Source organism: Streptomyces sp. NPDC004435, from assembly GCF_042873895.1.
Lineage (GTDB): Bacteria > Actinomycetota > Actinomycetes > Streptomycetales > Streptomycetaceae > Streptomyces.
Genome location: NZ_JBIAMB010000009.1, coordinates 280936 through 338606, shown reverse-complemented (window position 1 = coordinate 338606; position 57671 = coordinate 280936). Strand labels below are relative to the sequence as shown.

Below are 57671 nucleotides of genomic sequence, written 5' to 3'. Positions count from 1 at the left end.
TGCAACGTCCGGTTCCGCACACTCGGCGGTGAGAGGGGCGCCGGTCGGGACGGCGGGCGTGGCTTCTCACGGCCCGGCCGTCCGCCTGCCCTTCGCCCGGTGGGCCCGGCGGCCAGGACCCGGACCCGTCCGACCCGCAGGGAGGTCTGCCCATGACCCGCTACGCCTCGCCCGGCACCGAGGGCGCGCTGATGGCGTACCAGCCGCGCTACGACCACTGGATCGGCGGCGAGTACGTCGCCCCGGCCGACGGCCGGTACTTCGAGAACCCGAGCCCGGTCGACGGCAGGCCGTTCACCGAGATCGCGCGGGGCTCGGCCGAGGACGTCGAGCGCGCCCTGGACGCGGCGCACGCGGCCGCGCCGGAGTGGGGCCGCACGTCGCCGGCCGAGCGGGCGGGGGTGCTGCTGAAGATCGCCGACCGGATGGAGGCGAACCTGGAGGCCCTCGCGGTCGCGGAGACCTGGGACAACGGCAAGCCGGTCCGGGAGACGCTGGCCGCCGACATCCCCCTCGCCATCGACCACTTCCGCTACTTCGCGGGGGCGCTGCGGGCGCAGGAGGGCACGCTCAGCCAGATCGACGAGGACACGGTGGCGTACCACTTCCACGAGCCGCTGGGGGTCGTGGCGCAGATCATTCCGTGGAACTTCCCGATCCTGATGGCGGTGTGGAAGCTGGCGCCGGCCCTGGCGGCGGGCAACGCGGTCGTGCTGAAGCCGGCGGAGCAGACGCCGGCGTCGGTGCACTTCTGGCTGAGCCTGGTCGCGGACCTGCTGCCGCCGGGCGTCCTGAACATCGTCAACGGCTTCGGCGAGGAGGCTGGCAAGCCGCTCGCCTCCTCTCCGCGGGTGGCAAAGATCGCCTTCACCGGCGAGACGTCGACGGGCCGCCTGATCATGGGGTACGCCACCGAGAACCTGAAGCCGGTGACACTGGAGCTGGGCGGCAAGTCGCCGAACATCTTCTTCGACGATGTGTGGGCGGTGGACGACGACTTCCGGGACAAGGCGCTGGAGGGCTTCACGATGTTCGCCCTCAACCAGGGCGAGGTCTGCACCTGTCCCTCGCGGGCGCTGGTGCAGCGGGGCCACTACGGCGAGTTCCTGGAGGCGGCGGTCGTCCGCACGGAGGCGATCGTCGCGGGCCACCCGCTGGACCCGGAGACGATGATCGGCGCACAGGCGTCGGCCGAACAGCTGAAGAAGATCCTCTCGTACCTGGAGATCGGCCAGCAGGAGGGCGCCAAGATCCTGACGGGTGGTCAGCAGGTGGGCCACGGAGGCGACCTGGAGGGCGGCTACTACATCCAGCCGACTATCTTCGAGGGCGACAACCGCATGCGGATCTTCCAGGAGGAGATCTTCGGCCCGGTGGTGGCGGTGACCTCCTTCACGGACTTCGACGACGCCATCCGCACGGCGAACGACACCCTGTACGGCCTGGGCGCCGGCGTCTGGACCCGCGACACCAACACCGCCTACCGCGCCGGCCGCGCCATCCAGGCGGGCCGCGTCTGGACGAACTGCTACCACGCCTACCCGGCCCACGCCGCCTTCGGCGGCTACAAGCAGTCGGGCATCGGCCGCGAGACGCACCGGATGATGCTGGACCACTACCAGCAGACGAAGAACATCCTCCAGAGCTACTCGCCGAAGAAGCTCGGGTTCTTCTAGGGCGATGAGGTCGGGTGGTCGGGGGGACGCCCCACCGGCCACCCGGTCGGGTCCCGTTTCGGTCGCGGCCACGTCCTTGTCCCACCGGGAAGATCGTCAAGACGGACCTCCGCTCGCGGACGGCGCGCCGGCACCGGTGGTGGCGCCGGATTCGCACGACATGAGACGAAGCCCCGTCGGCGCGGGGCTTCGCCGTCCACGGATTCCGTCGGTCACGACGGGGTTCCGTCGGGTCCGAGCGCCTGCGCGCGAGGCTGCCGGTGCGTCTCGCGGAACGGACGTCCTGCGCCGTGCGCTTCGCGCGTATGAAGAACAGCGCTCGGGCCGTCGACGGGCAGCCGCTCCCGGTCAGCCGACGGAGCCGGCCGCCGCGAGGTCCAGGGCGATGTCGGTGATCATGTCCTCCTGGCCGCCGACCAGCTTTCGCCGGCCGACCTCTACGAGGATCGCGCGGGTGTCGAGGCCGTACCGATGGGCAGCGGCCTCGGCGTGGCGCAGGAAGCTCGAGTACACGCCCGCGTAGCCGAGGGTGAGGGTCTCGCGGTCGACGCGGACCTCGCGGTCCTGCAGGGGACGCACGACGTCGTCGGCGGCGTCCATCAGGGGGAACAGGTCGCAGCCGTGTTCCCAGCCCATCAGGTCGGCGACCGCGATGAACGCCTCCAGCGGGCAGTTCCCGGCTCCGGCGCCCTGGCCGGCGAGGGAGGCGTCGACGCGGGTGACGCCGTTCTCGACGGCGACGACGGAGTTGGCGACGCCCAGGCCGAGGTTGTGGTGGGCGTGAATGCCGATTCCGGTGTCGGGCGCGAGGACGTCGCGGTAGGCGCGGACGCGGTCGCGGACGCCGTCCATGGTCAGGCGGCCGCCGGAGTCGGTGACGTAGACGCACCCCGCTCCGTAGGACTCCATCAGCTTGGCCTGGCGGGCCAGTTCGGCGGGTTCGGCCATGTGGGACATCATCAGGAAGCCCGCCACGTCCATGCCCAGGTCGCGGGCGGCCGCGATGTGCTGGGCGGAGATGTCCGCCTCGGTGCAGTGGGTGGCGACGCGGACCGAGCGGATGCCGAGGGCGTGGGCCTGGCGCAGGTCGTGCAGGGTGCCGATGCCGGGCAGGAGCAGCGTGGTGGGCACCGCGTGGCGAACGCCGTCGCAGACGGCTTCGATCCACTCCCAGTCGGTGTGCGCGCCGACGCCGTAGGTGATGCTGGAGCCGGACAGGCCGTCGCCGTGGGCGATCTCGATCGCGCCGACCCCGGCGGCGTCCAGCGCGGCGGCGATGGTGCGGGCCTGCTCGACGGTATAGCGGTGGCGTACGGCGTGCATGCCGTCCCGCAGGGTCACGTCCTGTACGTACAGGGCGGGCGGCTGGTTCGCGGTCATCGGGAGACCACCTCCGTGAAGGGGTGTGCGGCTGCCATGCGCTCGGCGGTGCGCAGGGCGGCCGAGGTCATGATGTCGAGGTTCCCGGCGTAGGCGGGCAGGTAGTGGGCGGCGCCCTCGACCTCCAGGAAGACCGAGACCTTCGCGGCGCCCGTGGTCCGCGTGCCGGCGGGCAGCAGTGAGCGCAGGGGGTCGTCGTCGGCGACGCGCTCGAACTGGACCTTCTGCTTGAGGCGGTATCCGGGCACGTACGCCTGGACGCGGGCGACCATCTCCTCCACCGAGGCGGCCACCGCGGCGTCGTCGCAGTCGCCGACGAGGCAGTACACGGTGTCGCGCATGATCAGCGGGGGTTCGGCCGGGTTCAGGACGATGATCGCCTTGCCCCGGGCCGCGCCGCCCACCTTCTCGATGGCCGACGAGGTCGTCTCGGTGAACTCGTCGATGTTGGCCCGGGTGCCGGGACCGGCCGAACGGGAGGAGATCGAGGCGACGATCTCGCCGTAGTGGACGGGCGTCACGGCCCCGACGGCGGCCACGATCGGGATGGTGGCCTGGCCGCCGCAGGTGACCATGTTGACGTTCGGTGCGTCGAGGTGGTCGTCGCCGTTGACCGGCGGGACGACGTACGGGCCGAGCGCGGCGGGCGTCAGGTCCACGACCCTGCGTCCCAGCGCGCGCAGCACCTCGTCGTGGCGGCGGTGCGCACCGGCCGAGGTGGCGTCGAAGACGATCTCGACGTCCGCGAACTCGTCGAGCCCCACCAGGCCGTCGACGCCCTCGTGGGTGGTGGCGACCTTCAGGCGGCGGGCGCGGGCGAGGCCGTCGGAGTCGGGGTCGATCCCGACCATGGCGGCGATCTCCAGGGAGGCGGAGAGCCGCAGGATCTTGATCATCAGGTCGGTGCCGATGTTGCCCGACCCGATGACGGCGACCTTCGTGCTCATTCTGTGGCTCCTTCCGTGGCGGTGGACGCGAACGTGGTCGTGACCGTGCCGAGTCCTTCGATGTGCGCCGTGAACTCGTCGCCCTCGGCGGCGACGGCCATCGGGCCGAGCGCGCCGGTCAGGACGATGTCGCCGGCCCGCAGCGGGTCGCCGAGCCCGGCCAGGGTGGAGGCGAGCCAGAGGGCGGCGGTGAGCGGGCTGCCCAGGCAGTCGGCTCCGGTGCCCTCGGAGACCGTCTCGCCGTTCTTGGTGAGGGTCATCGTCACGGCCCTCAGGTCGACGCGGTCCAGGGGGACGGGGGTGCCTCCCAGGACGTACAGGCCGCAGGAGGCGTTGTCGGCGACGGTGTCGACGATGGTGATGTCCCAGTCGGCGATGCGGCTGTCGACGATCTCCAGCGCGGGCAGCGCGAACGCCGTGGCGCGCAGCAGGTCGGCGACGGTCGGGTCGCGGTGGGGCAGGTCCGTGCCGAGCACCAGGGCGACCTCGGCCTCGACCTTCGGCTGGAGGAGCCGGCCGGGGGCGATCGGGCGCCCCTCGGGCACCGACATGTCGGCGAACAGCGCGCCGAAGTCCGGCCGGTCCACGCCGAGCTGGCGCTGCACGGCGGGCGAGGTCAGGCCGATCTTGCGGCCCACCAGCCGTCGCCCGGCGGCGATCCCGCGTTCCACGTGCAGGCGCTGCACGGCGTACGCGGCGTCGATGTCCGCTTCGGGCAGGAGCGAGCGCACCGGGGCGCAGGGGACGCCGGTGCGGGCGGCCTCCTCCAGGACGGCGGCCGCCCGGTTCACGGCGTCGGTGGGCTCGAGAGGGCTCACGGTCGCTGCCGGCGGGGGCGAGTGCGGCGGTGCGGACATACGGGTACCTCCAGGCGGAGAGTGGTGGGGGTGTCGGAGAGGCGGCGGGGCCGTCCGTCGATCCACCACAGGTATAGGCGTACGGTTCACACGGCGGCAAAATATGTTCCATGACACGGAACAGTGCGCAGGGGAACATGCTCGACAAGGCGGCTGCCGTCCTCGACTGCTTCCGTCCGGACGGCGGTACGTTCCGTCTCACGGAAATCACCGCCCGTACGGGACTGACCAAGACGACCGCGTTCCGCCTCTGCGCCGATCTGGTGCGCCTCGGTCTGCTCGAACGCACCGGAGAGTCCTACCGGCTCGGCGGGAAGCTCTTCGAGCTGGGCTCGCTGGTGCCACGCCGGCTCGACCTGCGGGAGGCCGCGCTGCCATACCTCCAGGACCTCTTCGAGGCGACCCACGAGACCGTGCACCTCGGCATTCGGGAAGGGCACGACGTGGTCTACGTCGAGCGGATCCACGGCCACCAGACCCTGACGCTGCCCTCACGCATCGGGGGACGTCTTCCCCTGACCTGCACGGGCGTCGGCAAGGCGCTGCTGGCCTTCTCCGGCTCCGCGCTGGCGGACGAGGTGCTGGCCGGGCCCCTGCCCCGTCTCACCCCGCACTCGGTCACCGATCCGGCACGGCTGCGTACCGCCCTGGAGCAGATCCAGGTCTCCGGTCTCGCATACGAGGAGCAGGAGGCCGCCCTCGGCGTCAACTGCATCGCCTCGCCCGTCTTCGACGGGGCGACGGCGGTGGCCGCCCTGTCCGTCGCCGTGCCGCGTGGCCGGTTCCACCCCGCCCAGCTGGCGCCCGCCGTACGGACAGCCGCTCTGGGCCTGTCCCGCGTGCTGCGCTCGGGCCGCGGATCGGTGGACAGCACCTCTTCCTGAGCCGGCACCGGGCGCCCGGCCGACGGGCAGCGGGCGCACCCGGCAGGCTCTCACCCCAGCAGATCACCCCTGCCGCGATCCTTGACGCCCATCCCCGCCCCTCTTACCGTAGCGGTCACTCCAGCCGCTGTAGTGAACACTACAAGAAGCTGGTGCGGTCACCGCCTCCGCACCGGCCACCTGTGGCTGCCCGGTGTCCGCGTCGATCCTCCAGCGGACGCACCCTTCCCCCATCCCCCCTTCGGTGAGGTGTCTTCATGGCTGCTCCAGGACAAGCCGAGTCACACGGCATGAGACGGCGCGGACTGCTCAAGGCGGCGTTGCCGCTGTCTGCCACCGCGACAGCCCTCGGCGTTTGGCCGGCGACCGCGAGCGGCAGCGCCCCCTCCGGCGCTCCGGCACGCCGCGGCAGAGACCGCATCGACGTGCACTGTCATCTGATTCCGGACTTCTACCGCCGGGACCTGGCGGCGCACGGCATCACCGCGATCGGAGGCGTGCCGGTCCCCCTGTGGAGCCCGGACCTCGCGGTGAACTTCATGAACCGCTACGGCATCCAGACCCAGGTGGTCTCCGTCTCCGAGCCGGGCGTCACCTACCTGTCCTCCGCGGCGGCCCGGGTGGCGATGGCACAGCGTCTGAACGCCTACACGAGCCGGGACCTGGTCCACACGACGTCCGCGCGTCTCAAGGGCCGCTTCGGTGGATTCGCCGTCCTGCCCCTCGGCGGCACCGTCGACGAGCAGGACGTCTCCCACGCCGTCACCGAGGCACGGCGGGCCGTACGAGAACTGAAGTTGGACGGCGTGGGCATCTTCAGCAGCTACGGCGGAACGTACCTGGGCGATCCCGTGTTCGCCCCGCTGATGACGGCGCTCGATGACCTGGGCGCCATGGTGTTCATCCACCCCTCGACCCCGCAGAGGTACCCGGACCTCGGATTGCCGCCGTTCTTGTACGAGTTCACGTTCGACACCACCCGCGCGCTGGTCAACATGCTCTACAAGGGCGTCTACCAGCGGTTCCCGCGCATCCGGTGGCTGGCCGCTCACGCCGGTGGCACCCTGCCGTACATCTCTTACCGCACCAGCCTGCTGACTCTGACCCCGGCGATCGCGCAGCAGGTGGGGGCCGCCGGCCTGGACGACAGCAGCCCGCATTTCCGCAAGATCTTCTACGACACCGCCCTGTCCCCGGCGCCCCAGGCGATGAAGTCCGTGCGCGAGCTGGCCGGAACGGAGCGCGTTCTCTTCGCCACCGACTGGCCGTTCACCAGCGCTCTGTTCCTCGCGGCAGGAGACCCCGCCCCACAGCTGGACGAGACCTTCTCGCCCGCTGAGCGACTGGCTGTCGAGCGCTCCAACGCGCTGGCCCAGTTCCCCGCACTGGCCACCAGGATCGGGGAAAAGCCGGCCTGAGCCGGACCCGGCAACGGTAAGCACGTTCTGCTGCCGTGAGTGAGTGCGCGACGTGTGCCGCGGCCCGGTCTGGCTGCCGGGCCGCGGCACACGTCATTGCTCTCGCACTCCGGCCAGAACACGCTCGCGCCAGCGGAGGTCCGCCCCGGGTTCTGCCGTCGGCCGTCCACGCCGCCCGACGGCGCTGCCCACCCACCCGAGCAGGAATCCCGCGGGAATGGCCATCACGGCGGTCGACTGCATACCGATGACGTGGAAGTCGTGTCCCGGCAGCAGCGAGGTGGGCGCGCCCGAGAAGGAGAGGGAGCAGACGTACAGGGCGGTCGTGCAGGAGATTCCGCCGTACACGGTCCACAGCAGCCCGGTCCGGTTGTACCGGCTCCAGAACAGTCCGTACAGGCAGGCGGGCAGGACCGTGGAGGCGGCGAGAGCGAGTGCGAGAGAGGTCAGGGACTGAAGGTCCCGCCCCTGGGCCATCGCCGCCAGGAGGATGCCGATCCCGCCCACGGCTCCTACCGCCCACCTGGCCGATCGGAATTCCCGACGCTCGGACATGTGTCCCGCGCGTACCGCGTGCGCGTGCAGGTCGTGCGCCAGGGCGGCCGCGGCGCTGAGGACGATACCGGCGACCACCGCCAGCACGGTGACGAAGACGGAGCAGGCCACAGCGGTGTACAGCACGCTGCCCGCACGTCCCGAGGTACCGCCTCCCAGCTCCCCGGCCAGGAGGAAGAGGGCCGTCTGGCCGCTGCTGTCGACGGCACGGATCTTCTGGCCTCCTACGATGCCGGCGGCACCGAGGCCCGCGATGACGACGCAGAGGAAGAAGACGGCCATGATGGCGATGGCGTAGCGGGTCGCTCGACGGGCGGTGGCGCCGTCGGCGGCCGAGTTGATTCTCATCAGCACGTGCGGCATGCACGCGCCGCCCAGGACGACGGACAGTTGGAGGCTCAGGAAGTCGAGGCGGCCGACCGCACTGTCCCCCAGTGCGTGACCGGGTTCGAAGTAGCGGTCGTGAAGCCCGCTCCCCCGCTCGGCCGCGGTCAGCAGGGCGCCCGGGTCGAAGTCGTGGTGCCGCAGGACCAGAAGGGCGAGGAGCACCATGGTGGTGAACACCACGGCCACCTTGACGATCTGGACGAGGCTCGTCCCTCTCATGCCGCCGAGCACCGCGTAGCAGATCATCAGCGCTCCGACGAAGACGGTGCAAACCTGTTCGGCTCCCAGGCTGGTCAGTCCGAGCAGGAGGGCCGTGGCGCTGCCGGCTCCGGCCAGTTGAAGCACGAGAAAGGGCAGGCAGACGGCCAAGGTGGCCGTGGCGGCGGCGATACGGGACGACGAACCCGGCGAACGCAGCTCGAAGACGTCGCCCAGGGTGTAGCGGCCGGCATTGCGCAGCGGACCGGCGAGGAGCAGGAACACCCCGACGGCCAGGCAGCTGCTGACCGCCAGGGAGATGCCGTCGTATCCGACCACGGCCACCAGGCCGGACACGCCCAGGAGCGTGGCGGCCGATATGTAGTCCCCGGTGAGCGCCAGCGCGTTCTGCACCGGCGTCATCGACCGGTTGCCGGTGTAGAAGTCGGCCGCGGTGTCGTCCTCGGGGCCGGCCAGAACGCACAACAACAGGGACAGGACGATGAACGCCATGAAGCCGATCAGGACCATCGCCCGGTCGTCGGAACCGCCCGAGACCGACGGGAACCCCGCGGCGAGCGACAGCTCCGTCATCTCCGCCTCCCCTGCGACGAGTACGGCCATCGGGACGTGGCCCCTGTCCGACCCGGCTGGGGCGGTGACGGGTGCACGAGCTGCGCACGGTGTCGCAGCCGGTCGACGAGCGGATCGGCTTCACGGCTGAGCGTGCGGTCGTACCACCATGAGGACAGCAGCAGAACGGCCAGCTGTAGAGTGCCGAACGCGATGCCCAGAGGCAGCCTGCCCGCCAGGCGGGTGGTGAACAGCTCGCCGAACGTGCCGGACAGCGCTGCGGAGACCAGGAAGGCGGCGCCATTGACCGCCAGGAACCGCCGGCGCGCTTCGGAATGTGTGCGAGGCACCTCCTGCAAAGCGCTCGCGGCAGCCTCGTGGCGCCGGTCGTGTGGTGGGGGCCCGCTGTCGGGCCTGGGAGGCGGGACGGACATGGGTCGAGGTCCTCTCGCGAGGTGGATGGTCACTCACCGGGGCCCGGCATCACGGTTCCCGGCATCCCGTGACGGGAAGCACTTCGGGCGGTGTGCGGGACGGACCGAGCAGTGCGGGACGGCGGGCAGTCATGGGGAACCGCGGGCGTCCGGGATTGCCGGACCTGCGGGACTTCGCCCGTGATCGGGCCGTGAGGCCAGGGTGCCTGGGGAAACCCCGGTGCGAGGGATGTGCGACCGGGCGAGAGGGCCGGCGGCGGTGTTCCGCCGCGCTGCCGGGGATCGAGCGAGTGCGGTCACCCCGCCGGGCGGCGGAGTGACCGTAGCGGTTCAGTCGTCGGGGATGCCGGCGCCGCTGAGGGCGGGGACGGTCCTCTCCGGCCGGACGAGGGAACGGGCGCCGAGCCGGAACTGGTCGAGCTTGTCGACGATCGTCTGGCCGACGGGTTTGTGGCCCCAGATGCTGATGCCCTGGTGGGTGGAGGGCTCCCAGGTCCTCTCGTCGATGACGAGGGGGTTCCAGCCGACCTCCCACTCGAAGCCCGAGGGAGTGCGGGCGTAGTAGGAGAGTTCCTTGTCGTTGGTGTGCTGGCCCACCGACAGGGCCATGTCGAAGCCGAGTTCGTGCACGCGCTCGTAGCTCTGGGCCAGGTCGTCCAGGCTGTCGGCCTGGATGTTGAGGTGCTGGACGCGGGTGCGGATCGGGTCGATCGGCAGGCCGCGGAGGGCGGCGATCGCGATGGAGTGGTGGCGTTCGTTGACGCGCAGGAAGCGGATCTTGAGCTTGACGCCGCTGATCGTCTCGTCGATGTAGTCGGTCAGGCGGGCGTCGAAGACCGTGTTGTAGTAGCCGCGCATCAGGGTGGGCTTGGCGGAGGTGATCGCGACGTGTCCCATGCCCGCGTCGCCGGTGACCCAGCCGGAGGCGACCATCCGCAGCGGCTCGGACGAGATGAGCGGGGTGGTGTAGATCTCCTGCACGATGCCCTTGGGCCCGGGGAAACGCAGCAGGCGTTCCACGCCGCGCAGGGCGGCCTCCTCGTCGGAGCCCCGCACGACGGGGACGCCGTGGGCCCGGATGCGGGCTTCGATCTGCTCGAAGGAGGCGTGGTCGTCGATGTGCCAGCCGATCGCCACCACGTCCTCGGCAGGACCACGCCGGATCAGGAAGCGGCACTCGTGGTCGTCGAGGCGGAAGCGCATCACGTCACGGGAGATGTCGTCGTGGTGCATGCCGATGGCGTCGGTGCCGAACCGGCGCCAGTCGGCGAAGCGGTCGGACTCGACGACGACGTAGCCGAGGTGGACCGAGCCGAAGACGGAGGGCGCGGTGTTCATCGGCGGCCCGCCAGGAAGTCGGCGCAGAGCCGGTTGAACAGGTCCGCGCGCTCCCACTGCACCCAGTGCCCCGTGTTGGCGACCTCGTACAGGTCGCAGTCGGGCATGCGCTCGGCCAGCATCCGGCCACCCGACGGCCGGTTGACCTTGTCCGCGGCGCCCCACAGCACCAGGGTGGGCACGGCCAGCCTGGTCAGGCGCTTGTCGCGGGTGAAGTCCATCTTCCACAGCGCGCCGAGCGACTTCGGGCGCCTGAGCGGCGGGGCGGCGACGACCTCGGGGTCGATGCTGTCCCGGTAGCGCGCGTCGATGATCGAGTCGGGCACGTGGGCGGCGTTGAAGACCAGGTACTCGCGGATGAACTTCTCCAGCTTCGGCCGCGAGGGCCCGTCCCCCGTGTAGTAGTTCAGCAGGCTGTTCAGACCGGGCGTGGGCAGCGCGCGGGTGGTGCCGATGCCGCCCGGGCCCATGAGCACCATGCGGTCGACCCGCTGGGGGGTGTCGAGGGCGAGACGCAGGGCGCAGGCTCCACCGTAGGAATTACCGACGAAGTGGGCCTTCTTCAGGCCGAGCTGGTCGAGCACGCCGCGGATGCCGGTGGCCAGGGCTCCGAAGGGGTCGGCGAGGTCGATGCCCTTGCTGCTGCGGCCGTAGCCGGGGAGGTCGGGCACGATGACCCTGAACTCCTGGGACAGTTCCGCGATGTTGCGGCTGTAGTTGGAGACCCCGGACGCTCCGGGACCGCCACCGTGCAGCAGCAGGACGGGGGCGCCCCGTCCGGTCTCGGCGACGAAGATCTTCTTGCCGTCGACGTCGAGCAGGTGCTCCTGCATCGCGGGGACTTCGGTGGGTGTGGTCATGACGTCCTCACTGAGCGGTGGTCGTGGCCGGCCGTGACGCGGGGGCGAGTCCGGCCGGAGGCGGCGGAAGCCGGTCACCGACGGGGGCGGCGGCGTAGACGTAGGCGTCGGGGCGCAGGGCCACTGCGGTGACACCGTGCTCGATCAGCCAGGGGAGCAGGACGCCGTCGCTGTCGACGACCGCCCCGTCGGCCGGGCGCGAGCCCACCGGCAGAACGGCCAGCGACTCGACGCCGAGGCGCTCCCACTCGGGCTGCGAGGTGGGCCGGCCGAGAGACAGCAGTACCCAGCGGCCGCCGAGCGCGTCGTCCAGCCGTACGCGTTCGCCGTCGGGACCGGTCACCCAGGGCTGCGGAATCTGGTGCCCGGTCGCCTTGGTGCGCGGGCCGGCCTGCAAGCCGGCGTCGTAGCGGGCCACAGGGATCCAGTTCGAGTCCTGCAGCCAGTCGCCGAAGCCCGGTATGCGGTCCAGGGCGCGCAAGGCGCCGTTGCGGACACGAGCGACCGGGCGCCGACGTTCAGTGATCATGCGGCCGACGAACACCGCTCGCTTGGTGACCTCCCTGACGTGCGGCTTGCGTTCGGTCTCGTAGCTGTCGAGGACGCTTTCGGGCAGTTCACCGTGGAGGACGGACTTCAGCTTCCAGCAGAGGTTGGCCACGTCCCGGACGCCGGCGGCCATGCCCTGGCCGATCCACGGCGGCATGGCGTGCGCGGCGTCGCCGGCGAGGAAGACCCGGCCGACGCGGAAGCGCGAGGCGAACCGGACGTGGTGGCTGTAGACGGTGGCGCGCAGCACCTTGATGCTGTCGCGGCCGATCCCGTACCGGGAGATCAACCGGTACACGGCGTCTTCGGTGACCAGCTGCTTCTCGTCGTCCCCGGGCAGGAGGGGGAACTCGTAGCGGTGGTGGTCCAGCGGGGTCGGGCAGTCGACGGCCGGGCGGGCCGGGTCGCAGTGTAACCGCAGCTTGTCGTGGTCGGGCCAGGGCTTGAGCATCTTGGTGTCGATGACGATCCAGCGGTCCTCGTACGTGCGGCCCTCGTACCCGATGTTGAGCTGCGCGCGGGTGAGGCTGGAGCCACCGTCGGCCGCGATCACGTAGGAGGCGCGCAGCCGGCGGACCGAGTCGTCGGCCGTGCCGACCACGGTCAGCTCCACCCCGTCGGCGTCCTGGCGCAGGCGCAGGCACTCGTGGCGCAGCAGGATCTCCACGTTCGGGTAGCGGTCGACGCCGTCGCGCAGGACCTGCTCGAGGGCCGGCTGGTAGATGAACATCTGCGGCGGGTGCCCGTGGCCGCGCGATGTGGGGGAGGCGCTGAGGAACGTACGGCCGTCGGCGTCGACGAAGTCCACCGGCCGCTCCGTCAGCATGTCCTGCTTGAGGCGATCGGCCAGGCCGATCCGCTGCCAGATGCGGACGACCTCCTCGTCGGTGGAGATGGCCCGGGCGCGCGTGAAGATCTCGGCGTCCCGTTCCAGGACGACGACGCGGAGCCCCATCGCGCCCAGCAGGTTGGCCGCGGTCACGCCCGTGGGCCCGTACCCGATCACCGCCACGTCGTAGGCGCTGTCCTCGGTCTCTGCGCCGGCCACGGTCTCGCTCATCAGGCCACCTCACTGTCGATCATGCTGCACGATTCTTACCGTAGTGTTCACTCCAATTGGAACGAGTGCTACGGTAGGCTCATTGCCGGATAGGGTCAAGCAGCCGGCGTGAAGCGCACACCAGAGGGGCACCTGCCATGACAAAGCCGCAGACGACCCGCAAGAAGCGCGCGAACGGAGTGGAGTCGCGGCAGCGCATCCTCGACGCCGCCGTCGAGATCGCGGGCGAGCGGGGATACGAAGGCACGTCGATCGCGGCCGTCAGCACCAAGTGCGGACTGCCCGCCAGCTCGATCTACTGGCATTTCAAGGACAAGGACGACTTGATCGCCGCGGTCATCGAGCGCAGCTTCGAAACGTGGCTCGCCGCCGTGGAGCTTCCGAGCGAAGAGACGGGGACCCCCCTGGAACGGGTCACCGCCATGGCGGGAAAGGTGGGCAAGTCGCTGATCGACGCCCCCGACTTCCTCCGCCTCGGCCTCATGCTCGCGCTCGAACGGCGTCCTGCGGAACCCCGCGGCCGGACGGTCTTCCTGCAGGTCCGCGACATCGCGCGTGCGAAGATCGCCGACATGGCCCAGGAACTCGTCCCGGACCTCGACGAGCACTCCATGCACGCACTGACGACCTACGCCGTCGCCGGCGCCGACGGGCTCTTCGTCCAGCGGGAGATCAACGGTGACGACGTCGACCTCGTGGCGATGTTCGAACTGCACGCCCAGCTGGTCTACGAGGCGGCGACGCGCCTGGCGGCGAGGAGCGGGACATGAGGCCGGCGGCCACCCGGCGACGCACGGAGGCCGCCCGGCTGCTCCGCGAGGCCGAGCGCCGCACGGCACCGGTCGAACCGCTCACCACGAGGTGGCCCGCTCTCGATCTCGCCGACGCCTACGCCGTCCAGCGGGACAACATCTCCCACCGCTTGGCCACCGGCTCGACGGTGATCGGCCACAAGGTCGGTCTCACCTCGGCCTCGATGCGGAAACTGCTCGGCGTGCACGAGCCGGACTTCGGGCATCTGCTGGACGACATGGTCCACCGCGACGGCGGGACGGTACGCGCCGCCCGATACTGTGCCCCACGCGTCGAACCCGAGATCTGCTTCCGCCTCGCCCGGCCGCTGCACGGCCCCGGCGTAACCCTCAGTGACGTGCTGGCCGCGACCGATGCGGTCGCGCCGACACTGGAAATCGTCGACAGCCGCATCCGCGACTGGCGCATCACCCTGGCCGACACCGTCGCGGACAACGCCAGCTCCGCAGGACTCGTCTGCGGCTCCTGGACGCCGATGGCGTACGCACCCTACCTCGCGGCGGTGAACGTGGACCTGCTCGTCGACGGAAGCCGCGTGGCGACCGGCAGCAGCAACGAGGTCATGGGCCACCCGGCCGCCGCGGTCGCCTGGCTGGCCAACGCTCTCACCGCTTACGGCAAGGGGCTGGACCCCGGGCACGTGATCCTCCCCGGCGCCATAACCACCGCCCCCTTCATCGGCGCCGGCCAGAAGGCAGAGGCACGTTTCGGAGCCCTCGGCTCCGTGTCGGTGTCCTTCATCTGACGACGGCCCGCCCCCCCTCTGCGACATCGCGGCCGCACCGGCGGCTCTCGGAGCATCCGCTCCGCCCCCGATCTCTCCTTGCGGGCAACCAAAGGCCCTGGCTCCACCGCTGAACCGGGTTCATTCGCCTCCCCGGACCGATGCCCAGGGCGCCGGCCGAGTCGGCAGTGCACGTGCGCCGGCCGGCAGAGCTCCCGCCACAACCCGTAGAACGCATGAAAGGCCCGTTCATGTCCCCTTCGGCACAGCGCATCGACGTCCACCAGCATGTGGTGCCCGACTTCTACCGTGACGAGCTCGCCGAGGCCGGCATCGCCGACGCCGGCGGCCGCGCCCTACCCGCCTGGAACCCCCGGTCCGCCCTGCACCTGATGGACCTGCTCGGCACCACCACGTCGATCCTCTCCGTCTCCACTCCCGGTACCGGCTTCCTCACCGAACCCGCCGAGGCCGCCGACCTGGCGCGGCGCCTCAACGACCACTCCGCGACCCTGGTCGCCGACCACTCCGGCCGCTTCGGCTTCTTCGCCACCCTGCCCATGCCCGACGCCGACGCCTCGGCCACCGAGGCCGCGCGCGCACTGGACGAGCTGCGCGCCGACGGCGTCACCCTGCTCGCCAACAACCGGGGCACCTACCTCGGCATGGACGGTCAGGACGTGCTGTGGCAGGCGCTGAACGACCGCGGGGCGGTCGTCTTCATACACCCGGCCGAACTGCCCGCTCCCCCGGTCGACGGCATTCCCGCCTTCGCGGCCGACTTCCTCCTGGACACCACCCGCGCCGCCTACCTCCTGGTCCGCAACGGCATCCCGCGCCGCTACCCGAACATCCGCTTCATCCTCAGCCACGCCGGCGGCTTCGTGCCGTACTCCTCACACCGCATGGCTCTCACCATCGCCAACGACACCGTGCGCAGCCCGCTCGACGTACTGGACGACTTCCGCTCCTTCTACTTCGACACCGCACTGTCCTCCAGCCCCGCCGCCCTGCCCACCCTGCTCGCCTTCGCCCGCCCCGGACACGTCCTCTTCGGCAGCGACTGGCCCTTCGCCCCCACTCCCGCCGGGCAGTACTTCGCGGGCGGCCTCGACGGCAACGTCGACGCGGCCACGCTCAAGGCCGTCAACCGCACCAACGCCGAAGCGCTCTTCCCCCGCCTGGCGGCCACTCCCCCGACCCCGCCCCCAGCCCCGCCGGCCCCGGTGCGCCTGCGCCACGCGGTGCAGCGCACCGCCGCGCGCCTGGTCTTCAAACTGCTCCAGCCCGGCAACGACTGAGACGAGTTCCTCATGTCCACCACCCCCCACCGTGCCTCCGACGACCAGCCCGAAGAGCGGCAGGACGCCGTCGCGACCGGCCGGGCCGGCCACAACGGCGTCCTGTTCGCCATGTGCCTGTCCCTGGTCCTCGTCGTCGCCTCCGTCTCCGCGCTCAACCTCGCCCTGCCCGACCTCGCCATCGACCTGTCGGCCACCAACGCCTCACTGACCTGGATCGCCGACGGCTACACCGTCGCCCTGGCCGCTCTCGTCCTGCCCCTCGGCGCCATCGGCGACCGGATCGGGCGCCGCAACGTCCTCGTCGCGGGCACCGTCGTCTTCGGCGCCGCCTCCCTGGCCGCCTCCTTCGCCGACTCCACCACCACGCTCATCGTCTGGCGAGTCGTCATGGGCCTGGGCGCCGCGATGATCATGCCGGGCACCCTGTCTACGATCACCGCCGCCTTCCCTCCCGAGCAGCGCGTCAAGGGCGTGGCCACCTGGTCCGGATTCGCCGCCGCCGGAGCCATCATCGGCATGCTCGCCGCAGGGGCCCTGCTGGAGTGGTTCTCCTGGCGGTCGATCTTCATCGCCGGCGCCGCGACCGCCCTCGTGGCCGCCGTCGCGGCCCTCCTCCTGGCTCCCGACACCAAGGAGGAGCACCCCTCCCCGCCCGACGTGCCCGGCGCCGTCTGCACCGCTGTCGGCATCGGCACCCTCGTCTTCGCCATCATCGAAGGCAACGAGCAGGGCTGGACGGAGCCCGTCGTGATCGCCGCCCTCGTGGTCACGGTGCTGGCCTTCACCGCGTACGCCTGGCTCGGCCTGCGGCGTGAGCACCCCCTGCTCGATCCCGCCCTGTTCGGCATCCGCGGCTTCCGGGCCGGCGCGATCGTCGTCCTCGTGCAGTTCATGGCCGTCTTCGGGTTCTTCTTCGTCGGCCTGCAGTACCTGCAGCTCATCCTCGGCTACAGCCCGCTCAAGGCCGCCGCGGCCCTCGTACCCGTCGCCGTCGTCGTCCTGCCCACCTCCCAGGCCACCCCCCACCTGGTGCGACGGGTCGGGATGAAGGTCACCATGACCGTCGGGCTGCTTCTGCTGAGCGCCGGCCTGTTCGTCATCTCCCAGCTCGACGTCGGCTCCGGTTACCTGCCGTTCCTCGGCGGACTCGTCCTGGCGGGCTTCGGCATCGGCCTGTCCGGGGCCGTGGGCACCTCCGCCATCACCGGCTCGCTCGGCCGCGGCCAGCAGGGAGTCGCCTCCGCGATGAACGACACCACCCGCGAAGTCGGCTCGGCCGTCGGCATCGCCCTCATGGGCTCGATCTACGGCAGCCACTACCGCTCGAACCTGCCCGACTCCCTGGACCAGCTGCCCGCCGAGGCCGCCAAGGCCGCACGCGACTCCGCCGCGGCGGGTCTGCACGTCGCCGACCAGCTCGGCGCCCGTGGCACGGCCCTGGCGGACGGCGTCAAGTCCGCCTTCATGGACGGCCTGTCCGCCTCTCTCGTCGCCGTCGGCGTCATCGTTCTCGCCGCAGCCATCGGGTGCCTGCTCCGCGCGCCGAAGACACCACCGACGTCGGACTGAACGGCCGGCGGCCGGATGCCCGGCGGACCTCTGGTCGCGGAGGCCCCCGGCTCCGAACGGTGCCGCCGGCTGCAACAAGGGCGCACCTCAGCTGCCCTCGTTCACCCGGATGGCCCTGTCCAAGACCCCGCACGACAGTCAGTTGGCCCCGTACGGCCTCCCGTATCCGAAGAGGAGACAGCGAGACAGCTCCACGCGGCTTCTGGCAGTCCGTGCCTGCCAGGAGCCCGATCACCACCCTCCCCGTCAGCCCGACCACTCGAAGGACCGCAGGTACCCGTCATGCAGTACCCCCTCTACAACGCGTGGGCCGGCCTCATCGGCGACCGGTACGCGCTGCGCGAGATGATCGGCCGCGGCGGCATGGGCGAGGTCTGGTCGGCCGACGACCTGCTCCTGCACCGTGCGGTTGCCGTGAAGCTGATGCACACACAGCTCGCCCTCGACGACGTCGCTCAGAGCCGCTTCCAGCGCGAGGTCCGCGCGGCCGCCTCCCTCAACCATCCATGCGTCGCAGCCGTCTACGACGCCGGCTGGCTTCCGACAGCGCCCCCGCGCCCGTTCCTGGTCATGGAGCACATCACCGGACACACCGCTGCCGAACGGCTGAGGTCGACCCCACCCTCGACGCAGGAAGCGGTCGACTGGGTCGCGGGAACACTGGAGGCACTCGCCTGCGCCCACGAGGCCGGTCTGGTCCACCGGGACATCAAGCCGGCCAATGTCATGATCACCGCCGACGGGCTGATCAAGGTCATGGACTTCGGGATCGCCCACATATCCGACGGGCACGACACAAGCGTGACCGGCACGGGCATCTCGGTCGGCACCACCGCGTACATGTCCCCCGAGCAGGCCCAGGGCCGGCCCGTCGACGCACGCTCCGACCTCTACTCGACCGGCTGCATGCTCTACGAGCTCCTCACCGGCCGCCGGCCCTTCACCGGGGACAGCCCGTTCGCCATCGCCTACCAGCACATGTACGAGGACCCTCCGGCCCCGAGAGACCTCGGAGTGGAACTGCCCGGACACGTCCAGACGGCGCTTGCCCGCGCCATGGCCAAGAGCCCCGACGACCGGTTCGCCGACGCGGCGGCCATGCGTGACGCATTGCTCACCCCCGGACGTCACGACATCGCACCTCCTCAGGACACCACGCTCGCGGGAGCGCCGGCCTTCCCGGAGGAAGAGGCGACAACAGCGCTCAGGTCCTCCAGGAGAACCCGCGGTCCCCGACGGACGGCACTCGCGGCGCTGGCCCTCCTCGGCTCAGGCGCAGTCGTCACCGCTGCCCTCACCGCGGGTCCGGATGCGACGCACGCCACCGGTCCCCGCACGCAGACCTCGCCCTCCGCCGCAAGCCCTTCGCCCGAGCCAGAGCCCACCGCCAGTGGTCCGGTAGGCACCACCCCTCCCAGCGGCGGCGCCGGCCCGACGAGCCCTCACGCATCGACGGAGCCCACGACCCCCACCGTCGCCGTCCCCGGAAACCTGGTCGGGAAGACCCTCGCACTAGCCAGAGCAGACCTGGCCGAGCTGGGCCTGAACATCGCGCTCACTCCCCGCTCCAGTGCCACCGGCACCAGCACCGTGCTCGCCACCATCCCAACTGCCGGTACGCGACTGAAACGCGGCGACACCGTCCTCCTCGCCACCCGGACCGAAACGGAGGAACCCGCCGCCGACAACCGGTCCACCGCTGACGGGCCGACGCCGCCGCGACCAACCGTCACGTCCCGCGGCACCACCTGACGGACACTCAGAAATTTATGACGGCTCGCGTAGACATGCGGCACAAGGCAGCCTGCGGGGGTCACGAGAAGGAGAGAACATGATCGGTCCGGAGAACGGCCTGGCCCGGCGCAGGCGCCGCCGCAACGTATGGATCGCAGCGGCTCTGGTGTTGCTCACCGCCGCCGGCAGCGAGGTGCTGGCCACGCAGTACGCGCAGGACCGCATCGCCGACTCGGTGCGGCGGGGCATCGGCATGAGCTCCGCTCCCCAGGTGCATGTGAACGGCTTTCCCGTGTCACTTCAGCTGGCTCGAAAGGTGATCACCGAGGCGGACATCGACGCCGCACAGGTTCCAGCCGCCCTGAACGGCCGCGTCCTGACCATTCAGGATCTCTCCATCCATCTGCGCGGAATACGCCAAGAGCAGGGCGGGCGGGAGCGGGCCGACGAGGCCGAGGTCACCGCGGCCATCACCTATGAAGACCTCTCGGCCTTCTACGGGGTCGACATCAACCGAGGCAAGGGCGACGACCAGGTGGTGGCGACCGCTCAGGTCCCGCTGCTCGGACAGGTCTCGGCCTCCGCGCACGTCGGCGTCGCCGGGCCGAGAGCCATCGGGGTCGACGACGTGCGGCTCTCCCAGAACGTGCCTCCTGCCGCCCGCACCCTGTTGGAGAAGTCCCTGGAGCGTCAAGCCCCGCTCGACAACTTGCCCCAAGGGCTCGCGCTCCAGTCCGTGGACGTCACCGACCAGGGGGTCGTTGCCCTCATGACCGGGCACGATGTCAGGCTGCAGCCGCGCACCGCATAGACGTCGAGCCGGTCAAGGCGGCAGGTCGAGCAGGTCGAGATCGGCGGTGAGGGGCTGCTCGGTCCAGATGGTCTTCCCGCTCCGGGTGTAGCGGCTGCCCCAGCGGGTGGTGAGTTGGGCGATGAGGAACAAGCCTCGGCCCCCTTCGTCGGACCACCGGGCCCGGCGCAGCCGCGGCTGGGTGTTGCTGGGATCGTCGACCTCGCAGACCAGTACGTCCCCCCGGATGAGCCGCATGCCGACAGGACCGCCCGCGTACCGGACGGCGTTGGTGACGAGTTCGCTGACGACCAGCTCGGTGGTGAAGGACACCTCGTCCAGTCCCCACGCGGCCAGCTGCCCTGCCGCCGCCCTGCGCGCGGCGGCGACGACGGAGGCGTGTGCGGGGAACTCCCAGGTCGCGGTGTTCCCCGGGTCGATGGCACACGTGCGCGCCAGGAGCAGGGCCATGTCGTCGCGGGCCGGAGCGTCGCCCAGGCTGCGGAGAAGCTCGCGTCCCGCGCCGTCCAGACCACGGCCGGGGCCGGCGAACCGCGCGAGACGGTCGGCAAGCCGTCGCAGACCGGCGTCGGGATCGTGGTCGTCGCGGTAGATGACGCCCTTGGTGTACACCGCGACGATGCTGCCGGGCTCGAGGTCGAACGTGGTCGCCTCGAACGGCATCCCGCCCACACCGAGCAGCGGTCCGGGCGAGACCTCGACGGATTCGACGGTGCCGTCGGGCCGGATCACGAGGGGTGGCGGGTGTCCGGCGCTGGCCAGGGTGCACCGGCAGGTGACGGGGTCGTAGACGGCATACAGGCAACTGGCGCCGACGGTGTCCCCTTGGTGGGGCGCCTCGGTCTGGAGCTGCTGGACGAGGTCGTCGAGGTGGGTGAGGAGTTCGTCCGGGTCCAGCTCCAGGTCGGCCAGAGTGTCGACGGCCGTGCGCAGCCGGCCCATGGTGGCGGTGGCGGGCAGGCCGTGTCCCGTGACGTCACCCGCGACGAGGGCGACGCGGAAGGACGGGAGGGCGATGACGTCGTACCAGTCGCCGCCGATCTCCGCCCCGCCTCCCGCCGGCACGTAGAACCCCACGGTCTCCGCCGCGGGGGTGTCGGTGGTGGCGGCGGGGAGCAGGCGCTGCTGCAATGCGACGGCTGCCCGGTGCTCGCGTGTGTAGCGGCGGGCGTTGTCCACACCGAGTGCGGCACGGGACGCTATCTCCTTCAGCAGGTCGACGTCCTCCGGACCGAAGGGAGCGGGTCGGCGGGTGCGCCAGACGACCACGGTGCCGAGGACGAGGCCACGGGCGAACAAGGGAGCCGCGATCGCCGAGTGGCCGTGCTCGGGGACGAACAGAGAGGCCAGGTCCGCGTGCCCCTCTGCTGCGGCGATCACACTGTCCCGGTCAGGCAGAAGGACGGTCTCGCCCTGTCCGATTCTCCTGAGAAGCGGGTGGTTCGGCAGCGCGGGCGGAACCGCGCCCACAGCGGGGAGACCGGTGGGCCAGTCGTCACCCGGCGGAGCCGCGCCGACCCGGCGCAGGTTCCACTGCCCCGGACCGAGCATCTTCGGGGGCTCGTCCCCCTCGAGCACGGCCTCGGACAGGGCCACCCAGGCGACGTCACCGAAGGCAGGCACGAGGACGTCCGCCAGATCCTGCGCGGTGCGTGCCACGTCCAGTGTGGCGCCGATGCCCGCTCCGGCCCTGGTCAGCAGTTCCAGGCGCCGTTCGGCCCGGTACCCGTCCGTGATGTCGACGTACGTCTGGCATGTGCCGAGGGGCCGGCCGACCGGGTCGGTCAGGCGGAACGTGGACAGCGACCACATCCGGTCGCGGTCCGGACCGGACGGGGGGCTTCCGCGCACTGGAAGGCCCAGGACGGGCTCACCGGTCTCTCGCACCTGCCGCAGAACCCGCTCGACCGTCGCGGAGTCGACATGAGGGGTGTCCGCACCGACCGGTCGGCCGACGAGCGGGTTTCCGGAGTGGGCGAGGGCCCGCTGCGCCGCCCCGTTCAGCAACCGGTACCGCAACGCGTCGTCCAAGAGAGCGATGGGGGCGGGATACTGCTCGAACAGGGCCCGCAACACCGCCCGGTCTTCGTTCTCCCGCTCGATCCGCAGGGCGTCCCCTCCGGAGACCGACCATCCCGCCCGGCCCTCCCGGTCCGTGAGTGGACGCACGCGCAGCGCGACCTTCACCTCGTGCCCGTCACGGTGCCGCAGGCCGAGAACGCCGTCCCAGCTCTGGCCGGCCCCAGGTCGGTCGCGCCACGCCGACGCCGCTGCGCGGTCCCCGCGGGTGGCCAGCAACTCCACCGCCGGTGTGCCGCAGACTTCCTGCGCCCGGTATCCGAGGAGGGTTTCCGCCTCTGTACTCCACAGCTGGACAGCCCCCATCCGGTCCACCCAGGCAGTGGCGGGATACGGCTCCAGCGGCAGGCCCTCTGCTCCCGCGCCGGTCCCCCCGGCGTTCAAGGGTCCGCTCATCGGCATCAGTCCATTTCTGGCCTCGCCCTCTGGCCATCATAGGAGAAGCGGACATTCGGTACGTCTTGAACGCCTGGAGGCCCAGGTCTCCGGCGGGACTGCGACGCTCACCTACGGCGCGCTGTCAGCGGCGGCCGGGGCGGGATCGGTCGGCTCGGATCGCACCGGCGGTCACCCGCGCCTCACGGACGCCTGCGTGTCCCCATGTGAGCGCAGGAGCACCCCGCGTCACTCTCGCGAGGGTCTTCGAGCAGGACAGCTCGCCGTGCAGCCCACCGGAGGTGCCTTCGAGGGCGGATTTCGGCGTCACATCGATCTTCCCGGCGGCGGCGTGGCCAAGGCCAGAAGGAAGGGCTTCACCTCTGTGGCCGCCAGGCGGCCGGGCAGGGCGTCCGGCAGCGAGCACAGGACGAGGGGGCCTTCGTCGTCGTCGGCGGGGAGGCGGCCGTGGCTGCCTCGGACGGGGGCGGGGTCCAGGGGGACCACGGCGAGGCGGTAGCGCATGCCGAGTCTCTTGCGGGCGAGGGCGGCCGCCGCCCTGACGCGTACGTAGGGGTCCTCGGGGTCCAGGAAGAGCTCCGCGGGGTCGTAGCCGGGCTTGCGGTGGATCTCGACCAGCTGCGCGAAGTCGGGGGCCCTGGCGTCGTCGAGCCAGTAGTAGTACGTGAACCACGCGTCCGGTTCCGCGACCGCGACGAGCTCGCCGGAGCGAGGGTGGTCGAGGCCGTGCGCCTTCTTGCCGTCGCTGTCGAGGAGCTGGTCGACGCCGGGCAGGTCGGCGAGGGCTTCGCGCGCGGCCGGGACGTCCTCGGGCCTGCGGACGTACACGTGGGCGAGCTGGTGGTCGGCCACCGCGAAGGCGCGGGAGGCGGCCGGGTCGAGGTATTCCATGCCGTCCTGGGTGTGGACCTCCAGGAGTCCGGCGCGCCGCAGGGCGCGATTGATGTCGACGGGGCGGTGCACGCGGGTGATGCCGTACTCGGACAGCGCCACGACCGTGCGCCCTTCGCGCCGGGCGTCCTCCAGCAGCGGGCCGATGACGGTGTCGAGTTCGGCGGCGGCCCGGGACGCGCGCGGGTCGTCGGGGCCGTAGCGCTGGAGGTCGTAGTCGAGGTGGGGCAGGTAGCACAGGGTGAGGTCGGGGCGGCGGGTGCGCATGACGTGCCGGGTGGCGTCGGCGATCCAGCGGCTGGAGGCGATGCCGGCGCCGGGGCCCCAGAAGCGGAAGAGGGGGAAGGTGCCGAGCAGTTCGGTGAGTTCGTCGTGGAGTGCGGGCGGGCGGGTGTAGCAGTCGGGTTCCTTGCGTCCGTCGGCGTAGTACACGGGGCGGGGGGTGACGGTGATGTCGGTGTCCGCGCCCATCGCGTACCACCAGCAGATGTTGGCGACGGTGTAGTCGGGCCAGGTACGGCGGGCGGCGTCCCAGACGCGGTCGCCGCCGACGAGGGCGTTGTGCTGGCGCCAGAGCAGGACGTCGCCGAGTTCGCGGAAGTACCAGCCGTTGGCGACGATGCCGTGCTCCGAGGGGAGCGTGCCGGTGAGGAAGGTGGTCTGGGCGGTGCACGTGACGGCCGGCAGGACGGTGGTCAGCGGGGCGTGCGAGCCCGAGGCGGCGAGGGCCCTCAGGTTCGGCATGTGGGCGAGGAGCCGGGGGGTGAGTCCGACGACGTCCAGGACGAGGAGCGGCGTGGGGCGGGCGGTCATGGGAGCTCCTTGAGGCCGAGGTCGGTCAGAAGGGCGCGGGCCAGGTCGAGTTCGGCGGCGATGCCGTCGTGGAGTCGGGCCCGCGTGCGCGGCCGCAGCGCGGGAGGCAGGGCCTGCCAGGTGTAGGTCTCGACCTCCAGATGGCGGGTGCGGGGTACGGGGCCGCCGACGAGCAGCGCGAGGGTCTCTTCGAGCACCGACATCGTGGAGGTCAGCGGCGGGGCGGGGCGCGCGTGCAGGGGGACGTGGAAGTGGGAGCGCCAGGGGCTCGTGTCGGGGAGGGCGGCTCCGGCGAGGGCTTCGTCGAGGTCGTCGGTGCCGCGCCGGCCTTCGGGGGTGAGGGCGCGGGTCTGGTGGAGGAAGCGGGGTTCGACGTAGGCCGCGAGCGCCTCGCGCACGGCGGGGAGGTGCGGGTGCTCGGCGTGGAGCGCCGCGGAGAGCTGCGCCTTGGGAAGGGGGACGCCCGCCGCGTGGAGGGAGGCGAGCGCGGCGGGCGGGTCCTCGAACGAGGTGGCGAGATGGCAGGTGTCGACACAGACGCCGATGCGGTGCGGTGCGCCGACGGCGGTGAGGGGGGCGATGGCGTCCGTGGTCGTCTCCACGACGCAGCCGGGCTCGGGTTCGAGCGCCACGCGGACGGACTTCCCGGTCAGTTCCTCCAACGCGTCGAGCCGTTCGGCGAGCGTGGTGAGGGCCGCCCGGCAGGCTTCGGCCCGGGCGGGGCCGAAGTCCGTGCGCCAGCCCAGGGGCAGGGTGGAGATCGTGCCCTCGGTGACGTCGTCCGGCAGGAGGGCCGCGAGGAGGCGGGCCAGGTCGGTGGTGTGGGCGAGCCTGGCGGGATGGGCCCAGTCCGGCTCGTACACGCGGTACTTGACCTCCTGTCCGCCGAAGCCCTCGTACGGGAAGCCGTTGAGCGTGACGACCTCCAGGCCGCGCCGGTCCAGCTCGGCCCGCAGGCCCCGCAGAGCCCCGGGGTCGTCGACGAGGACGCGGGCTGCCGGCCTGGCGAGCCAGAGGCCGATGCCGAGTCGGTCGCGGCCGAGTCTGCGGCGGACGGGTTCGCAGTGGTCGCGGAGCTGGGCGAGGACGCCGTCGAGGGTTTCGGCCGGGTGGACGTTGGTGCAGTAGGCGAGGTGGACGACGGAGCCGTCGGTGTGCCGGAAGCGCATCGCGGTCCCGCCTCCTCATTCTCCGCCGCGCAGCACGGAGTTGCCCTCGTGGGTGCCGTGGGCGGGTGGCACGTCGAGGGCGAGGCGTCCGCTGATCCCGTAGAAGGCGACGGGGTTGCGCCACAGGACCAGGTCCACGTCGTCCTCTCCGAATCCCGCAGCGAGCATGGCGTCGGCGACCCGGCGGGTCTTGAGCGGGTCGCTCCTCCCCCAGTCCGCGGCCGAGTTGACGAGCATCTTCTCCGGCCCGTGGGCGCGCAGGACCGCGACCATCCGGTCCTCGTCCATCTTGGTGTCCGGGTAGACGGAGAAGCCGAGCCAGCAGCCGCTCTCCTTCGCCTCCCCCACGGTCGTCTCGTTGAGGTGGTCGAGCAGCACGTGGTCGGGTGCCAGCGCGGATTCCCGCACGACGTCGAGCGTGCGGCGCATTCCGGCGAGCTTGTCGCGGTGCGGGGTGTGGACGAGGGCGGGCAGTCCGTGGTCGGCGGCGAGTTGGAGCTGGGCGGCGAGGGCGGTGTCCTCGGCGGGGGTCATCGAGTCGTAGCCGATCTCGCCGACCGCGACCACGGAGTCCTTGACGAGGTAGCGGGGCAGGACGTCGAGGACGGGGACGCAGCGGGGGTCGTTGGCCTCCTTGGGATTGAGCGCGAGGGCGCAGTGGTGCGCGATGCCGTACTGGGCGGCCCGGTACGGCTCCCAGCCGAGGAGCGCGTCGAAGTAGTCGAGGAAGCTCGCCGGGGAGGTGCGCGGCTGGCCGAGCCAGAAGGCGGGCTCGACCAGGGCACGCACCCCGGCGGCGTACATGGCCTCGTAGTCGTCGGTGGTGCGGGAGGTCATGTGGATGTGCGGGTCGAAGATGCGCATCAGCACTCCTCCGGGGGCCGGTGGGGGCCTTGGGCGGCCAGGGCGAGCACGTGGTGCAGGTCGTCGGGGACGGGGCGGCCGGCGGCGGTGCGCTCGGCGGCGTGATCGGCGAGCATGCGCGCCAGGTCGGTGTCGCCGCGGGCGCGCCGGGGCAGGTCGGCGACGGCGCTGACGGGGACCTGGGTGAAGAGGCACTTGAGGACGGCGTGCCGCCACGCGTGCTGGTCGAGGTGGGCTGCCGCGTAGGGGCCGACAGCGGCGGCGACGAGCCGTGCGTCGTGGGTGCGCAGGGCGTCCTCGACGAGGGGCAGGGCGTGGGGTCCGGTGAGGAGGTGCGGGAGGGCGCGGAGCACGGCGCGGCGTTCGGCGGCGCTGCCGTGGTGGTAGAGACGCGCGAGGTCTTCCGGAGCGGGACGGGCCGCCGCGAGGAGGACGGTGCGGGCGGCGTCGGCGTACGCGGCCCCGCAGGTGCGTCCGGCGGCGGCGAACCGCAGTTCCCAGGCGGGGGTGGTTCCCGGAGGGTCGGTCGAGGACGGGCCGTCGCCGGCCTGTTCCGCCTCGGCGAGGGCGTCGTCCAGCCAGGCGCGGGGCGCTCGGGGAAGGCGCGTGCGGAGGGTGGCACGCAGGTGAGGAAGGGTGTCCCGGGGCGGGGTCGCGTTCACGTGGTCAGCGTTCCTTTCGGTGCCCGGCGCGGAGGAAGGACAGGGAGGAGCGGGCGAGTTCCGGGCCGGCGTGGGAGTGGCGCGGCAGTTCGACGACGGTGAGCCCGCGGTATCCGGTGGCGGCGAGGGCGTCGAGGACCGGTGGGAAGTCGATCTCGCCGTCACCGAACGGAAGGTGTTCGTGGACGCCGCGCCGCATGTCCTCGATCTGGACGTGGCGCAGCCAGGGGGCCGCGTCGCGGACGCAGTCGGTGATCGGCTCGGGTTCCAGGCATCGGCAGTGGCCGATGTCGAGTGTGAGGCCGAGGGCGGCGGGGCTGCCGGTGAGGGCACGCAGGTGGTGGAAGTCGGCGAGGGTGGCGAGGAGATGGCCGGGTTCGGGTTCGATCGCGAGCGGTACGCCCGCGGCGTCGGCCGCCTCGACCACCGGGGCGAGGCCGGCCGCGAGGCGTGCCCACGCGGTGTCCGGGTCGGTGCCCGGCGGGGTGGGCCCGCTGAAGCAGTGCACGGCGTGGGCGTCGAGGTCGGCGGCGGTACGCACGGCGGTGAGGAGCAGCCGGACCCGCGCCGCGCGGGCCTCCGGGTCGGGGTCGAGCAGGGAGGGGCCGTGCTTGCGGCGCGGATCGAGGACGTAGCGGGCGCCGGTCTCGACGGTGACGGTGAGGCCGAGGGACTCCAGTCGGCGCGCCACACGGGCGGTGCGGGCGGCCAGGTCGGGGGCGAGCGGGTCGAGGTGCATGTGGTCGAGGGTGAGCCCGACGCCGTCGTAGCCGAGGTCGGCGAGGAGGGCGAGGGCGTCGTCGAGGCGGAGGTCGGTCAGCCCGTTGGTGCCGTACCCGTAGCGGAGGGGGAGGGCGGCGACGGCGGGGCGGAGCTCGGTCATGTGGGGCTGACCTTTCGCGCGAGGCGGCGGGCGACCGGCGCGAGGCCGAGCAGGGCCATGCCCACGACGGGCGAGCCGGAGCGGGCGGCCAGCACGGCCTGGAGGGGGATCACGGCCCGGACACCACCGCCGACCGCGCGCTGCGTGAGGTGAGGGGAAGGGTTGAGGACGGCGTGGAGGAGAGGGCCGGCGACGGTACGGAGGTAGGCGCCGGCCATGAACACCGCGACCCGGTCCGACGCGATACGGCGGCGGTGGACCGCAGCGGGGACGCCACCGAGGGTGGGCGGCGCGGCGCCCGGAGCGGGGATCGCGCCGCGTAACCGCCGCGCGGTGCCGGGCCGGCCGCGACTGTCGGTACGCCGTCGGGTCCGGCGCCCCGCACCGGGCGGGTACGGCTCCGAGCCGGGCGGGTGCGGGCCGGAGCCGGGCGGGTGCGGTCGTGAGCCGGGCGGGTACAGGCCGGAGCCCACCGGGTACGGCCCGGAGCCGGGCGCGTGCGGTCCCGGGCCCAGCAGACGCAGCCCGGAGCCGGGCAGGTGCGGTCCGGAGCCCACCGGGTACGGCCCGGAGCCGGGCGCGTGCGGTCCCGGGCCCAGCAGGCGCGGCCCGGAGCCGAACGGGTGCGGTCCCGAGCCGGCGGTGAGGAGGGCGAGCAGCACCGACGATGCGAGGGCTCCCGCCGGAGCCGCGGTGGAGCCGCCGTCGGCCTCGTGCCGGGAGACGGCGGTGACGGCGTAGGTGTGCGCGGCCACGGCCGCGGCGGCCGGCGCGGCGGCGGCCAGCACGTCGATCCCCGCCCGCCCGCCGCCCGCCGTCGGGCCCGGCACCGCGGGGCGGGACTCCCGCACCCGCGCCGCGGAGGCCGTCGCGAGGGCTCCGAGGAGGACGTCCAGGCCGCGGGCGGCGGCCATCGCCGCCGGGCCCGCGGCCGTGTGCTTGAGCCTGAGGTCGTAGGCCCACACGGTCGCGGCCAGCGCCGAGGCGACGGCCAGCGCCGGCCGTCCCGCCCGGGAGGCGAGGGCCAGGCCCGTGGCGGTGAGGGCGCCGGCCGCGCCGAGGGCGGCGGCCGGGGCGACGCGGCCCGACGGCAGGGGCCGCCGTGGGCGTTCGACGGCGTCGACGTGGCGGTCCGCCCAGTCGTTGAGCGCCATGCCCGCCTCGTAGAGGCAGACGGAGGCGCCGACGGCCCACGCGGTCCCTCCGCCGGGCCTCAGTCCGGCGGCCGCCGCGCCGGCGAGGGCGTCGCCGGGGACGCTGGGCAGAGCCGACACCCGCAGCAGCTCGGCCCACGCCCGCAACGTCCCGGGGCGCGGCCTCGGGGCGCCGGTCATCGGGCCCCGTCCCGGAGCCGGCCCGCGAAGGCGAGGAGGGCGTCGAACTGCGCGGCCAGCGCGGCGGGGCCACCGTCAGGGTCCTTGAAATAGAAGCCGAGTTCGGGGCGGGGTCCGGTGAGGCCGACCTCGTGGGCGCGGGCGAGAAACCGGGCCAGGTCCAGGACCAGGGGCGCGGCGAGCGCCGAGTCGCAGCCCTGCCACGTGGTCTGGAGGATCATGCGGGACCCGAGGAATCCGTCGAAGGCGACGTGGTCCCAGGCCGTCTTCCATTCGCCGAGGGCCGGGACGTCGTCGATGTGGACGGTGCCCTCGACACCGGGGCCGAGGGTGTCGGCGAGCACGCGTTCCTTGCCCGCGTTCTTGGCCGCGGCGGCGGCCGGATCGGCCAGCGTGGCGCCGTCGCCGCCGCCGAGCAGATTGGTGCCGGACCAGGCGCGCACGGCCAGCGCCCGCTGGACGAACATCGGGGCGAGGACGGACCGCAGCAGCGTCTGGCCGGTCTTGCCGTCGCGGCCCGCGTGCGGGACGGCGCTCGCGGCGACCGTCTCGGCGAGGGCGGGGGCGAACAGGCCGGTGGAAGGGGTGAAGTTGACGTAGGGGCAGTCGGCCCGGAGCGCGGCGGCTGCGTAGAGCGCGCTCGCCGGGAGGCGGCGGGCGTCCGGCTCCGGGAGCGGCTCCGTGGAGGCCACGTGGACGACGACGACCCGCGCGAGGGCGTGGCGGGTGCGGAACCCGGCGAGGTCGTCGGTGAAGCGCCCGATCAGTTCCTCGTCGGTCCGGCGGTCGCCGGGCAGCGGACCGCCGGGCCGTATCTCCTCGTCGGCCGCGGCCAGTTCGGTGTGGACGGCACGGGCGAGGCCGGTGGGCAGGACCCTGTCCGCGGTGAGGTCCTCGGCGCGTTTCGGCAGGGGGCAGTCGGAGACGTCGTGTCCGCCGAAGACGAGGGTGTCGAGGGCGGGGAGACCGGCGTCGGCGAACGGCGGCGTCTCGGTGACCATGCCGGTCGGAGGATGGAGTCCGGCGGTGACGGCGGCGCAGCCGGCGACGGCTGTGGTCGCCACCGAGCCGCGAGCCCCGACGAACCAGACTCCGGTGCGTCCGGTCCTGTCGTCGGCCGGCGTTCGCTGAGCGTTCCCGTGGTGCACGGGCTGCCTCCCTGACATGTGGGGTGTCATCGGGGTGGAGACGGCGGGCGGGGGGTACGGCGCCCCCTCGCCCGCCGTCGCTCGTGGGTGGCCCCGCGTGCGCGGCGTCGCGCGGCGGAGCCCGTACGGTGGGGCTACTCGCCCCGCCCCGAGAAGGCCGCGTCGAAGGCGGCGCTCGGCGGGTCGAAGTCGAAGCGCTTGAGGTGGGCGAGGGCCTCCGGCGCGCCCGCGAGCCGGTCCATGCCCGCGTCCTCCCATTCGACGGAGATCGGACCGGCGTAGCCGATGGAGCGCAGCATCCGGAAGACGTCCTCCCAGGGGACGTCGCCGTGGCCGGCGGAGACGAAGTCCCAGCCGCGGCGCGGGTCGCCCCAGGGCAGGTGGGAGCCGAGGCGGCCGTTGCGCCCGTCGAGCCGGGTGCGGGCCTCCTTGCAGTCGACGTGGTAGATCCGGTCGCGGAAGTCGTAGAGGAAGCCGACCGGGTCGAGGTCCTGCCAGACGAAGTGGCTGGGGTCGAAGTTGAGTCCGAAGGCGGGCCGGTTGTCGACGGCCTCCAGGGCTCGTTTCGTGGTCCAGTAGTCGTAGGCGATCTCGCTCGGATGGACCTCGTGGGCGAAGCGGACGCCCTCCGCGTCGAAGACGTCGAGGATCGGGTTCCAGCGCTCGGCGAAGTCCTCGTAGCCGCGCTCGATCATGTGCTCGGGGACGGGCGGGAACCTGGCCACGAGGTGCCAGATCGAGGAGCCGGTGAAGCCGACGACGGTGTCGACGCCGAGGGCGGCGGCGGCGCGGGCGGTGTCCTTGAGCTCGGCCGCCGCGCGCCTGCGCACCCCTTCCGGCTCGCCGTCGCCCCAGATCCGGGGCGGGAGGATGCCCTGGTGGCGTTCGTCGATGGGGTGGTCGCAGACGGCCTGGCCGACGAGGTGGTTGGAGACGGCCCAGCACCGCAGGCCGTACTTCTCCAGGAGGGCGCGCCGCCCGTCGAGATAGGCCGGGTCGGCGAGGGCCTTGTCGACCTCGAAGTGGTCTCCCCAGCAGGCGAGTTCGAGCCCGTCGTAGCCGAAGTCACGCGCCAGTGCGCAGACTTCCTCCAGGGGCAGATCGGCCCACTGGCCGGTGAACAGGGTGAACGGACGGGCCATGGTGTCTCCTCCTCAGACCTGGGCCTCGGTACGGGCGGGGGCGGCCGGCGCGGGCGGCGGGGGCGCGGTGCGGGGCACGGGTACGGGCGTGTAGACGGCGTTGTGCCCGGCGCTCTCCTCGACGGCCGCCAGGACCCGCTGGACCTGGAGGCCGTCGGCGAAGGACGGCGAGGGCTCCGCCCCCGCGGCGATGGTCATGACCAGGTCGCGCGCCTGGTGGGCGAAGGTGTGCTCGTAGCCGAGGACGTGGCCGGGCGGCCACCACGCCTCCAGGTACGGGTGGTCGGGCTCGGTGACGAGGATGCGGCGGAATCCCGCGGTGGCGGCCGGCTCCTGGTGGTCGTGGTAGAGCAGTTCGTTCAGGCGTTCCAGGTCGAAGGCGAGGGAGCCGAGTTCGCCGCTGATCTCCAGACGCAGGGCGTTCTTGCGCCCGGGAGCCATGCGGCTCGCCTCGAAGGTCGCCAGTGCCCCGGAGGCCAGCCGGCCGGTGAAGACGGCCGCGTCGTCCACGGTGACGGGGCCGCGGCCACCGCCGCCGGACGCGCTCAGCCCGGCGGAGACGCCCGCGAGCAGGGGACGTTCCCTGACGAAGGTCTCCAGCTGCGCCGAGACCCCGACCAGCGGCTCCCCCGCCAGAAACTGAGCGAGGTCGACGATGTGCGCTCCGAGATCACCGAGGGCGCCGGAGCCCGCGTGCTGCCGCTCCAACCTCCAGGTCAGGGGGAAGTCCGGGTCCACGAGCCAGTCCTGAAGGTACGTCAGGCGTACGTGACGGAGGGCGCCGACGCGTCCCTCCTCGACGAGCCGGCGGGCGAGGGCGAGCGCGGGGACGCGCCGGTAGTTGAAGCCGACCATCGCCACCTGGCCGCGGCTCCTGGCCCGTTCGGCGGCCTCGGCCATCGCCTCGGCCTCGGCGACGGTGTTGGCGAGCGGCTTCTCGCACAGCACGTGCTTGCCGGCGTCGAGCGCCGCGACGGCGATCTCGGCGTGCCGGTCGCCCGGGGTGCAGATGTCGACGAGCTGCACGTCGTCGCGGGCGATGAGGCGCCGCCAGTCGGTCTCTGCGGCCGCCCATCCGTGTCGTGCGGCGGCCGCGCGCACGGCGGCGCGGTCCCGGCCGGCGACAGCGGCGAGGACCGGACGCAGTGGCAGGTCGAAGACGCGGCCGGCGGTGCGCCACCCCTGGGAGTGGGCGGCGCCCATGAACGCGTACCCGATCAGGCCGACGCCGAGTGTCGGCGCGGTCTCGCTGTCCTGTTCCATGGGTCTCCAATCGCGGTACCGGCCGCGGCGGCCGGTGGAGCTGTCGGCTCGGTGAGCCGGGGTCCCGGGCGGGGCGGCGGCGGGGCCGCCGGGCCGCCCGGGGCGGTGTGGGCGGTCAGTTGAAGCCGGTGGGCAGGTAGTCGCCGACGTTGTCCCTGGTGACGACGGCCGAGTAGAGGGTCACCGACGAGGGGATCTCCAGTTCGGCCATGCCGCCGATGCCCTTGCCCTGTCCGAGCGCGCGGGCCAGGTCGATGGCGGAGGCGGCCATCGTCGGCGGGTAGAGGACGGTGGCCTTGAGGACGCCGTCGTCGGCCTTGATGGCGTCCATGGCCGACTTGGCGCCGGCGCCGCCCACCATGAGGAAGTCCTTGCGGCCGGCCTGGGCGATGGCGCGGAGGGCGCCGACCCCCTGGTCGTCGTCGTGGTTCCACAGGGCGTCGAACTGAGGCTGTGCCTGGAGGAGTTGGGCCATCTTGGCCTGGCCGGACTCGACGGTGAACTCGGCCGCCTGCCGGGCGACCTTGGTGATGTTGGGGTAGTTCTTGAGGGCGTCGTCGAAGCCCTGGGACCGCTGCTTGGTCAGTTCGAGGTTGTCCAGACCGGCGAGCTCGACGACCTTGGCGTTCGGCTTGCCCTTGAGCTGTTCGCCGATGAAGCGGCCGGCGTTGAGGCCCATGCCGTAGTTGTCGCCGCCGATCCAGCAGCGGTACGCCTGCGGGGAGCCGAAGACGCGGTCCAGGTTGACGACGGGGATGCCGGCGGCCATGGCCTGGAGGCCGACCTGGGTGAGGGCCTTGCCGTCGGCCGGAAGAATGACGAGGACGTCGACCTTCTTGTTGATGAGGGTCTGGATCTGGCCGATCTGCGCGGCGGTGTCGTTGGAGCCCTCGGTGATCTCCAGGGTGACGTCGGCGTACTTCTTCGCGCGGTTCCTGGCGTTCTCGTTGATGGCGTTGAGCCAGCCGTGGTCGGCCTGCGGTCCGGCGAAGCCGATGGTGACGGGCTTGCCGGGCTTGTCGTCCGCGACGGGGGCGTTGCCGGCGGCGCTGGGGGCGGTCTGGTTCTTGGGCTCGTTGCTGGTACAGGCCGTGAGGAGCGCTCCGGCGGAGACGGCGGCGGAGCCGAGGAGCAGTCCTCTGCGGCTGGGGATACGGGACTCGGGCATGGCGGATCGACCTCCGGGAGGGGCGGGGCGGGTGCGAGGGGGGATGGTGAGGAGGAGTCAGTCGTCGCGCAGGGTGCGGCGCTGGACGAGGACGGCCGCGACGATGATCGCGCCCTTGGCGATCTGCTGGACGGCGCTCTCCAGGTTGTTCAGGGCGAAGATGTTGGTGATCGTGGTGAAGATGAGGACCCCGAGGACCGAGCCGACGATGGTGCCGCGGCCGCCACTGAGGAGGGTGCCGCCGATGATGGCGGCGGCGATGGCGTCCAGCTCGTACAGGTTGCCGTTGGTGTTCTGCCCGGAGCCGGCGAGGACGATCAGCATGAAGGCGGCGATGCCGCAGCACAGGCCCGACAGGAGGTAGAGGGAGAGGCGCTGGCGGCGGACGTCGATGCCGGCGAGGCGGGCGGCCTCGGCGTTGCCGCCCACGGCGACCGTGCGCCGCCCGAAGGTGGTGCGGTTGAAGAGGAACCAGCCGGCGACCGTGACGGCGGCGAAGACGAGGACGAGCGGCGGGATGCCGAGGATGTAGGCGTCCTTGACGCCGAGGTCGAGGACGGAGTCGACGGTGACGAGCTGGGTCTTGCCGTCGGTGAGCTGGAGGGCGAGGCCGCGGGCGGAGGCGAACATCGCGAGGGTGGCGATGAAGGGGACCATGCCGCCGTACGCCACGAGGACGCCGTTCACGAGCCCGCAGCCGACGCCGACCGCGACCGCGGTGAAGAGGATGCCGGCGAAACCGTACTCCTGGGTGGCGACGGTGGTGGCCCAGACGGAGGCGAGGGCGACGATCGCGCCGACCGACAGGTCGATGCCGCCGCTGGTGATGACGAAGGTCATGCCGACGGTCACGACGCCGATGACGGACGCCTGGGTGAGCACGAGCTGGAGGTTGCTGGTGGCCAGGAACTCGGCGGGCCTGGTGAGGCCCCCGACGGCCACCAGTGCGGCGAGGACGCCGAGGAGGGAGAGGCTGCGGACGTCGAGGCGGAGGACCGGCGGCCGGAGCGCGGGGGTCTTCCCGCCGGGCGCGGCGGGGGCGGGGGATGCCTCCCGTCCCGCCGGGGTGGCTGAGTGCGTCATGCCGTCGGGCTTCCTTCCATCACGAGGTCGAGTACGCGGTGCTCGTCCAGCTCCCGGGCGTCGGCGGTGTGCACGACATGGCCCTCGCGCAGCACCAGGACCCGGTCGGCGAGGCCGAGGACCTCGGGGACCTCGCTGGAGACGAGGAGCACCGCGAGTCCTTCGTCGGCGAGTCTGCGGATGACGGCGTACAACTCGGCGCGGGCCCCGATGTCGACCCCCCGGGTCGGTTCGTCGAGCAGCAGCACCTTGCAGCCGCGCAGCAGCCACCGGGCGAGGACCGCCTTCTGCTGGTTGCCGCCGGAGAGGGTGCGGACACGGGCGTCGGGGTCGTCGGGCCGCAGGGAGAGGGCGCGGGTCGCGTCGCGGGCGGCCGCCCGTTCCCTCCCCCGGTCGATCCGGCCGCCGCGCGCGAAGCGGGAGAGGGTGGAGAGGGTGACGTTGCGGGTGACGGACTCCATCGGGAGCAGCGCCTGGGCCTTGCGTTCCTCCGGGGCGAGGCCGATGCCGGCGCGGACGGCGGCGGGCACGCTGCCGGGCCGCAGGGGCACCCCGTCGACCAGCACCCGGCCCGCGGTCGGCCGCCGTGCCCCGTAGACCGTCTCCAGGATCTCGCTGCGGCCCGAGCCGACCAGTCCGGCCAGGCCGACGATCTCCCCCGGGCGCAGCTCCAGGTCGACGGCGGCGAACTCCCCTTCGCGCGCCAGTCCTTCGACGCGCAGGACGGGTTCGGCGGCAAGCGGCCGGGCCGTCCGGTCGGGGCGCTCGGGGAAGACGTACTCGACGGAGCGGCCGGTCATCAGGCGGACGACCTCGTCCGTGGAGGTGGACTTCGCGGGGAGTCCGCCGGCGACGGTCCGGCCGTCCTTGATGACGGTGACGCGGTGCCCGATCCGGCGGATCTCCTCCAGGCGGTGCGAGATGTAGACGACGGCGACGCCGTCGGCGGTCAGGTCCTCGACCGTGCGGAAGAGGTTGTCGACCTCCTCCGGGTCGAGGGCGGCGGACGGCTCGTCCATGACGATGAGCCTGACCTCGTGGGAGAGCGCGCGGGCCATGGAGACGATCTGCCGCTGGGCGGCGGAGAGTTCGCCGACGATGCGGACCGGGTCGATCTCGGCGTGGCCGAGCCGGCGGAGGAGTCCGGCGGTCGCCTCGCGGGCGGCCCCGGTCCGGACGACGAAGCCCGCGGAGGTCGGTTCGTGGCCGAGGAAGACGTTCTCGGCCACGGACAGCCCCTCGACCAGGTCGAGTTCCTGGTAGATGGTGGCGATCCCGAGGCGCATCGCGGCGATCGGGGTGGCGGGTGCCACCGGCTCCCCGCGCCAGGTGATCCGCCCTCCGTCGGGCTGGTGGACGCCGGCGAGGACCTTGATCAGGGTGGACTTCCCGGCGCCGTTCTGGCCGAGGACGCAGTGGACCTCTCCGGACCGGACCTCCAGGTCCACGCCGTCGAGGGCACGGACGCCGGGGAACGACTTGGTGATGCCGGACATGGTGAGCAGGGGTGCTTCTGGTGCCATGACGATTCCTCGGCGAGTACGGCCGCGAGCGGGCGGGGCGGAGGCGGAGGGAGCGGGGCGGGGCGTGTGCGTGGTGCGCGGGGTGTACGTGGTGCGCGGGGTGTACGTGGTGCGCGGGGTGTACGTGGTGCGCGGGGTGTACGTGGTGCGCGGGGTGTACGTGGTGTGCGGGGCGTGTCACGCGAGGTGCGGGCAGCGGGCCACGGGAGGGGCAACCGGCCGGGCCGTCGGCGGGTATGACGGGGCGTCACACGAGTCTGTCCGGAGGGTGCCGTGCGCGGGGAGTGCGGTGCTGCGGGGGTGCGGGATGCGATGGTGCGGGATGCAGGTGCGGTGCTGCGGGACTACAGGACAGCGGTGCTGTGGTGCGCTCGGATGGGGTGGTGCCGGTACGGGGCTGATCACGCTTTCCGGCGGGGCCGGAGCGGAGGTTCAGGCGGGGGAGAACAGGTGGTCGCTGATGAGGCGGGCCGCGCCGATCACGCCGGCGGTCGAACCGAGCTCGCCCAGGACGATCGGGAGGTTCCTGGTCGCCAGCGGCAGGGAGCGCCGGTAGACCTGGGTGCGCACACTCGCCAGCAGCGTGTGACCGAGGCCGGTGACGCCGCCGCCGATGACGACCATCCCGGGGTTGAAGGAGTTGACGAGTCCGGCGATCACCTGGCCGACCCGGCCACCGCCCGCGCGGATGAGGTCGAGTGCGACCTGGTCGCCCGCGGCTGCGGCCGCGGCCACGTCGGCGGAGGTGAGCTTGCCGTGTGTCTCGAGCCGCGTGGACAGCTCGGCCGTACCGCCCGCGCGCGCCGCGTCCTCGGCGTCCCGGGCGAGCGCGGACCCGCTGAAGTGGGCTTCGAGGCAACCCCGGTTGCCACAGCCGCAGGCCCGGCCGTCGGGCTCGACCTGGATGTGGCCGATGTCGCCGGCGCTCCCGGTCGTACCCCGGTGGACCTCGCCGCCGAGGACGATGCCGCAGCCGATGCCCGTACCGATCTTGACGTACAGGAAGTCGGCGACGGACCGGGCGACACCGGCGTGCTGCTCGCCCATGGCCATGAGGTTGGCGTCGTTGTCGACCATGACGGGGCAGCCGAGGTCCTGGCTGAGGGCCTCGCGGACGGGGAATCCGTCCCAGCCGGGCATGATCGGGGGCGCCACGGGGACGCCCTCGGGGAAGCGGACCGGTCCGGGGACTCCGATGCCGGCGCCGTCCAGGCCGTCGGCCAGTCCGAGCGACTTGAGCTTGGCCACCATCGACAGGACCTGTTCGAAGACCGCGACAGGGCCTTCGCGCACGTCCATCGAGTGGTTGAGGTGGCCGAGGACCTCCAGTTCGGCGTTGGTGACGGCGACGTCGATCGAGGTCGCGCCGATGTCGACGCCGAGGAAGCGCAGGCCGGGGGTGAGGCGGATGTTGTGCGAGCGGCGCCCGCCGCGCGAGGCGGCGAGACCGTCCGCCACGACGAGGCCCGTCTCCAGGAGCCGATCCACCTCGACCGCGAGCTTGGAGCGGGAGAGGTCGACCAGATCGCCGAGCTGGGCGCGGGAGTGGGGTCCGCCGTCGCGCAGCAGCCGGAGCAGGCGTGCCTGGTGCGCGTTGCCGGGCCTGGCCGTCATGCGTCGCACGTGGCCTCCTCCCCTGCTGTCTGGCGGTCCCGCGGCGGTCCCGGTAGAGGGATTCGTCCGTGGGGTCCGGCTGCTTTCGTGGGGAACGTAGCAGTCGGTTTTCCGGGACGGAAGAACTTGCGCAGAAGTACGGTCCGACTTTTTCCGGGTTGAGGACAAAGGCAGGTCTCGGCGCGTGAACGTGGCGCCGCCCGGCCGGGGAGGCCGGGCGGCTCTTCACGTCAGGGGAGCGTCCATCTCTGGTTCGCTCCCGTGTGGCAGGTCCACAGGTGGACGGCCGTGCCGTCGTTCCAGACGCCTCCGGAGGCGTCCAGGCACTTGCCGGACCGCGGATTGCGGACCGTGCCGTCGCTCCGCGCCTCCCACTGCTGCGCGGCCGTGCCGTTGCACGTCCACAGCTGGACCCTGGTGCCGTCCGCGCTGCCGCCGTTCGACACGTCCAAGCACTTGCCCAGCGCCTTCGCCGTGCCGTCGCCGGCGACGGTCCACCGCTGGGCGGCCGTGCCGTTGCAGGTCCAGAGCTGGACCTTCGTGCCGTCCGCCGTCTGCGAGTTGTCGACGTCGAGGCACTTGCCCCCCACGCCCTTCACCTCGCCCGTACTCGCGCTTCCTCCTGGGAGCCGGTTCAGCGTGTACCAGGCTTCGGTGCTCCAGAGGGACTCGCCGCTCGCGGAGCTGAAGGGACGGGGCGAGCGGACGTGGACGACACGGTCGGCCTTCAGGCCCGGGATCGCGAGGGTGACCGTGCGACCGTCGCCGGACAGGGTCGCGGACGGGACGGTGAGGGTCTCCTCGTCGACCTTCGGCCCGCCGTAGTCGGCGGTCGGCGCGTACCGCCACTGCTTGACCTTGTAGTGCGCGGCGAGGTCGGCGGCGGTCTCCGCCGACAGCGGCTGGGTGTATTCGAGCGCGAAGCCGCCGGGCACGGCCCGCATGGCGCGGATGTCGAAGGCGTCGGTGCCGTTGGGCGTGAGCTTCTGGAGCCCGTGGGCGAGCTTGCCCTCCTGGCCCCAGTTTCCGCCCGCGCCGAGCCCGCCGGCGTACAGCGCGCCGTCCGGGCCGACGCTGATGCGGGTGACACCGGCCTCCAGGCCCTGGGTGAGCCGGAAGACCGCGCCCTGGTACTCCCCTCCGACCTTCTCCAGGTAGGCGCGCTGGATTCCGCCGTAGGTGACGTCACCGAACAGCATCTGGCCCGCGAAGGGTCCCTCGGGCAGCTGGAGCGGGGTGCTGGGCGAGTTGGCTATCTCGTTCTGGGGCAGCCAGAGAACCGGCTTGGTGACGGACTGGTTGTCGAAGGGGCCGGCGGGGTTGGTGTAGTGGTTGAAGAAGCGGCCCTGCTTGATGTGCACGAGCTTGGACGAGGGGAGCCAGCCGCCCTGGTTGTCGGTGACGAACATGTCGCCCTCGGGACCCCAGCCGATGCCGTTGGGGGTGCGCAGTCCTCCGGCGACGTAGGAGACCGCGCCCGTCGCCTTGTTCACCTTGATGGTGGTGCCTCGGTTCGGTGCGGGCTGAGGGTCCGTGGTAGCCCCGCCGTAGTTGATCGAGACCGACAGGTTCAGGTAGAAGAACCCGTCCTTGTGGAGGAGTCCGAAGCCGAACTCGTGGAAGTTGCCGCCGAAGGGCCAGGTGGCGACCCTGCGGAACTGGTCGGTGACCTCGTCTCCGTCGGTGTCGTTCAGCTCGGTCAGCTCGTGCTTCTGCGACACGTAGAGCTTGCCGTCGACGTGTGTGATCCCCATGGGCTCCCTGAGGCCCGAGGCGATCTTCTTGTACGTCACCCTGTCCGGTCCGGTGTTCCCCGTGACGTTCGACAGGAGGTAGACCTCGCCTGCGGTGCTGTTGCTGCCGCCCCAGGTCGTCACGGCCAGACGTCCGTCGGGGAGCCAGTCCATCGCGGACACCTGGGGTTCGAAGCCGGCCGGACGCAGGTCGGTGAGGGTGTAGTTCGGGTGGACGCCGGCGAGCGGCAGGCCGTCGCCGGGCGAGTCCGTGCCGGCCTCGCACTCCTTGCGTCCCGGCGCCGTCACGCGGACGACGCCGGCGTCCGTGCTGAGCGCCGAGTTCGGGACGACGGTGAAGCCGGAGGCGCCGGGCGGCTTCCATTCCAGCGTCAAGCGCTCGCCGCCGCCTCGCTCGAAGTGCTCGATGCGCAGGGCGTGGGGCCCTGCCGTCAAGCTGATCCCGGCTTCCTTCGGTTCCGGGCCGTGCAGGCCGCCGTGGTCGATCACCAGCTGGTCGTCGATCCACAGGCGGGAACCGTCGTCGCTGGTGAGGCGGAGGGCGTAGGTGCCCGCCCCCGGGGCGTCGAGGTTGCCGATGACCTGCGTGACGAAGTTGCTGTCCAGGCCGAAGTCGGCCGGCGAGGTCCAGTCGATCAGCGGCATCAGCTTGTCGATGTTGGGCGTCTGACCGGGCTTCAGGTCGCATAAGTCGTTGAGCGGCACCTGGACGTCGAAGACCCGGAGGGTGACCCCCGGTTCCTGCGGCGGGAGGGCGGCGGCGTCGTCCGCGGGGGCGGGCGCCGCCGAGAGGCCGAGGGCGAGCAGGGAGACGAGGAGCGTTCCGGCGAGGCGTCTGCCCGGCCGACGGGCGTACAGCCGTGGATACACGTGACCTCCTGACGACCCCTCGGCGAGGAGGGGTTCGATCGGGCAATCGGGGGTTCCACCGCTGCCGGGGCGCGCCGTCGTCCCGGTCACGGAGGCTCGGGCGGGAGGGATTTCAGGACCCTGCGCACCGCCGCGCCGAACACAGTAGGGACTTCCTCCGGACCCGTCCATGCTTTGTCCCGCCCCGGGAAGAAGTACCGGGAACTTGCGCCGCCCGGGTTACGGGACCCGACAAAGGGCGCTAACTTCTTTGAAATGTACCGGTCATGCGATCGCGACCGGTCGCTACGGCGTGACGGCGCGCGCCCGTAGACACACCCGGTGGCCCAGCGAGGCCGCCGTCCCCCCTCTCTCTTCGGGAGACTCTCTGTGCGCACGAGAACGCCCAGACGCAAGCGCCTCCACTTCCTGACCGGTCTGGCCTGCACCGCCGGGTTCCTGCTCCCGGTGTCCCCGGCCGCCGCCTCGCCACCGTCGCACCACGACCCGGCCCCGGCCCCGGCGGCCGCTCCGGAGTTCCAGCAGGTCACGCTCGCCAAGGGGGTGGCCGAGATGGGCGAGCCGATGACCCTGGCCGTGCTGCCGGACCGCTCCGTGCTGCACACGTCCCGGGACGGCACCGTGCGAAGGACGGACGCCGCGGGCACGACGAGCGTGGCCGGGAAGGTCGACGTGTACAGCCACGACGAGGAGGGCCTCCAGGGCATCGCCGTGGACCCGGCCTTCTCCTCCAACCGGCACGTCTTCCTCTACTACGCGCCCAAGCTCTCCACCCCGGCCGGTGACGCCCCCGGCGACGGCACCGCCGCCGACTTCGCCCCGTTCGACGGAGTCAACCGCCTGTCCCGGTTCGTCCTCAGGGCGGACGGGACCCTGGACCCGGGCAGCGAGAAGCGGATCCTCGACGTGCCCGCCTCCCGGGGCATCTGCTGCCACGTCGGCGGCGACCTCGACTTCGACGCCGCCGGGAACCTGTACCTGTCGACCGGTGACGACACCAACCCGTTCGCCTCCGACAGCTACACCCCCATCGACGAACGTCCGTCACGCAACCCCGCGTACGACGCCCAGCGTTCGTCCGGCAACACGAACGACCTGCGCGGCAAGGTCCTGCGGATCAAGGTGGCCGCGGACGGCTCGTACACGATCCCGGCCGGCAACCTCTTCGCCCCCGGTACGGCGAGGACCCGCCCCGAGATCTACGCCATGGGCTTCCGCAATCCCTTCCGGATGAGCGTCGACAAGGCCACCGGCATCGTCTACCTCGGCGACTACGGCCCCGACGCCGGCAGCGCCAGCCCCACCCGCGGCCCCGCGGGCCAGGTGGAGTTCAACCGGATCACCGGCGCGGGCAACTACGGCTGGCCGTACTGCACGGGCGACAACAACCCCTATGTCGACTACGACTTCGCCACGGGCGCCTCCGGTTCTGCCTTCAGCTGCGCCGCGCCGAAGAACACCTCGCCGCACAACACCGGTCTCTCCGACCTGCCGCCCGCCCGGGCCGCCTGGATCCCCTACGACGGCGACTCGGTGCCGGAGTTCGGCGGCGGCTCGGAATCCCCGATGGGCGGGCCGGTCTACCGCTACGACGCCGCTTCCACGTCCGACGTGAAGTTCCCGCAGGAGTTCGACGGGCAGTACTTCGCCGGGGAGTTCGGCCGCCGCTGGATCAGACGCGTCGCCTCCGACACCGCGGGCACGGTGCAGTCCATCCACGCGTTCCCCTGGAGCGGCACCCAGGTGATGGACATGGCCTTCGGACCGGACGGCGCCCTGTACGTCCTCGACTACGGCACCGGCTACTTCAGCGGGGACCAGAACTCCGCCCTGTACCGCATCGAGCACGTCACCGGCGGCCTCGCGCCGACCGCGCAGGCCAGGGCCGGCGTCACCTCCGGGGCGGCGCCGCTGTCCGTCGCCTTCTCCTCGGCCGGCAGCACCGACCCCGACGGCGACGCGCTCTCCTACGCGTGGACCTTCGGCGACGGCGCCACCTCGACCGCGGCGGACCCCTCCCACACGTACACCGCCAACGGGCAGTACACGGCCACCCTCAAGGTCACGGACGCCACCGGCAGGTCCGCCACGGCCTCGGTCCAGATCACGGTCGGCAACACGGCCCCCACCGTGCGGCTGGAACTCCCGGTGAACGGCCGCGTCTACGACTTCGGCGCCGCGATCCCCTTCAGGGTGACGGTCTCCGACCCCGAGGACGGCACGATCGACTGCTCCAAGGTCAAGATCACCTTCGTCGTCGGGCACGACAGCCACGGCCACCCCCAGACCTCGACCACGGGCTGTTCGGGCACCCTGCAGACCCTCGCGGACGGCGAGCACGACCCCAACGCCAACATCTTCGGCGTGGTCGACGCCGAGTACACCGACAAGGGGGCGAACGGCCAGCCCGCCCTGACCACGCACTCCCAGCACGTCACCCAGCCCAGCCACCGGCAGGCCGAGCACCACGGCGCCTCCTCCGGCGTACAGGTGGTCACCCACACCCCCGCCCACGGCGGCAGGACCGTCGGTCACATCGACAACGGCGACTGGATCTCCTTCTCTCCCTACGCCCTCGACAACGTCACCCGGCTCACCGCACGCGTCTCCTCCGCGGGAGCGGGCGGCACGATCGAGGTGCGCGCGGGTTCCCCCACCGGCACGCTCCTCGGCACCGCGACCGTCCCCGTCACCGGCGGCTGGGAGACCTTCCAGGACGTGACGGCCCCGCTCGCCGGCGGCCCGGCCGGATCGACCACGCTGTACCTCGTCTTCAAGGGCGGCGGCGGCTCCCTCTTCGACGTCGACGAGTTCTCGTTCACCACCTCGCCCGCCGGCGGCTCGACGGCGGGCGAGGTGAAGGGGGTGAACGGCAAGTGCCTCGACGTGGACAACGCGCTGACCGCGGACGGTACGAAGATCCAGCTCTGGACCTGCAACTCCTCCACCGCCCAGCGGTGGACGCTCCCCGGCGACGGCACGGTGAGGGCGCTGGGCAAGTGCCTGGACGTCTCCGGCGGCGGAACCGCCGACGGCACGAGGATCCAGCTGTGGACCTGCAACGGCACCGACGCCCAGAAGTGGGCGCCCCAGAGCGACGGCACCGTCCGCAACCCCAAGTCCGGCAAGTGCCTCGACGCCTCCGGCGGCACCTGGAACGACGGCACCCCCGTCCACCTCTGGACCTGCCACACCGGCCCCAACCAGAAGTGGACCCTTCCGTAGCCCAGAAAGGAGGACGACCTCATGCGAACCTCTCTGAAAGCGATCCTCGGTCTGTTCGCCGGAGCCACGCTCGCACTGGCCCCGCAGGCCGCGGCCCTGCCCGCCGCGGCGCCCGCTCCCGTCGCCGCCCCCGAGGCGCGCGTGGCCGCCGACCCCGTGTACAAGGTCCTCGTCTTCTCCAGGACCGCCGGCTTCCGCCACTCCTCGATCGACGACGGCGTCGCGGCCCTGCGCGCCCTCGGCACGGCCAACAACTTCTCCGTCGACGCCACCGAGGACGCCCAGGCGTTCACCGGCGGCAACCTCGCCCAGTACAAGGCCGTCGTGTTCCTGTCCACGACGGGCGACGTCCTGGACGGCCCGCAGCAGACCGCGTTCGAGCAGTACGTCCAGGGCGGCGGCGGATACGTCGGCATCCACGCCGCCGCCGACACCGAGTACGACTGGACCTTCTACGAAGGTCTCGCCGGCGCCCTCTTCCACTCGCACCCGGCGATCCAGTCCGCCACCGTCGACGTGGAGGACCGCGCCCACGACGCGACGGCCCACCTGGGCGGTACGTGGCAGCGCACCGACGAGTGGTACAACTACCGCTCCAACCCGCGCACCACCGCCCGTGTCCTCGCCTCCCTCGACGAGTCCAGCTACTCCGGCGGGAACATGGCGGGCGACCACCCGATCGCCTGGTGCAAGGACTACCGGGGCGGCCGCGCCTTCTACACGGGCGGCGGCCACACCGACGAGTCCTACGCCGAGCCCGCCTTCCGCCGCCACCTCCTCGGCGGCATCCGGTGGGCCGCGGGCATGACCGACGCCGACTGCCGGCCCGAGACCGGCTACACCTCTCTGTTCGACGGCTCGTCCACCACCGGCTGGCGGCAGGCGGGACCCGGCGGCTTCGACCTCGCGGACGGCACGCTCACCTCCCGGGGCGGGCTGGGCATGCTCTGGTACGCGGCACGGGAGTTCACCGGCGACTACTCCGTCAAGCTCGACTGGAAGGCCGCGGGGGACGACAACTCCGGTGTCTTCCTCGGCTTCCCTGCCTCCGACGACCCCTGGTCCGCGGTGAACAACGGCTACGAGATCCAGATCGACGCCACCGACAGCACCGACCGCACCACCGGCGCCGTCTACGGCTTCAAGTCCGCCGACATCGCCGCGCGGGACTCCGCGCTGAACCCGCCGGGCGAGTGGAACACCTACGAACTCCGCGTGACCGGGGAACGGCTGGAGATCTTCCTGAACGGCCGGAAGATCAACGACTTCACCAACACCGACCCCGCCCGCAGCCTGCGCCAGGGACACGTCGGCATCCAGAACCACGGCGACGGCGACGAGGTGTCCTTCCGCGATGTCCGGGTCAAGCAGGACGGAGGGGAGCAGCCCGGTCCGCGCTCGGGTGAGGTGAAGGGAGTCAACGGCAAGTGCCTCGACGTGGACAACTCCCAGACCGCGGACGGTACGAAGATCCAGCTCTGGACCTGCAACGGCACCGGCGCCCAGAAGTGGACCGTCGCGGCCGACGGCACGGTGAAGGCGCTGGGCAAGTGCCTGGACGTCTCCGGCGGCGGCAGCGCCGACGGCACGAGGATCCAGCTGTGGACGTGCAACGGCACAGGCGCCCAGAAGTGGGCGCCCCAGACCGACGGCACCGTCCGCAACCCGCAGTCCGGCAAGTGCCTCGACGCCTCCGGCGGCACCTGGAACGACGGCACCCCCGTCCACCTCTGGACCTGCCACACCGGCCCCAACCAGAAGTGGACCCTTCCGTGACCGGCCTCACGGGAAGCGGCTGAAACCCGCCCCGGCGGTCCGCGACGACCGCTGGGGCACCCTCGCGACCACGGGTGGAGCAGGGACGAGTCGCGGGTCAGACCTCGCCGCGCCAGGCGCCGGTCTCGCTGCCGCGCCCCTCGATGTACAGCTTGAAACGCCGGAGGTCACCGGCGACCTGGCGCCTGACGAAGCCGAGCATGTCGCCGATGTTCTCCGCGAACCCGTCCGGGTCGTAGTCCATCTGCAGCATCACCTTCGACCTGTTGTCGGCGAGACGGTGGAAGGTGACCACCCCGGCCTGCCTCACCTCGCCGCCGACCGTGGTCCACGCGACGCGCTCGTCGGGGATCTGCTCGGTGATCGCCGCGTCGAACTCACGCTCCACGCCCTCCACGTTCGTCACCCAGCGGGTGAGGGTGTCCGTCCGCTGTTCGATCCGTTCCACCCCCTCCATGAAGTTCGGGAACGAGGCGAACTGCGTCCACTGGTTGTAGGCGGTGCGCACGGGGACCTCGACCTCGATGGACTCTTCGACCTTCGACACGAAAGCCTCCTTCCTCCTCCCCGGCGGGACGGGCCGTCGCCGGGAGCCGGGGAGCTCTTCCCCTCGGCACCCGCCTGCCCGCTCCGTCCCGTCCTATGACTCAGGCCAGGGCGTTCACCACGGCGGTGAACACGCGCGGCAGGCGCTCGGCCGCGGGGACGACGAGCGGGGCGAGCGCCGGCTGCTGACGGACCTGGACGAGGACGTCCGTCAGGAGCCGGTGACGGCGGGTCGCGCGTCTCCAGTCGCCGTCGTAGCGTTCCGGCGTGCCGCGCAGCACGTTGTCGACCAGCACTTCGGCACCGGTGAGGGCCAGCGAGATGCCCTCGCCCGTCAGCGCGTCGACGTATCCGGCGGCGTCCCCCACGAGCAGGACCCGCCCGTGGAGCCGGGTGCGGACCTTCTGGCGCAGCGGTCCCGCGCCCCGTACCGCGCCGGCGGCCCGCTCCGCCGGCAAGCGGGCCGCCAGGTCGGGGAACCGTTCCAGCTGGTCGTCGAAGGAGGCGCGCCAGTCCGTGAGCAGGGCGACGCCCACGAGCCCGTGGCCGAGGGGGGTGACGTAGGCCTCGCCCCACGCTCCGCAGTGCACCTCGACGTACGAGGACCAGGGGGCCACGGCGTAGTGGCGGCGCAGGCCGAACCGGGGCCTCCCCCGGGACGCGAGACCCAGGCCGAGGGAGCGGCGGATCGGTGAGTGCAGGCCGTCGGCGGCGACCAGCCACCTTCCGCGCAGTCCGGCGCCGGGCAGGGCCACACCGGTGGGGTCCTGCCGCACTTCCCCGACCCGCAGGGGCAGCACGGGTACACCCGCGGCGAGGACCGCCCGGTGCAGGAGGTCGTGCAGGTCGGTGCGCCGTACGCCGAGGCCGGGGCCGTGCCGGAACGCCGCGTGGACCTGGCGGGATCCCTGCGCGTAGCGGATCCCCGTGATCGGGTGGCCGGGGACGTCGAGACCGAGCGCGGTGAGGGCCCTGACCGCCCCCGGCATCAGGCCTTCGCCGCACGCCTTGTCGACGGGTGCGCGGCGCCGCTCGGCCACGACGGTGTCGAGACCGGCGCGCGCGGCGTACAGAGCGGTCGCGAGGCCGGCGGGCCCCCCTCCCACGACGATCAGGTCGTGGACCCGGCTCACGCGAGCACCGCCCGGCCGAGGGCCGCGTTCTCGGAGCGGAGGCGGACGGTGAGCAGCGCCGCGTTGGCCGCGCTGAACACGGTCGCGGTCAGCCACGCGGAGTGCACCAGGGGCAGAGCGGCGACCTCGACCACGACGGCGACGTAGTTGGGATGCCGCAGGAGGCGATAGGGGCCGCTGGTGATCGGGCGGGTGCCGGGGACGACGATCACGCGCGTGTTCCAGTACGGGCCGAGTGTGGTGATGCACCACCAGCGCAACGCCTGGGCCAGCAGGACCAGCGCCGCCGTCGACCAGCCCAGGGCAGGCAGGAACGGCCTTTGGGCAAGCACCGGTTCGAGGAGGCAGCAGACCAGCAGGGCGGTGTGCAGGACGACCATGACCGGGTAGTGGCCGCGGCCGTGTTCGACGCCCGCGCGGGCGAGGGTCCAGGCGGCGTTGCGCCGGGCGACGACCAGCTCGACGACCCGCTCGGCGGCGACGGCCAGGACGAGGAGCGCGTACCAGAGCATGCGGACCCCTCACCAGCGCAGCAGGACGAATTCGGAGCAGAAGCCGGGGCCCATCGCCATCAGCAGGCCCCAGGTGCCGGGCTCGGGCCGACGGGGTCCGCCGTGGCTCTGCAGGACGTGGAGGACGGAGACCGAGGACATGTTTCCCATGGCCGCGAGGGAGCGCCGCGCACTGTCGAGGACGTCGTCGGGCAGGCCGAGGACGTCGGTGACGGCGGCCATCACCTTGGGGCCGCCCGGATGGCACACCCAGGCCCCGATGTCGTCGGTGGTGAGTCCGTGTTCGGCCAGGAAGGCCCGCAGGGGTGTTCCGAGGTGGTCGCGTACGAGGGCGGGGAGACCGGCGTCGATCACCACGCGGAACCCGCCCGCTCCGATCTCCCAGCCCATGAGGTGCCCGGTCCCGGGGTAGAGGTGGCTGCGCGTGGCGACCACGGTCGGGCCGTCGGTGTCACGTCCGGGGGCGGCGCGGCCGCGCGCGACGAGGGCCGCGGCGCCGTCGCCGAACAGGGCGCCCGCCACGAGGTTGGCGCGGGAGTCGTCGTGCCGCTGGAGCGTCAGTGAGCACAGTTCGACGGTCAGCAGCACGGCGGTGTCGTCGGGGTGTCCGCGCAGGTAGTCGTGGACGCGGGCGAGCCCGGCGGCGCCCGCCACGCATCCCAGGCCGAAGACCGGGATCCGCTTGACGTCGGGCCGCAGCCCCAGGCGGCCGGCCAACCGGGCGTCCAGCGAGGGGGTGGCGACGCCTGTGACGGAGTTGCACACCAGGAGGTCGACGTCGGCCGGTTCGAGCCCCGCCTCCCGCAGCGCCCCGGAGACGGCCTCCGCGCCCAGGTCCGTACCGGCCGCGATCCAGGCGTCGTTGGACCGCCCGAAGTCCCCGAGTGCGGCGTACCGCTCGATCGGCAGGGCCAGATGCCGCGTGCGTACGCCGGTCGCGGCGTGCAGGCGGCGCAGCAGGACGCGGTCGGCTCCGGGAGCGAGGCACAGGTCGCCGATGGGCTCGGTCAGGTCGTCCTGGGCGTAGCGATGCGGCGGCACCGCGGTGTGGACGGCGGCGATCGTGGTCGCCGTGACGGGTGCGGTCGGCGGGCGCGGCGAGGGAGCGGGGGCTGCGGCATCGGGGGTGATCACAGGGACACGCATGGCGGAATGCCTACCTCGTTCCGGATGCCTCAGTAGCTTGCACAGGTGACTTTGCACCCGTCCGAGGCCTCTCCGCGGACGCCACTCCGTGTCTCGCCCCTGCTGCGTTCCTGCCACCTGGAGCCGGCGCTCGCCGTGTCGGTGTTCGCGACCGTGCTGGCCGTGGCAGGAGGCCGGGGTGCGGCGGGGGCGGGGGCGGTGGCCCTTGCGGTCCTGGCGGGTCAGCTCTCGGTCGGCTGGTGCAACGACGCGGTCGACGGGCGGCGCGACCTGGTCGCCGGGCGCCGCGACAAGCCGGTGGCGGCCGGCGAGCTCCCGGCCGGGACGGTGGCCGTCGCGGCCGGGACCGCCCTGGGCCTGTGCGTGCCGCTCTCCCTGCTGAGCGGGGCGGTCGCGGGATCGGTGCATCTGACGGGCGTCCTGGCGGCCTGGGCCTACAACCTGGGGCTGAAGCGGACGGCGCTCTCACCGCTGCCCTACGCCGTGGGTTTCGGCTCGCTCCCCGCCTTCGTCACCCTCGGTCTGCCCTCCCAGCCGTGGCCCGCCTGGTGGGCCGTGACGGCGGGGGCGCTGCTGGGTGTGGGGGCGCACGTGGTGAACGTGCTTCCGGACATCGAGGACGATCTGGCGACCGGGGTACGAGGGCTGCCGCAGCGGCTCGGCCGCGCGGCCTGCCGGTGGACGGCGCCGTCGGTGATGCTGGCGGCTGTGGCGGTGGTCGTCGCGGGACCGCCCGGGGCCGCCGGCGCCTCGGGCTGGATCCTGACCGCGGCGGCCGGGGCGATCGCGCTCCTCGGGATGGCGTTGCCTTCGAGGGCCGCGGGCCGCTGGCCCTTCCGGGCGGCGATCGTGGTGGCGGGAATCGCCGTGTCACAGCTGGTGCTGTCCGGCTCCGACATGGCGTGACGCGGCCCGATCACCGGCGTCCTTCGTCGCCTTCGTCTTCGTCTTCCCGGGGCCGCTCGTCGTTCAGGGGTTCACCGCGAGCGGCGGCTGCCCGGTGCCGCCGCGGCACGACGGCGAGGTCCGGGCCCCCTCTTCGGGGCCGGACGCGGACAGGCGCCATGGGAGATCATGGCGCTCGGGCGGGGTACCGCTTCCTTCGCGCGGGTTGCGGACCATACTGGTCGGGCCCTGATCGCCCACCGAACGGTTCCATGGACAAGAACAGCTCTTCATCGACCACCGTCCCCGACACCGCCTGGCTCGGGCGGGGGCGTCACCTCGGGCCCGAGCCGGAGCGAGACGTCCGGCGCAACCTGCTCGCCCTCAAGGCGGCCCGGGTGATCGACGACTTCCTGGACCTCGACCCCGTCGAGGCGGCGCGTTCCACCGACCTGTATCCCCGTGACGAGTCCGCCGACCCGGGCCCGTCCGCCCGCCGCCTGTTCGAGGCCCGCTGGCGCGTGGCCGACGGGGTGACGGTCCGCGCGCAACTGACCACCTACGAGCCCGAGTCCCGGCGCGCGAAGAGCGAGGGTGTCCCCTGGGTCCTCGCCGCCGAGGCCGAGCTCGCGTGGGAGGCGGGCTGGCCCTCACCCGCCACCGTGTTCTGGCCCGACAGCGAGCAGGTCGCCTGGGACCACCACGCGGTGCCGGGCGTACGCCTGCGGACGACGAACCATCTGCCGAAGGACGACGACGAGCTGCGCCGGCTGCTGCGGGCCTGCACCCGGCAGAGCTGGTCCATCCACGTCGTGGTGCACGAGGCGATGACGCCCGACGCCCTGGGGCGCCGGCCGATCACGGCGTTCCTGCCGGCGAGCCTGCGGCACCGGGTGGTCGAGCACCGGGCCACGCCGGATCAGGCGCTGATCGCCGACTACGCGATGAAGCGCGAGGTGGGTGTGGGGATACCGCGCGGCGGCGCCGTCATCCTGCCTTCGAGAGCGCAAGGGGGTGACCACGACGCGGAGCGCTTCACGGTCCGCGACGTCTTCCTGGACGGCAGGGAACCCACCAAGCTCCTGGACAGGATCGCCGAGTTCGCCTCTCTGCCCCAGCCGCTGCCGGCCGACGCCGAACAGGTCCTGACACGGCTGCGCCGGGGCTGGCACCTGCTCACCCCCGACGAGGAACTGGCCCACGCACGGGCCATGGTCACCAGGTACGCCAAGGCGCTCGAAGCGATGACGGCGTCCTGCGACCTGTACCAGGAGGCCGCCGAGTCGGCGCTCGAAGCCCTCGCCGCGGCGAGGGGCGGCGAGGGCGCGTCCCGGACGGCATCGCCGGCGGCCGGCAAGGGCGATCCCTCACCGTGGAAGGCCCTCACGAAGTCACTCGCCCGCCTCCGGGGCCCGAACCCCCCGGCCTCGGACACGGAGGACCCCCCGCATCCGCCGGCGCCGTGAGCGGGACCGGCGCGGACGTACGGGCCTCCGTCCGGGACGAGGCCCGCGTCCGCTCACCGGCCGGCCCAGGCCGAGCGCCGGGGGTCAGCTCCGCGTCTCCGCGTGGTTCACGGTGGCCAGGCGGCGGCTGTACTGGATCACGTCGTATGTCTGGTCACCGGTGACCACGGTCTCCGGGCGCGAGGGCGTGGCCGGGAAGAAGTCGTCGGCGCCGACGGGTGTGTGCGCGGCCACGTACGCCTGTCCCTGGGGGAACGCGTACATGTCGAAGCGTGTCTGCGCCGAGGCGGTCAGTCCCTCGGGGTACTCGGCGGCGCGGGGGTACGCCGTCGTGTAGACGGAGACGGAGTCGGCGCCGCTCGCGGGACGGACGATCCGCGCGTCCGGGGCGGGGCGGGTGTGGATGCCCGCCGGGTTGTGGATCCAGCCCTTCTGCCCGCCGAACCAGAGGGCCGTCCAGTCCCCGCTCACGTCGGCGACGACGAACTCCTGCCCCCACATCGCGGTGGCTCCCCAGTCGTCGATGCGGTCGGTACTCGCCTCTCCGTCCGGATGGAGGGCGCGATCGGACACGAGCGGGGCGTCGGCGCGGGGCGCTGTGCGGACGTGGAGGAAGTTCGAAGGCTGTTTCTGGGTACGGCACTCCGGATCGCACACCGTGACCGTCTGCGGGTTCGCGCCGAACTCCGGGGCGATCATGACCGCCTGCCCGATCCTGGTGTTCTCCCGGGCGACACCGGCATCGGACTGCGCGCCGGCACCGGCACCGGCACCGATGAGGGCCATGAACTTCTCCCAGTCCCAGTACGGGCCGGGGTCCCAGTGCGCGTCCGGCGCGCGGGCCGGCCTCGGGGGGAGGACGTTGTCGTGCCCGATGATGTGCTTGCGGTCCAAGGGGACGTCGAAGCGTCCCGCGAGGTAGCGCACCAGCGCGGCGGTCGCCCTGTACTGGGCCGGGGTGAACCAGGTGGCTCCCTGGGCGGCGTACCCCTCCAGCTCGATGCCGACGCCGTGCAGGTTGAACCAGTAGTTCCCGGCGTGGAAGGCGATGTCCTTGGTGGCGACCATCTGGGTCGCCTCCGTGCCGTCGGCCTTCAGCACGTAGTGCGCGGAGACGCCGCTCGACGGGTTCCGGAACCAGCTGACTCCCCCGTCGTACGACCCTTCGAGGTCGTGGATGACGATGAAGTCGACGTCGATCCCCTGGGCGCTCCGTGTGGCCACCTGGTAGTTCGAGGTCGCGGCGGGAACGAACCGGCAGTTGAGCTCGGCGGGGCACTCCGGCACCTCCGCGGCGGGAAGCGTCCGCAGCCTCAGCGAGGCGAGTTGCGACGTCGACGGACGGACGTCCGGCCGCTTGGGCAGCGACACCGTCTGGCCGTCCTCGCGCACCCGCCGGCCACCGTCGCGGATCACCGTGTACACGCCGTCGGCGAACCGTGCGGCCGTCGCGGTGTCGGCGGCCTGGCTGTACCGTGCCACGGCTCCGTACCAGCTGCCCGGATCCGGCGAGATCTCGCGGGTGATCTGCCGTTGGTACGAGGCGAGGAGAGCGGCGCCCCCTCGGAGGTTCTGCAGCTCGTCCGTCCTGAGCGTCCGAGGCGTGACGCCGATCATCGCGGCGGCGGCCCGCAGGGTGTGCTCGGAGGGGTCGTCGGTGCCCGTGGTGTCCACCGGCCCTTCGCCCGGGCGGTGGGGGTACGTCTTCCCGGACGTCGTGTCCGTGAGGTGCATCGGGCCGTAGCCGCCCTTGGTGCTCGGGCGGCCGTGGTTCCCCTCCCACCAGGAGGACTCGTGGCTGACGCCGAGAAGCACTTCCTTCGGCACGCCGAACTCCGCCGCCGCCCGCTCGGCCGCCATCTCGAAACCACCCGGTGCCGCTTCGGCCGGCCGGACGCTCCCCGCGGCGGCGCAGCCCCAGACGAGGGCCACCGCCGCACCCGCCGCGCCGAGGCTCCGTCGCTTCCCCTGTCTTCTGGCCACACCACGTCCGTTTCGCTCTGGCGGTCGGAGTTCGCTGTCGTGGCCGGTCGCGCGGCCGCCACCATCCTTCGGTCGGCGGTGTCCCGGTCCGGCCGACACGCCCAAGCCCCGCGGGCCCGTCACCGCACCGGAGCAGCCGGCGGGCCCGCTCCGAGGGGCACGGGACCGGCCCGTCACCGCACCGGAGCAGCCGGCGGGCCCGCTCCGAGGGGCACGGGACCGGTCCGCCGGCGGTCGGCCCGCCGGCCCGCCCGGGGAGATCGTCTTCCGCGACCTCGGTCCTTCCACGAGGGACGGTTTCCGGGTCTGTCACGGGCGGGGCAGCCTCGTCACGTCGCTGAGCGGGCTCCTCGCGGATACGCTGGGATTCATGATCGAGTCCGGACGGCCGCGGCTCCGTCGAAGCTACGGCTACGGCAGGCTCGTGCGGCTGTCGCCGGTGATTCTGACCGTCGTGATCGCCGGCCTGGCCTACGCCACTCCGCCGGAAATGGCCTTCAGCCGCCTCCTGCCGGCGGCACCGGCGCTGGCCGCCGCCATGTGGCCGGTCCTCCCGACGGTCCTCCTCGGGACCGTCTGCCTCCTCCTGATGATCGGTCTCAGCTTCGTCTTCCCCGATCTGGGGACGTGGTGGACGTGCGGCGGGATCGTCGCGGTCACCGTGGCCGCCGCGTACGGAAGCCATGTCCGGCTCAAACGGGAGCGCACCCTCTTCCAGGTCCGGCTCGTCGCCGACGCGGCCCAGCAGGTGGTGCTGCGGCCCCTGCCACACCGTTTCCGGAACGTCGAGATCGAATCGCTGTACCTCGCGGCCGCGGCGGAAGCCCGTATCGGAGGGGACTTCTACGAGGTGGTGGACACCCCCTACGGGGTACGGATGCTCATCGGCGACGTCCGGGGCAAGGGCCTGCCGGCCGTGGGGGCCGCCGCGGCGATCGTCAACGCCTTCCGGGAGTCGGCGCACGGCGAGGCGTCCCTGGCCGACGTCGCCCGCAGGCTCGACGCCAGTTGCGCCCGGCACAACGCCGATCATCCGCCCGAGGCCCCGATGGAGCGCTTCGCCACCGCACTGCTCGTCGAGGTCCCGCGGCGGGGCGGCCGGATCACCATCGTCAACTGCGGACATCCCCCGCCCATGATCCACACCCTGAAGGCCGTACGGATCCTCGAACCGTCCCTTCCGTCGCCGCTGCTCAGCCTCGCGGAGCTGATCGGCGGCGAGTACCGTGCGGACAGCTTCGAGTTCGCTCCCGGCGAGCTGCTCCTGCTCTACACGGACGGGATCGCCGAGACCCGTGCCCGGGACGGCGAGTTCTTCCCGTTGACGGCGTGGATGCGCCGGCAGCCCCCGACGCCTCCCCGTGATCTGCTCACGGCGCTGCACCACGACCTGCTCCGCCACAGCAGGGGCAGCCTCGACGACGACATCGCCGCGCTGGCCGTACGCCTGCACGCACGGTGAGAGCCGGCCCCACGGCGAGCGGGTCCCTACGGCGGCGGGCGAGGGCCGCACGGCGAGCGGTCGTCACGGCACGGGCAGGGCCTGTTCCGCCCAGATCGTCTTCCCCGTCGGCATGTAGCGCGTGCCCCAGTGCTCGGTGAGCTGGGCGACCATGAACAGGCCGCGTCCGCCCTCCTCGTCGTTGCCGGCGTAGCGCGCGTGCGGGGAGGTGTGCTGGGAGTCGGAGACCTCGCAGATGAGAGAGCGGTCCCGGATCAGGCGCAGTCCGATCGGGCCGGAGGAGTGGCGGATCGCGTTGGTGACCAGCTCGCTGACCACGAGTTCCGTGGTGAAGGCCAGGTCGTCCAGGCCCCACCGCCCGAGCTGCTCCGCGGCCATCGCACGCGCGCGGGCGACGAGCGCGGGGTCCGAGGGCAGCTCCCAGTCCGCCACCTGGCGTGCGTCCAGCGCGCGGGTGCGCACGACGAGCAGCGTCGCGTCGTCCCGTACCCGGTCCGTGACCAGCTCGGCGACGATCTGGGCGCACAGCGGGTCCGCCGACGATTCCCGCCGCTCCCCGAGGACGGCGGCCAGGCGGCCCAGTCCCACGCCGACGCCCTGCCCCCGGGCCTCCACGAGGCCGTCGGTGAAGAGCACGACCAGGCTTCCCGCGGGGAGCGCCACCTCGGCGCTCTCGTACGGGAGCCGTCCCACGCCCAGCGGAAGCCCCGGTGGCAGGGCGAGGAAGTCGGCGGCGCCGTGGGGCCGCACCACAGCCGGGGTCAGGTGTCCCGCCGCCGCCCAGGTGCTCGTCCGGGAAGCCGGATCGTAGATCCCGTAGACGCAGGTCGCTCCGACGGCGCCGCCGCCGTCCCGGCCTTGCGCGTGCTGGTCGGAGGCTTCCCTCCCGACCTGGTCGTTCAGGCGGGCCAGGAGTTCGTCGGGCGCGAGGTCGAGCTCCGCCAGGGTGCGCACCATCGCGCGCAGGCGCCCCATCGTGGCGGCGGCGCCCAGTCCATGGCCGACGACGTCCCCCACGACGAGACCGACCCGTGCGCCGGAGAGCGGGATGACGTCGAACCAGTCGCCGCCGGAGCCGAGGTGGCTGTCGGCGGGCAGGTAGCGGCTCGCCGTCTCGACCGCGCTCAGTTCGGGCAGCGATCGCGGCAGCAGACTGCGCTGGAGCATGAAGGCGGCGGTGCGCTCCCGGCGGTAGCGACGGGCGTTGTCGATGCACACGGCCGTGCGCGAGGCCAGCTCCCGGGCCGCCGCCCGGTCGCCGTCGTCGAAGGGTTCCGAGTCGTCGCCCCGTACGAAGGTGACGAGGCCCAGCGGCCTCCCCCGCATGGTCAGCGGGACGTACAGACGCGTCGGAGCGGCCTCGTCGTCCGCGGTCGTACGGCCCCCGGCCAGGCTCTCGGCCTGGGCCGATCCGGCGTCGTACGCGACCCGCTCGCCCCTACGTGAGGGTTCTCCCCCGGAATCGGCCACCCGTACGAGGTCCCCCGCCGTGCCGGGCTCCGGCTCCTCCCCCGCGAGCACCTCCGCCGCCACGTCGACCAGCACGGCGTCGGCGTACCGCGGCACGGTGGTCCTGGCGAGTTCCGCCGCCGTCCCCGACGGGTCGAGCGACGCGCCGATCCGTGCGCCGGCCTCCGCGAGGAGCGCGAGCCGCTGCTGCGCGCGGTAGTGGTCGGTGACGTCGATGGACTGCTCGCACACCCCCACCGGTTCTCCCCGGCCGTCGAGGAGCCGGAAATAGGACGAGGACCAGACGCGCTCACGGCGCGGGTCGGCCGGGGAGCGGCCGCGGAAGTGCACGTCGATGACCGGCTCACCGGTGTCGAGGATCTGCTGGACGAACTCCGCCGGATCCACCAGATGCTGGTCGGTGAGGACGTCGCCGGGAAAGAGTTCGGTCATGGACCGGCCCAGTGACGCCGCAAGGTCGCCGCCGAGTTCCCGGACGCTGGAGGCGTTGGCCCACAGGAGGCGCGCGCCGGGGCCGTAGATGGTCAGTGTCACCGGCGACTGGGTCACGAGCCCCTGCAGCATCGCCTGCCGGGTCTCCCACCAGCGCAGTTCCTCCAGCTCGGCGGCCATGAGGACGGCGGAGGGGCTCCGGCCGGCGGAGTCCCCCTCGGCTCGGGGGCTCAGGGGACGCAGGGTGACCGCCAGACGCACGGTGTGTCCGGCGCGGTGGCGTGCGTCCACGACGGCACTGCGGGTCCCGTCGAACCGCGGCCCGTTCTCCGGCCGCCGCTCCTCGGATCCGGCGCGATCGGAGGGCGGGGTCACGAGCAGCTCGGCCGCCCGGCGTCCCACCACCTGCGCGGCGGGATACCCCAGGAGGGCCTCGGCCTCACGGCTCCACCCCACGAGCACCCCGTCCGCGGCGAGCAGGGCGAACGCGGCCGGGGGCGGTCCGAGCCGCGCGCCGTCGTCCGCCCCGGCCGGAGGGGTGAAAGGTAGCCCTTCCATGGTCCCATCATCCTTCCGGGCGGTCCTGGCCGCAGAGCGCTCGGACCGCTCCGGACGGCCACGGGGCGCCACGGGGGGCCGACGGGCGAGACCGGTACCGCGGCGCCTTGGCTGAGGACCGGGCGGAGCCGTGGTGCGGCCGGCCCGGGAAGGCCCGGCCCGGGCGAACCAGCCCGCGAGACACCGGCCCGAGCGAGACCGGCCCGCGCGAGACCGGCCCGGGAGGGAACGCCGCCGGCTCCGGCTGATGACAGCGGCCGGTGCCGGCGTCCGGTGGATCCGCTCCCCGCTCAGGAACCGGCCGTGCGGGTGGCCGCCTCCGGGTGGTCGGCTCCGGGGAGCGGGCGCTG

General features: G+C 72.5%; 45 protein-coding genes (2 of these 45 only partly in view). 15 read left to right on the top strand and 30 right to left on the bottom strand.

The genetic code is table 11. The features are described 5' to 3' along the window. Window positions 1–32 carry the end of a GAF domain-containing protein gene (locus ACFYT9_RS19165; RefSeq protein ID WP_389165289.1) on the top strand. The gene continues 1273 nt to the left of window position 1, outside the view, so the window shows 32 of its 1305 coding nt (coding positions 1274–1305); its start codon lies beyond the left edge, outside the window; the stop codon is at window positions 30–32. A 120-nt stretch (window positions 33–152) separates the two neighbouring features. Continuing rightward, complete coding sequence (gene adh, locus ACFYT9_RS19160; RefSeq protein WP_389165286.1) at window positions 153–1676, top strand: aldehyde dehydrogenase; 1524 nt, start codon at window positions 153–155, stop codon at window positions 1674–1676. Between the two features lie 348 nt (window positions 1677–2024). Here the strand turns inward: adh and dmpG are convergent, their stop codons facing one another. From dmpG to mhpD, 3 genes are read right to left on the bottom strand one after another with little or no spacing between them, the layout of a single operon-like run. Further along, complete coding sequence (dmpG, locus tag ACFYT9_RS19155) at window positions 2025–3056, bottom strand: 4-hydroxy-2-oxovalerate aldolase (protein ID WP_389165283.1); 1032 nt, start codon at window positions 3054–3056, stop codon at window positions 2025–2027. After that, the gene (locus ACFYT9_RS19150) at window positions 3053–4003 is read right to left on the bottom strand and encodes an acetaldehyde dehydrogenase (acetylating) (protein WP_389165281.1); all 951 of its coding nucleotides are present in this window, start codon (window positions 4001–4003) and stop codon (window positions 3053–3055) included. Before ACFYT9_RS19150 ends, dmpG begins: the two co-directional genes overlap by 4 nt. Beyond that, window positions 4000–4860: a 2-keto-4-pentenoate hydratase gene (mhpD, locus tag ACFYT9_RS19145; protein WP_389165278.1), complete on the bottom strand. Its 861-nt coding sequence runs from the start codon at window positions 4858–4860 to the stop codon at window positions 4000–4002. Before mhpD ends, ACFYT9_RS19150 begins: the two co-directional genes overlap by 4 nt. A 137-nt stretch (window positions 4861–4997) precedes the next feature. Between mhpD and ACFYT9_RS19140 the strand changes: the two genes are divergently transcribed. Together ACFYT9_RS19140 and ACFYT9_RS19135 are read left to right on the top strand one after the other, a co-directional pair. Beyond that, complete coding sequence (locus ACFYT9_RS19140; RefSeq protein WP_389165334.1) at window positions 4998–5744, top strand: IclR family transcriptional regulator; 747 nt, start codon at window positions 4998–5000, stop codon at window positions 5742–5744. Between the two features lie 290 nt (window positions 5745–6034). Next, window positions 6035–7162, top strand: coding sequence for an amidohydrolase family protein (locus tag ACFYT9_RS19135; RefSeq protein ID WP_389165275.1), 1128 nt, complete (start codon window positions 6035–6037; stop codon window positions 7160–7162). Window positions 7163–7255: 93 nt separating this feature from the next. Here the strand turns inward: ACFYT9_RS19135 and ACFYT9_RS19130 are convergent, their stop codons facing one another. The 5 genes from ACFYT9_RS19130 to ACFYT9_RS19110 all read right to left on the bottom strand — a co-directional run bounded on the left by ACFYT9_RS19130 (window position 7256) and on the right by ACFYT9_RS19110 (window position 13116). Beyond that, window positions 7256–8926, bottom strand: a complete 1671-nt coding sequence (locus tag ACFYT9_RS19130) for a cation acetate symporter (RefSeq protein ID WP_389165273.1) — start codon at window positions 8924–8926, stop codon at window positions 7256–7258. Continuing rightward, window positions 8893–9309: a DUF485 domain-containing protein gene (locus ACFYT9_RS19125; protein ID WP_389165270.1), complete on the bottom strand. Its 417-nt coding sequence runs from the start codon at window positions 9307–9309 to the stop codon at window positions 8893–8895. The genes ACFYT9_RS19130 and ACFYT9_RS19125 overlap by 34 nt, the downstream gene beginning before the upstream one ends. Window positions 9310–9639: 330 nt before the next feature. Next, window positions 9640–10647 carry a VOC family protein gene (locus ACFYT9_RS19120; RefSeq protein WP_389165268.1) on the bottom strand — a complete coding sequence of 336 codons (1008 nt, stop codon included), beginning with the start codon at window positions 10645–10647 and terminating at the stop codon, window positions 9640–9642. Further along, a complete protein-coding gene (locus ACFYT9_RS19115; protein ID WP_389165266.1) occupies window positions 10644–11507 on the bottom strand; it encodes an alpha/beta fold hydrolase in 864 nt (287 codons plus the stop codon). Before ACFYT9_RS19115 ends, ACFYT9_RS19120 begins: the two co-directional genes overlap by 4 nt. Before the next feature lie 7 nt (window positions 11508–11514). Then, window positions 11515–13116: a bifunctional 3-(3-hydroxy-phenyl)propionate/3-hydroxycinnamic acid hydroxylase gene (locus tag ACFYT9_RS19110; RefSeq protein WP_389165263.1), complete on the bottom strand. Its 1602-nt coding sequence runs from the start codon at window positions 13114–13116 to the stop codon at window positions 11515–11517. A 137-nt stretch (window positions 13117–13253) separates the two neighbouring features. Here ACFYT9_RS19110 and ACFYT9_RS19105 point away from each other — a divergent pair, with 137 nt between their 5' ends. From ACFYT9_RS19105 to ACFYT9_RS19080, 6 genes are all read left to right on the top strand, one after another. Continuing rightward, window positions 13254–13886, top strand: a complete 633-nt coding sequence (locus ACFYT9_RS19105) for a TetR/AcrR family transcriptional regulator (protein WP_389165260.1) — start codon at window positions 13254–13256, stop codon at window positions 13884–13886. Then, entirely contained in the window at window positions 13883–14674 is a 792-nt protein-coding gene (locus ACFYT9_RS19100) for a 2-keto-4-pentenoate hydratase (RefSeq protein WP_389165258.1), read from the top strand. The genes ACFYT9_RS19105 and ACFYT9_RS19100 overlap by 4 nt, the downstream gene beginning before the upstream one ends. Window positions 14675–14904: 230 nt before the next feature. Then, the gene (locus ACFYT9_RS19095; RefSeq protein ID WP_389165255.1) at window positions 14905–15954 is read left to right on the top strand and encodes an amidohydrolase family protein; all 1050 of its coding nucleotides are present in this window, start codon (window positions 14905–14907) and stop codon (window positions 15952–15954) included. A 12-nt stretch (window positions 15955–15966) separates the two neighbouring features. Further along, window positions 15967–17526 carry an MFS transporter gene (locus tag ACFYT9_RS19090; protein ID WP_389165252.1) on the top strand — a complete coding sequence of 520 codons (1560 nt, stop codon included), beginning with the start codon at window positions 15967–15969 and terminating at the stop codon, window positions 17524–17526. A 282-nt stretch (window positions 17527–17808) separates the two neighbouring features. Then, window positions 17809–19278: a protein kinase gene (locus tag ACFYT9_RS19085; protein WP_389165250.1), complete on the top strand. Its 1470-nt coding sequence runs from the start codon at window positions 17809–17811 to the stop codon at window positions 19276–19278. Between the two features lie 79 nt (window positions 19279–19357). Continuing rightward, window positions 19358–20071, top strand: a complete 714-nt coding sequence (locus tag ACFYT9_RS19080; protein ID WP_389165247.1) for a DUF2993 domain-containing protein — start codon at window positions 19358–19360, stop codon at window positions 20069–20071. A gap of 12 nt (window positions 20072–20083) precedes the next feature. Here the strand turns inward: ACFYT9_RS19080 and ACFYT9_RS19075 are convergent, their stop codons facing one another. The 15 genes from ACFYT9_RS19075 to ACFYT9_RS19005 all read right to left on the bottom strand — a co-directional run bounded on the left by ACFYT9_RS19075 (window position 20084) and on the right by ACFYT9_RS19005 (window position 40727). After that, the gene (locus ACFYT9_RS19075) at window positions 20084–22546 is read right to left on the bottom strand and encodes a SpoIIE family protein phosphatase (protein ID WP_389165244.1); all 2463 of its coding nucleotides are present in this window, start codon (window positions 22544–22546) and stop codon (window positions 20084–20086) included. Window positions 22547–22852: 306 nt separating this feature from the next. Continuing rightward, complete coding sequence (locus ACFYT9_RS19070) at window positions 22853–24250, bottom strand: alkaline phosphatase family protein (RefSeq protein ID WP_389165241.1); 1398 nt, start codon at window positions 24248–24250, stop codon at window positions 22853–22855. Next, complete coding sequence (eboE, locus tag ACFYT9_RS19065; protein WP_389165238.1) at window positions 24247–25419, bottom strand: metabolite traffic protein EboE; 1173 nt, start codon at window positions 25417–25419, stop codon at window positions 24247–24249. Before eboE ends, ACFYT9_RS19070 begins: the two co-directional genes overlap by 4 nt. 15 nt (window positions 25420–25434) lie before the next feature. Next, window positions 25435–26283, bottom strand: coding sequence for a TatD family hydrolase (locus ACFYT9_RS19060; RefSeq protein WP_389165235.1), 849 nt, complete (start codon window positions 26281–26283; stop codon window positions 25435–25437). Further along, the gene (locus ACFYT9_RS19055) at window positions 26283–26945 is read right to left on the bottom strand and encodes an EboA domain-containing protein (protein WP_389165233.1); all 663 of its coding nucleotides are present in this window, start codon (window positions 26943–26945) and stop codon (window positions 26283–26285) included. Before ACFYT9_RS19055 ends, ACFYT9_RS19060 begins: the two co-directional genes overlap by 1 nt. Before the next feature lie 4 nt (window positions 26946–26949). After that, complete coding sequence (locus ACFYT9_RS19050; protein ID WP_389165230.1) at window positions 26950–27828, bottom strand: sugar phosphate isomerase/epimerase family protein; 879 nt, start codon at window positions 27826–27828, stop codon at window positions 26950–26952. Beyond that, on the bottom strand, window positions 27825–29162 hold the full coding sequence (locus ACFYT9_RS19045; RefSeq protein ID WP_389165227.1) for an SCO3242 family prenyltransferase: 1338 nt from the start codon (window positions 29160–29162) through the stop codon (window positions 27825–27827). Before ACFYT9_RS19045 ends, ACFYT9_RS19050 begins: the two co-directional genes overlap by 4 nt. After that, a complete protein-coding gene (locus ACFYT9_RS19040; RefSeq protein ID WP_389165224.1) occupies window positions 29159–30328 on the bottom strand; it encodes an inositol-3-phosphate synthase in 1170 nt (389 codons plus the stop codon). The genes ACFYT9_RS19045 and ACFYT9_RS19040 overlap by 4 nt, the downstream gene beginning before the upstream one ends. 116 nt (window positions 30329–30444) lie before the next feature. Beyond that, entirely contained in the window at window positions 30445–31452 is a 1008-nt protein-coding gene (locus ACFYT9_RS19035; RefSeq protein ID WP_389165222.1) for a sugar phosphate isomerase/epimerase family protein, read from the bottom strand. A gap of 12 nt (window positions 31453–31464) precedes the next feature. After that, window positions 31465–32715, bottom strand: coding sequence for a Gfo/Idh/MocA family protein (locus ACFYT9_RS19030; RefSeq protein WP_389165219.1), 1251 nt, complete (start codon window positions 32713–32715; stop codon window positions 31465–31467). Window positions 32716–32830: 115 nt separating this feature from the next. After that, the gene (locus ACFYT9_RS19025; RefSeq protein WP_389165218.1) at window positions 32831–33883 is read right to left on the bottom strand and encodes a substrate-binding domain-containing protein; all 1053 of its coding nucleotides are present in this window, start codon (window positions 33881–33883) and stop codon (window positions 32831–32833) included. A 57-nt stretch (window positions 33884–33940) separates the two neighbouring features. Then, window positions 33941–34966, bottom strand: coding sequence for an ABC transporter permease (locus ACFYT9_RS19020; RefSeq protein ID WP_389165215.1), 1026 nt, complete (start codon window positions 34964–34966; stop codon window positions 33941–33943). Continuing rightward, window positions 34963–36489: a sugar ABC transporter ATP-binding protein gene (locus ACFYT9_RS19015; RefSeq protein ID WP_389165213.1), complete on the bottom strand. Its 1527-nt coding sequence runs from the start codon at window positions 36487–36489 to the stop codon at window positions 34963–34965. The genes ACFYT9_RS19020 and ACFYT9_RS19015 overlap by 4 nt, the downstream gene beginning before the upstream one ends. Window positions 36490–36921: 432 nt before the next feature. Further along, window positions 36922–38103, bottom strand: coding sequence for an ROK family protein (locus ACFYT9_RS19010; protein WP_376599254.1), 1182 nt, complete (start codon window positions 38101–38103; stop codon window positions 36922–36924). Window positions 38104–38333: 230 nt separating this feature from the next. Then, window positions 38334–40727 (bottom strand): ricin-type beta-trefoil lectin domain protein, encoded by a 2394-nt coding sequence (locus ACFYT9_RS19005; RefSeq protein ID WP_389165210.1) that lies wholly within the window; start codon window positions 40725–40727, stop codon window positions 38334–38336. A gap of 369 nt (window positions 40728–41096) precedes the next feature. Between ACFYT9_RS19005 and ACFYT9_RS19000 the strand changes: the two genes are divergently transcribed. Both ACFYT9_RS19000 and ACFYT9_RS18995 read left to right on the top strand, forming a co-directional pair. Continuing rightward, the gene (locus ACFYT9_RS19000) at window positions 41097–43952 is read left to right on the top strand and encodes a lectin (protein WP_389165208.1); all 2856 of its coding nucleotides are present in this window, start codon (window positions 41097–41099) and stop codon (window positions 43950–43952) included. Between the two features lie 21 nt (window positions 43953–43973). Beyond that, window positions 43974–45728: a ThuA domain-containing protein gene (locus ACFYT9_RS18995; protein WP_389165205.1), complete on the top strand. Its 1755-nt coding sequence runs from the start codon at window positions 43974–43976 to the stop codon at window positions 45726–45728. Between the two features lie 97 nt (window positions 45729–45825). Here ACFYT9_RS18995 and ACFYT9_RS18990 read toward each other — a convergent pair whose 3' ends face one another. The 4 genes from ACFYT9_RS18990 to ACFYT9_RS18975 form a co-directional block, all read right to left on the bottom strand. After that, window positions 45826–46275 (bottom strand): SRPBCC family protein, encoded by a 450-nt coding sequence (locus ACFYT9_RS18990; RefSeq protein WP_387270402.1) that lies wholly within the window; start codon window positions 46273–46275, stop codon window positions 45826–45828. Between the two features lie 100 nt (window positions 46276–46375). After that, entirely contained in the window at window positions 46376–47407 is a 1032-nt protein-coding gene (locus ACFYT9_RS18985; protein WP_389165201.1) for an NAD(P)/FAD-dependent oxidoreductase, read from the bottom strand. Further along, the gene (locus ACFYT9_RS18980) at window positions 47404–47919 is read right to left on the bottom strand and encodes an isoprenylcysteine carboxyl methyltransferase family protein (protein ID WP_389165199.1); all 516 of its coding nucleotides are present in this window, start codon (window positions 47917–47919) and stop codon (window positions 47404–47406) included. The genes ACFYT9_RS18985 and ACFYT9_RS18980 overlap by 4 nt, the downstream gene beginning before the upstream one ends. A gap of 9 nt (window positions 47920–47928) precedes the next feature. Then, window positions 47929–49065 (bottom strand): type III polyketide synthase, encoded by a 1137-nt coding sequence (locus ACFYT9_RS18975; protein ID WP_389165196.1) that lies wholly within the window; start codon window positions 49063–49065, stop codon window positions 47929–47931. A 45-nt stretch (window positions 49066–49110) separates the two neighbouring features. Between ACFYT9_RS18975 and ACFYT9_RS18970 the strand changes: the two genes are divergently transcribed. Then, window positions 49111–49971 carry a UbiA family prenyltransferase gene (locus ACFYT9_RS18970; protein WP_389165194.1) on the top strand — a complete coding sequence of 287 codons (861 nt, stop codon included), beginning with the start codon at window positions 49111–49113 and terminating at the stop codon, window positions 49969–49971. 251 nt (window positions 49972–50222) lie between these two features. Beyond that, on the top strand, window positions 50223–51416 hold the full coding sequence (locus tag ACFYT9_RS18965; RefSeq protein ID WP_389165191.1) for a hypothetical protein: 1194 nt from the start codon (window positions 50223–50225) through the stop codon (window positions 51414–51416). A gap of 84 nt (window positions 51417–51500) precedes the next feature. Here ACFYT9_RS18965 and ACFYT9_RS18960 read toward each other — a convergent pair whose 3' ends face one another. After that, on the bottom strand, window positions 51501–53399 hold the full coding sequence (locus ACFYT9_RS18960; protein ID WP_389165189.1) for an N-acetylmuramoyl-L-alanine amidase: 1899 nt from the start codon (window positions 53397–53399) through the stop codon (window positions 51501–51503). A gap of 370 nt (window positions 53400–53769) precedes the next feature. Here ACFYT9_RS18960 and ACFYT9_RS18955 point away from each other — a divergent pair, with 370 nt between their 5' ends. Further along, window positions 53770–54861, top strand: a complete 1092-nt coding sequence (locus ACFYT9_RS18955; protein WP_376596938.1) for a PP2C family protein-serine/threonine phosphatase — start codon at window positions 53770–53772, stop codon at window positions 54859–54861. A 63-nt stretch (window positions 54862–54924) separates the two neighbouring features. On the opposite strand, the gene ACFYT9_RS18950 is transcribed toward ACFYT9_RS18955, so the two are convergent. Beyond that, complete coding sequence (locus ACFYT9_RS18950) at window positions 54925–57321, bottom strand: SpoIIE family protein phosphatase (protein ID WP_389165187.1); 2397 nt, start codon at window positions 57319–57321, stop codon at window positions 54925–54927. A 290-nt stretch (window positions 57322–57611) separates the two neighbouring features. After that, on the bottom strand, window positions 57612–57671 hold the 3' portion of the coding sequence (locus tag ACFYT9_RS18945; RefSeq protein WP_389165186.1) for a bifunctional 2-methylcitrate synthase/citrate synthase. Its footprint extends 1110 nt past the window's final position; 60 of the gene's 1170 nt are visible here — the last part of the coding sequence; the start codon falls outside the window, past its right edge; the stop codon is at window positions 57612–57614.

Coding starts and splice junctions, on each gene's coding strand:
- ACFYT9_RS19115 (WP_389165266.1), bottom strand. CDS start 11,507: ATGACCACACCCACCGAAGTCCCCGCGATGCAGGAGCACCTGCTCGAC.
- ACFYT9_RS19060 (WP_389165235.1), bottom strand. CDS start 26,283: ATGCGCATCTTCGACCCGCACATCCACATGACCTCCCGCACCACCGAC.
- ACFYT9_RS19150 (WP_389165281.1), bottom strand. CDS start 4,003: ATGAGCACGAAGGTCGCCGTCATCGGGTCGGGCAACATCGGCACCGAC.
- ACFYT9_RS19110 (WP_389165263.1), bottom strand. CDS start 13,116: ATGAGCGAGACCGTGGCCGGCGCAGAGACCGAGGACAGCGCCTACGAC.
- eboE (WP_389165238.1), bottom strand. CDS start 25,419: ATGCGCTTCCGGCACACCGACGGCTCCGTCGTCCACCTCGCCTACTGC.
- ACFYT9_RS19135 (WP_389165275.1), top strand. CDS start 6,035: ATGAGACGGCGCGGACTGCTCAAGGCGGCGTTGCCGCTGTCTGCCACC.
- ACFYT9_RS18975 (WP_389165196.1), bottom strand. CDS start 49,065: ATGCGTGTCCCTGTGATCACCCCCGATGCCGCAGCCCCCGCTCCCTCG.
- ACFYT9_RS19105 (WP_389165260.1), top strand. CDS start 13,254: ATGACAAAGCCGCAGACGACCCGCAAGAAGCGCGCGAACGGAGTGGAG.
- ACFYT9_RS19035 (WP_389165222.1), bottom strand. CDS start 31,452: ATGGCCCGTCCGTTCACCCTGTTCACCGGCCAGTGGGCCGATCTGCCC.
- ACFYT9_RS18955 (WP_376596938.1), top strand. CDS start 53,770: ATGATCGAGTCCGGACGGCCGCGGCTCCGTCGAAGCTACGGCTACGGC.
- ACFYT9_RS19125 (WP_389165270.1), bottom strand. CDS start 9,309: ATGTCCGTCCCGCCTCCCAGGCCCGACAGCGGGCCCCCACCACACGAC.
- ACFYT9_RS18980 (WP_389165199.1), bottom strand. CDS start 47,919: ATGCTCTGGTACGCGCTCCTCGTCCTGGCCGTCGCCGCCGAGCGGGTC.
- ACFYT9_RS19075 (WP_389165244.1), bottom strand. CDS start 22,546: ATGAGCGGACCCTTGAACGCCGGGGGGACCGGCGCGGGAGCAGAGGGC.
- ACFYT9_RS19030 (WP_389165219.1), bottom strand. CDS start 32,715: ATGGAACAGGACAGCGAGACCGCGCCGACACTCGGCGTCGGCCTGATC.
- mhpD (WP_389165278.1), bottom strand. CDS start 4,860: ATGTCCGCACCGCCGCACTCGCCCCCGCCGGCAGCGACCGTGAGCCCT.
- ACFYT9_RS19050 (WP_389165230.1), bottom strand. CDS start 27,828: ATGACCGAGCTCCGCCCCGCCGTCGCCGCCCTCCCCCTCCGCTACGGG.
- ACFYT9_RS18965 (WP_389165191.1), top strand. CDS start 50,223: ATGGACAAGAACAGCTCTTCATCGACCACCGTCCCCGACACCGCCTGG.
- ACFYT9_RS19040 (WP_389165224.1), bottom strand. CDS start 30,328: ATGTCAGGGAGGCAGCCCGTGCACCACGGGAACGCTCAGCGAACGCCG.
- ACFYT9_RS19130 (WP_389165273.1), bottom strand. CDS start 8,926: ATGGCCGTACTCGTCGCAGGGGAGGCGGAGATGACGGAGCTGTCGCTC.
- ACFYT9_RS19085 (WP_389165250.1), top strand. CDS start 17,809: ATGCAGTACCCCCTCTACAACGCGTGGGCCGGCCTCATCGGCGACCGG.
- dmpG (WP_389165283.1), bottom strand. CDS start 3,056: ATGACCGCGAACCAGCCGCCCGCCCTGTACGTACAGGACGTGACCCTG.
- ACFYT9_RS19120 (WP_389165268.1), bottom strand. CDS start 10,647: ATGAACACCGCGCCCTCCGTCTTCGGCTCGGTCCACCTCGGCTACGTC.
- ACFYT9_RS18950 (WP_389165187.1), bottom strand. CDS start 57,321: ATGGAAGGGCTACCTTTCACCCCTCCGGCCGGGGCGGACGACGGCGCG.
- ACFYT9_RS19015 (WP_389165213.1), bottom strand. CDS start 36,489: ATGGCACCAGAAGCACCCCTGCTCACCATGTCCGGCATCACCAAGTCG.
- ACFYT9_RS19140 (WP_389165334.1), top strand. CDS start 4,998: ATGCTCGACAAGGCGGCTGCCGTCCTCGACTGCTTCCGTCCGGACGGC.
- ACFYT9_RS19070 (WP_389165241.1), bottom strand. CDS start 24,250: ATGACCGCCCGCCCCACGCCGCTCCTCGTCCTGGACGTCGTCGGACTC.
- ACFYT9_RS19090 (WP_389165252.1), top strand. CDS start 15,967: ATGTCCACCACCCCCCACCGTGCCTCCGACGACCAGCCCGAAGAGCGG.
- ACFYT9_RS19080 (WP_389165247.1), top strand. CDS start 19,358: ATGATCGGTCCGGAGAACGGCCTGGCCCGGCGCAGGCGCCGCCGCAAC.
- ACFYT9_RS19095 (WP_389165255.1), top strand. CDS start 14,905: ATGTCCCCTTCGGCACAGCGCATCGACGTCCACCAGCATGTGGTGCCC.
- ACFYT9_RS19100 (WP_389165258.1), top strand. CDS start 13,883: ATGAGGCCGGCGGCCACCCGGCGACGCACGGAGGCCGCCCGGCTGCTC.
- ACFYT9_RS18995 (WP_389165205.1), top strand. CDS start 43,974: ATGCGAACCTCTCTGAAAGCGATCCTCGGTCTGTTCGCCGGAGCCACG.
- adh (WP_389165286.1), top strand. CDS start 153: ATGACCCGCTACGCCTCGCCCGGCACCGAGGGCGCGCTGATGGCGTAC.
- ACFYT9_RS19010 (WP_376599254.1), bottom strand. CDS start 38,103: ATGACGGCCAGGCCCGGCAACGCGCACCAGGCACGCCTGCTCCGGCTG.
- ACFYT9_RS19025 (WP_389165218.1), bottom strand. CDS start 33,883: ATGCCCGAGTCCCGTATCCCCAGCCGCAGAGGACTGCTCCTCGGCTCC.
- ACFYT9_RS19045 (WP_389165227.1), bottom strand. CDS start 29,162: ATGACCGGCGCCCCGAGGCCGCGCCCCGGGACGTTGCGGGCGTGGGCC.
- ACFYT9_RS19020 (WP_389165215.1), bottom strand. CDS start 34,966: ATGACGCACTCAGCCACCCCGGCGGGACGGGAGGCATCCCCCGCCCCC.